General features: G+C 70.0%; 42 protein-coding genes and 6 tRNA genes (1 of these 48 cut by a window edge). 33 read left to right on the forward strand and 15 right to left on the reverse strand.

What is annotated here, in order from left to right; translation table 11 throughout:
- Positions 1-1,742: the 5' portion of a BMP family ABC transporter substrate-binding protein gene (locus VMD91_13055; protein HTW84995.1), read on the reverse strand. 1,189 nt of this gene lie to the left of the window's left edge; the window shows 1,742 of its 2,931 coding nt (coding positions 1-1,742); it begins with the start codon at positions 1,740-1,742; its stop codon lies beyond the left edge, outside the window.
- 179 nt (positions 1,743-1,921) lie between these two features.
- On the opposite strand from VMD91_13055, the gene thiL reads away from it, so the two are divergent.
- Together thiL and VMD91_13065 are read left to right on the forward strand one after the other, a co-directional pair.
- Positions 1,922-2,896: a thiamine-phosphate kinase gene (gene thiL / locus VMD91_13060; protein HTW84996.1), complete on the forward strand. Its 975-nt coding sequence runs from the start codon at positions 1,922-1,924 to the stop codon at positions 2,894-2,896.
- Positions 2,893-3,855: a PfkB family carbohydrate kinase gene (locus tag VMD91_13065; GenBank protein ID HTW84997.1), complete on the forward strand. Its 963-nt coding sequence runs from the start codon at positions 2,893-2,895 to the stop codon at positions 3,853-3,855. Before thiL ends, VMD91_13065 begins: the two co-directional genes overlap by 4 nt.
- A gap of 29 nt (positions 3,856-3,884) precedes the next feature.
- Here VMD91_13065 and rpmB read toward each other — a convergent pair whose 3' ends face one another.
- Positions 3,885-4,082 (reverse strand): 50S ribosomal protein L28, encoded by a 198-nt coding sequence (rpmB, locus tag VMD91_13070; protein HTW84998.1) that lies wholly within the window; start codon positions 4,080-4,082, stop codon positions 3,885-3,887.
- An 87-nt stretch (positions 4,083-4,169) separates the two neighbouring features.
- Here rpmB and VMD91_13075 point away from each other — a divergent pair, with 87 nt between their 5' ends.
- The 7 genes from VMD91_13075 (at position 4,170) to ispF (ending at position 11,390) form a co-directional block, all read left to right on the forward strand.
- Positions 4,170-5,762: a DAK2 domain-containing protein gene (locus tag VMD91_13075; GenBank protein HTW84999.1), complete on the forward strand. Its 1,593-nt coding sequence runs from the start codon at positions 4,170-4,172 to the stop codon at positions 5,760-5,762.
- Positions 5,759-6,754: a phosphate acyltransferase PlsX gene (plsX, locus tag VMD91_13080; GenBank protein HTW85000.1), complete on the forward strand. Its 996-nt coding sequence runs from the start codon at positions 5,759-5,761 to the stop codon at positions 6,752-6,754. The genes VMD91_13075 and plsX overlap by 4 nt, the downstream gene beginning before the upstream one ends.
- Entirely contained in the window at positions 6,751-7,608 is an 858-nt protein-coding gene (locus tag VMD91_13085) for a DegV family protein (GenBank protein ID HTW85001.1), read from the forward strand. The genes plsX and VMD91_13085 overlap by 4 nt, the downstream gene beginning before the upstream one ends.
- 139 nt (positions 7,609-7,747) lie before the next feature.
- A complete protein-coding gene (gene hemW / locus VMD91_13090; GenBank protein HTW85002.1) occupies positions 7,748-8,848 on the forward strand; it encodes a radical SAM family heme chaperone HemW in 1,101 nt (366 codons plus the stop codon).
- A 16-nt stretch (positions 8,849-8,864) separates the two neighbouring features.
- Complete coding sequence (locus VMD91_13095) at positions 8,865-9,932, forward strand: PIN domain-containing protein (protein HTW85003.1); 1,068 nt, start codon at positions 8,865-8,867, stop codon at positions 9,930-9,932.
- A gap of 4 nt (positions 9,933-9,936) precedes the next feature.
- Positions 9,937-10,896 (forward strand): 2-C-methyl-D-erythritol 4-phosphate cytidylyltransferase, encoded by a 960-nt coding sequence (ispD, locus tag VMD91_13100; GenBank protein HTW85004.1) that lies wholly within the window; start codon positions 9,937-9,939, stop codon positions 10,894-10,896.
- A complete protein-coding gene (gene ispF / locus VMD91_13105; GenBank protein HTW85005.1) occupies positions 10,896-11,390 on the forward strand; it encodes a 2-C-methyl-D-erythritol 2,4-cyclodiphosphate synthase in 495 nt (164 codons plus the stop codon). The genes ispD and ispF overlap by 1 nt, the downstream gene beginning before the upstream one ends.
- An 8-nt stretch (positions 11,391-11,398) precedes the next feature.
- On the opposite strand, the gene VMD91_13110 is transcribed toward ispF, so the two are convergent.
- Positions 11,399-11,584 carry a hypothetical protein gene (locus tag VMD91_13110; GenBank protein ID HTW85006.1) on the reverse strand — a complete coding sequence of 62 codons (186 nt, stop codon included), beginning with the start codon at positions 11,582-11,584 and terminating at the stop codon, positions 11,399-11,401.
- A 93-nt stretch (positions 11,585-11,677) separates the two neighbouring features.
- On the reverse strand, positions 11,678-14,395 hold the full coding sequence (locus VMD91_13115; protein HTW85007.1) for an AAA family ATPase: 2,718 nt from the start codon (positions 14,393-14,395) through the stop codon (positions 11,678-11,680).
- Positions 14,396-14,469: 74 nt separating this feature from the next.
- On the opposite strand from VMD91_13115, the gene VMD91_13120 reads away from it, so the two are divergent.
- From VMD91_13120 to sigH, 5 genes are all read left to right on the forward strand, one after another.
- Positions 14,470-14,595 carry a hypothetical protein gene (locus tag VMD91_13120; protein HTW85008.1) on the forward strand — a complete coding sequence of 42 codons (126 nt, stop codon included), beginning with the start codon at positions 14,470-14,472 and terminating at the stop codon, positions 14,593-14,595.
- A 63-nt stretch (positions 14,596-14,658) separates the two neighbouring features.
- On the forward strand, positions 14,659-15,276 hold the full coding sequence (locus VMD91_13125) for a hypothetical protein (GenBank protein HTW85009.1): 618 nt from the start codon (positions 14,659-14,661) through the stop codon (positions 15,274-15,276).
- Positions 15,277-15,281: 5 nt separating this feature from the next.
- On the forward strand, positions 15,282-16,703 hold the full coding sequence (gene cysS, locus VMD91_13130; GenBank protein ID HTW85010.1) for a cysteine--tRNA ligase: 1,422 nt from the start codon (positions 15,282-15,284) through the stop codon (positions 16,701-16,703).
- Positions 16,682-17,503, forward strand: coding sequence for a 23S rRNA (guanosine(2251)-2'-O)-methyltransferase RlmB (rlmB, locus tag VMD91_13135; GenBank protein ID HTW85011.1), 822 nt, complete (start codon positions 16,682-16,684; stop codon positions 17,501-17,503). Before cysS ends, rlmB begins: the two co-directional genes overlap by 22 nt.
- 121 nt (positions 17,504-17,624) lie before the next feature.
- On the forward strand, positions 17,625-18,272 hold the full coding sequence (gene sigH, locus VMD91_13140; GenBank protein ID HTW85012.1) for an RNA polymerase sporulation sigma factor SigH: 648 nt from the start codon (positions 17,625-17,627) through the stop codon (positions 18,270-18,272).
- Between the two features lie 77 nt (positions 18,273-18,349).
- Here the strand turns inward: sigH and VMD91_13145 are convergent, their stop codons facing one another.
- Positions 18,350-18,718 carry a hypothetical protein gene (locus tag VMD91_13145; GenBank protein ID HTW85013.1) on the reverse strand — a complete coding sequence of 123 codons (369 nt, stop codon included), beginning with the start codon at positions 18,716-18,718 and terminating at the stop codon, positions 18,350-18,352.
- Positions 18,715-19,278: a TetR/AcrR family transcriptional regulator gene (locus VMD91_13150; protein ID HTW85014.1), complete on the reverse strand. Its 564-nt coding sequence runs from the start codon at positions 19,276-19,278 to the stop codon at positions 18,715-18,717. The genes VMD91_13145 and VMD91_13150 overlap by 4 nt, the downstream gene beginning before the upstream one ends.
- 105 nt (positions 19,279-19,383) lie before the next feature.
- Here VMD91_13150 and VMD91_13155 point away from each other — a divergent pair, with 105 nt between their 5' ends.
- Positions 19,384-20,028 carry a malonic semialdehyde reductase gene (locus VMD91_13155; GenBank protein ID HTW85015.1) on the forward strand — a complete coding sequence of 215 codons (645 nt, stop codon included), beginning with the start codon at positions 19,384-19,386 and terminating at the stop codon, positions 20,026-20,028.
- A 12-nt stretch (positions 20,029-20,040) separates the two neighbouring features.
- Here VMD91_13155 and VMD91_13160 read toward each other — a convergent pair.
- A tRNA-Thr gene (locus VMD91_13160) sits at positions 20,041-20,124 on the reverse strand.
- 96 nt (positions 20,125-20,220) lie between these two features.
- On the opposite strand from VMD91_13160, the gene VMD91_13165 reads away from it, so the two are divergent.
- The 3 genes from VMD91_13165 (at position 20,221) to VMD91_13175 (ending at position 21,695) form a co-directional block, all read left to right on the forward strand.
- Positions 20,221-20,305, forward strand: a tRNA-Tyr gene (locus tag VMD91_13165).
- A 60-nt stretch (positions 20,306-20,365) separates the two neighbouring features.
- Positions 20,366-20,439 (forward strand) — tRNA-Gly (locus tag VMD91_13170).
- Between the two features lie 68 nt (positions 20,440-20,507).
- The gene (locus VMD91_13175; GenBank protein HTW85016.1) at positions 20,508-21,695 is read left to right on the forward strand and encodes a YXWGXW repeat-containing protein; all 1,188 of its coding nucleotides are present in this window, start codon (positions 20,508-20,510) and stop codon (positions 21,693-21,695) included.
- Between the two features lie 24 nt (positions 21,696-21,719).
- Here the strand turns inward: VMD91_13175 and VMD91_13180 are convergent, their stop codons facing one another.
- Together VMD91_13180 and VMD91_13185 are read right to left on the reverse strand one after the other, a co-directional pair.
- A complete protein-coding gene (locus VMD91_13180) occupies positions 21,720-22,580 on the reverse strand; it encodes an amidohydrolase family protein (protein HTW85017.1) in 861 nt (286 codons plus the stop codon).
- A 38-nt stretch (positions 22,581-22,618) separates the two neighbouring features.
- On the reverse strand, positions 22,619-23,836 hold the full coding sequence (locus tag VMD91_13185; protein ID HTW85018.1) for a diguanylate cyclase: 1,218 nt from the start codon (positions 23,834-23,836) through the stop codon (positions 22,619-22,621).
- Between the two features lie 276 nt (positions 23,837-24,112).
- Here VMD91_13185 and VMD91_13190 point away from each other — a divergent pair, with 276 nt between their 5' ends.
- From VMD91_13190 to VMD91_13230, 9 genes are all read left to right on the forward strand, one after another.
- On the forward strand, positions 24,113-25,618 hold the full coding sequence (locus tag VMD91_13190) for a PAS domain S-box protein (protein HTW85019.1): 1,506 nt from the start codon (positions 24,113-24,115) through the stop codon (positions 25,616-25,618).
- Positions 25,615-26,058: a response regulator gene (locus VMD91_13195; GenBank protein HTW85020.1), complete on the forward strand. Its 444-nt coding sequence runs from the start codon at positions 25,615-25,617 to the stop codon at positions 26,056-26,058. The genes VMD91_13190 and VMD91_13195 overlap by 4 nt, the downstream gene beginning before the upstream one ends.
- Positions 26,059-26,074: 16 nt before the next feature.
- On the forward strand, positions 26,075-28,684 hold the full coding sequence (locus VMD91_13200; GenBank protein HTW85021.1) for an EAL domain-containing protein: 2,610 nt from the start codon (positions 26,075-26,077) through the stop codon (positions 28,682-28,684).
- Between the two features lie 32 nt (positions 28,685-28,716).
- Positions 28,717-29,202: a ribonuclease E activity regulator RraA gene (gene rraA / locus VMD91_13205; protein ID HTW85022.1), complete on the forward strand. Its 486-nt coding sequence runs from the start codon at positions 28,717-28,719 to the stop codon at positions 29,200-29,202.
- A gap of 58 nt (positions 29,203-29,260) precedes the next feature.
- The gene (locus tag VMD91_13210) at positions 29,261-29,749 is read left to right on the forward strand and encodes a group I intron-associated PD-(D/E)XK endonuclease (GenBank protein ID HTW85023.1); all 489 of its coding nucleotides are present in this window, start codon (positions 29,261-29,263) and stop codon (positions 29,747-29,749) included.
- Positions 29,740-29,814 (forward strand) — tRNA-Thr (locus tag VMD91_13215). Before VMD91_13210 ends, VMD91_13215 begins: the two co-directional genes overlap by 10 nt.
- A gap of 62 nt (positions 29,815-29,876) precedes the next feature.
- Positions 29,877-30,827 (forward strand): hypothetical protein, encoded by a 951-nt coding sequence (locus VMD91_13220; protein ID HTW85024.1) that lies wholly within the window; start codon positions 29,877-29,879, stop codon positions 30,825-30,827.
- Positions 30,824-32,038 (forward strand): fumarylacetoacetase, encoded by a 1,215-nt coding sequence (gene fahA / locus VMD91_13225; GenBank protein HTW85025.1) that lies wholly within the window; start codon positions 30,824-30,826, stop codon positions 32,036-32,038. Before VMD91_13220 ends, fahA begins: the two co-directional genes overlap by 4 nt.
- Positions 32,039-32,153: 115 nt before the next feature.
- A complete protein-coding gene (locus tag VMD91_13230; GenBank protein HTW85026.1) occupies positions 32,154-33,821 on the forward strand; it encodes a hypothetical protein in 1,668 nt (555 codons plus the stop codon).
- Positions 33,822-33,834: 13 nt separating this feature from the next.
- On the opposite strand, the gene VMD91_13235 is transcribed toward VMD91_13230, so the two are convergent.
- The 4 genes from VMD91_13235 to VMD91_13250 all read right to left on the reverse strand — a co-directional run bounded on the left by VMD91_13235 (position 33,835) and on the right by VMD91_13250 (position 38,757).
- The gene (locus VMD91_13235) at positions 33,835-34,338 is read right to left on the reverse strand and encodes a DUF6582 domain-containing protein (protein ID HTW85027.1); all 504 of its coding nucleotides are present in this window, start codon (positions 34,336-34,338) and stop codon (positions 33,835-33,837) included.
- A 38-nt stretch (positions 34,339-34,376) separates the two neighbouring features.
- Positions 34,377-36,098 (reverse strand): alpha/beta hydrolase domain-containing protein, encoded by a 1,722-nt coding sequence (locus VMD91_13240; GenBank protein ID HTW85028.1) that lies wholly within the window; start codon positions 36,096-36,098, stop codon positions 34,377-34,379.
- 114 nt (positions 36,099-36,212) lie between these two features.
- Complete coding sequence (locus VMD91_13245; protein ID HTW85029.1) at positions 36,213-37,241, reverse strand: TRAP transporter substrate-binding protein; 1,029 nt, start codon at positions 37,239-37,241, stop codon at positions 36,213-36,215.
- On the reverse strand, positions 37,228-38,757 hold the full coding sequence (locus VMD91_13250) for a hypothetical protein (GenBank protein ID HTW85030.1): 1,530 nt from the start codon (positions 38,755-38,757) through the stop codon (positions 37,228-37,230). Before VMD91_13250 ends, VMD91_13245 begins: the two co-directional genes overlap by 14 nt.
- A 129-nt stretch (positions 38,758-38,886) precedes the next feature.
- Between VMD91_13250 and VMD91_13255 the strand changes: the two genes are divergently transcribed.
- Both VMD91_13255 and VMD91_13260 read left to right on the forward strand, forming a co-directional pair.
- Positions 38,887-38,960, forward strand: a tRNA-Arg gene (locus VMD91_13255).
- Between the two features lie 36 nt (positions 38,961-38,996).
- A complete protein-coding gene (locus VMD91_13260; GenBank protein ID HTW85031.1) occupies positions 38,997-40,658 on the forward strand; it encodes a GGDEF domain-containing protein in 1,662 nt (553 codons plus the stop codon).
- Positions 40,659-40,688: 30 nt separating this feature from the next.
- Here the strand turns inward: VMD91_13260 and VMD91_13265 are convergent, their stop codons facing one another.
- Positions 40,689-40,874, reverse strand: coding sequence for a hypothetical protein (locus VMD91_13265; GenBank protein HTW85032.1), 186 nt, complete (start codon positions 40,872-40,874; stop codon positions 40,689-40,691).
- On the opposite strand from VMD91_13265, the gene VMD91_13270 reads away from it, so the two are divergent.
- Positions 40,873-41,025, forward strand: coding sequence for a hypothetical protein (locus VMD91_13270; protein HTW85033.1), 153 nt, complete (start codon positions 40,873-40,875; stop codon positions 41,023-41,025). The genes VMD91_13265 and VMD91_13270 overlap by 2 nt on opposite strands.
- A gap of 11 nt (positions 41,026-41,036) precedes the next feature.
- Here the strand turns inward: VMD91_13270 and crcB are convergent, their stop codons facing one another.
- Positions 41,037-41,432 (reverse strand): fluoride efflux transporter CrcB, encoded by a 396-nt coding sequence (crcB, locus tag VMD91_13275; GenBank protein HTW85034.1) that lies wholly within the window; start codon positions 41,430-41,432, stop codon positions 41,037-41,039.
- Between the two features lie 338 nt (positions 41,433-41,770).
- Here crcB and VMD91_13280 point away from each other — a divergent pair.
- From VMD91_13280 to nusG, 3 genes are all read left to right on the forward strand, one after another.
- Positions 41,771-41,846, forward strand: a tRNA-Trp gene (locus VMD91_13280).
- A gap of 22 nt (positions 41,847-41,868) precedes the next feature.
- Positions 41,869-42,165 carry a preprotein translocase subunit SecE gene (secE, locus tag VMD91_13285; protein HTW85035.1) on the forward strand — a complete coding sequence of 99 codons (297 nt, stop codon included), beginning with the start codon at positions 41,869-41,871 and terminating at the stop codon, positions 42,163-42,165.
- Positions 42,165-42,770, forward strand: coding sequence for a transcription termination/antitermination protein NusG (gene nusG / locus VMD91_13290; GenBank protein HTW85036.1), 606 nt, complete (start codon positions 42,165-42,167; stop codon positions 42,768-42,770). The genes secE and nusG overlap by 1 nt, the downstream gene beginning before the upstream one ends.
- Positions 42,771-42,852: the final 82 nt, after the last annotated feature.

Below are 42,852 nucleotides of genomic sequence, written 5' to 3' on the forward strand. Positions count from 1 at the left end.
TCGGCGGCGGCCGCATTCTCCTCGACGACGGCGGCGACGCCGTCGACGTCGTCGCGCAGCACGCGGATCGCGTCCTGCATCTGCACGGCTTGGCGGGCGACCGCGTCGGCGACGCGCTGCGCGTCGGCCACGGCGTGCTCGATCGCCGCCAGCGCGGCGTCGGTGCGCGCGGCCGCCTCCTCGCCGCGCACGACCGCGACGTTGGTCGCTTCGACCGCGCCGACGACGCGATCGGTTCCCTGGCGCAGGTCGCGCAGGATGGTCGCGATCTCGCGCGTGCTGGCCGCCGAGCTCTCGGCCAACTTGCGGATCTCGTCGGCGACCACGGCGAAGCCGCGGCCGTGCTCGCCGGCGCGCGCCGCCTCGATGGCGGCGTTGAGCGCGAGCAGGTTCGTCTGGTCGGCGACGGTTTCGATCGCGACCAGGATCTCGCCGATGCGCTCGGAGCTGGCAGCCAGGTCGGCGATGACGCGCGCGCTCTCGGCACCGTGACTGCGGATCGCGGTCATGGTCTGGCCGGCCTCCGCGACCGCGCGCGCACCGTCGGTGACCGAACCGGCGGCGACGCGGGCCGCGCCGGTCAACTGTTGGCCGACCGCGCCGAAGGCGTCGATCTGCTCGCCCAAGTCGCGCGTCGTCTGCGCGATCGAGGCGATGCGCGAGGATTGTTCGGCGGCGCCGCCCGCGATCTGGCTGGAGGAGCGCGAGAGCTCGGCGACCGCGATCTCGTTGGCGCGCGCGACCGTCTGGTGCAGGTCGGCGTTGACGGCCAGCACTTCGGTCGCCTGCGAGGTCTCGGCGACCGAACGCCGCACGTCGGCCGCGCTGGCGGCGACGCGGGTCGCGTCGCTGGCCAGCGCGCTGGCGTCGCCGGCGATCCCTTCGAGCGTGTCGCGCAAGCGCGCGGTCGTGCGCGAGAAGGTCTCGCCCAGCTCGCCCAGCGAGCGCGCCAGAACGTTGTACGTGCGCGAGAGCGAGGCGATCTCGTCGTCGCCCTCGCCGTCCAGCTCGGGGGCTTCGGCCGAGAACGAGACGGTCAGGTCGCCGTCGGCGAGCGCCTCGAGCGCGCTCGCGAAGCGCGCCAGGTCGACGCGAACGGCTTCGCGCAGCGCCGCCACGACCGCGTCCAAGCGCCGCGAGAGACTGCGCACGAACAGCGGCGCGCCGATCAGCAGCAGCGCCAGCACGAGGATCGCCAGGATCAGCAGCGCCGCCTGCGAGAGGCTGCGCAGCTTCGCCGCGCGTGCGTCGTCGGCGGCGATGCGGGCGGCGACGTCGTCGTCGACGCCGCCGAGGAAGGCGGCCAGCGAATCGTAGATCGCGTCGCCGTGCTGCGTCGTACCGGGCGCCGGATGCGCGCCTTGCGCGATCCGCTGGTCGACCCACCGCTCGTACTCGTCGATGTAGGCTTGGGAGAGCTGCGCGATCGCGCGCAGCTGCGGCGGCCGGCCCGGCGCCTCGTCGTCGGCGACGAACCGGTGCAGCTCGGCGCGCGTCGCGTTCAGCTGCTCGCGCTCGGTCGCGTCGCCTTCGAGCGCATAGGCGTCGGCGTCACGCGCCTCGACGGCCAGCGCCGTGTTCAGGTGCGCGACGAGCTGACGCACCTCTTCGATGCGGGCGGTTTGCGCGCGCGTCGCCGACTCGGCCGCGCTCTGGACCAGGCCCACCACGGTGACCGCGGCGACGCTGGCGACGGCCGCGATGAGCAGCGCCGCGACGGCTGTCCGAAAGCGTACTCTCAAGCAGAAATATTCCGGCCGACGAATCGATCGAGGGACACGAATGACGCTCCATCCGTTGCGCGAAGAAATGGGGCAGCTTCACTATCGACCGGCGAACGTAAAAAGATGAGCGCCCGATCACTTGCTGCTCGGGCGGCCGGGAGATGAAGTAGGCGCCCCGACCCGGAAGCGAACGCCGGGTGACCGAGGACGACCTGATCGCGCAGATCCGCGACCGTCTGCGCGACGTCGCCGCGGACCGGCTGCTGGTCGGGATCGGCGACGACGCGGCGGCCTGGCAGCCGCGCAGCCACCAGCGCAGCGTCGTCACCACCGACGCCCTGGTCGAGGGCGTCCACTTCACCCGCGCCGCGATGCGCCCCGACGAGGTCGGTCACCGCGCGTTGGCGGCCAACCTCTCCGACATCGCCGCCATGGGGGCGCGACCGGTCTTGGCGACCGTCGCGCTCGGTCTGCCGCGCGACTGCGATCCGGCCTGGGTGCTCGCCATGTACGACGGCATCGCCGCGCTGGCACGGCGCGCTCGCTGCGCGATCGCGGGCGGCGACGTCACGCGCGCGCCGGCCGTGACGCTGGCGCTGACGGTCGTCGGCGAAGTGCGCGCCTCGAACCTCAAGCGCCGCGACGGCGCACTCCCCGGCGACGTCGTCGCCGTCACCGGCGCCCTGGGCGCCAGCCAGGCCGGCTTGTTCGTCGCGGTGGAGCGTCCCGCACTCGCCGGCGAGCCGGCGGCCGCGCCGGCGCTGGCCGCGTACCGCACCCCCGAGCCGCGCTTGCGTGAAGGACGATGGCTCGGAGCGTCGCGGCACGTGCGCGCGATGATGGACACCTCGGACGGGCTCTCGACCGATCTCGCGCGCTTGTGCGCCGCCTCGGGCGTCGGCGCGGTCGTCGAGACGGTGCCGGTCGCAGACGCCGCGCGCGCGGTCGCCTCGCTCGTCGAGGCAGACGCGCAGGCATGGGCGCTGCACGGCGGCGAGGACTTCGAGCTGCTGCTCAGCGTCGAGCGGCGCGCGTTCGCGCATCTGGCGGCGCGCTTCCGCGCACACTTCGGTCGCCCGTTGCACGCCGTGGGCCATGTCACCGAAGGAGCAGGCGTCCGCCTCGCCAACGGGGACGCCATCCCGGCTGCGGGCTGGGACTCTCTGCAATGAGCGCCGCCGACCAACAAGACGCACAAAAAGCCTATCCGCTGCTGGGCTCCATCCAGAACAGCGTCGGTTACGGCTTTCTCGGCAACGAGACCGTCGTCGCGATCGCCAACCGGTTGCGCGTGCGCACGGTGACGGTACCGACCGCCTACGCCAGCGCGCGTGGCGGCGTCGAAGGCCGCTCTTCGTTCGTCCCCGATCTGCGCGAGTTCCGGCGCGGCGTCGAGTTCTTGATCGCGCGCGATCCGAACGTGCTGGTGATCGGGTATCTGGCGCAACCCGATCAAGTCGACGTCGTCGCCGACGCGCTCGAACGCTTTCAGGGCCTGGTCGTGCTCGATCCGGTGCTGGGCAGCTACGAGAAGGGACTGTTCGTCCCGGTCGAGACCGCGCGCCGCATTCGCGACGCGCTCTTGCCGAAGGCCGAAGTCGTCACGCCCAACCGCTTCGAAGCCGAAGTGCTGCTCGATCTGACGCGCGTGCGCGGCGCCAACGAGCGCGTCTTCCTCGACGGCTTCGCCGAACGCGGTCCGCAGACGGCGATCATCACCTCGTTCGTGCGCGAGGCCGAGCGGCGCACGGCCGTCACCGCGTTCTCGAACGGCTACGTCTACGAGAAGATCACCTCGCCGTTCTACCCGGCCTTCCCCGGCTACGGTGCCGGCGACGCGCTGGCCGGCGCGGTCGCGGCGCTGCTGACCGCCGGCGCCAGCCCGTGGGCGGCCACGATGCTGGCCACCGCCCTGGCCTCGCTCGCGGTCGAGCGGACGACCGGCTACGGGAGCGCGACCGTCGACCCGGTCGCGGCGCTCGATCTATTCCGGCCGCTCCCCTACCTGACCGACGAGGCGTGCAAGCCCTACGCCGAGCGCTTCGGGGTGACCTCAGCGCCGATCCCGGTCAAAGACGGAGAAGGGGCGCGACTCAAGTTCGCGCCCCCGAAAAACCAGATCGTGTACTAGGCCACCGCTGCCGGCGGCCGGTTCCTGGACTAGGCGACCCCGACGCGCTTGACGCGCTTGGAGCGCAGGCAGGACGTGCAGACGCGGGCCGTCTTGTGCGTACCGCGGTCGTCGATCCGGACGGCCTGGAGGTTCGGGAGCCACCGCCGCTTGGTCTTGTTCATCGCGTGGCTGACGTTATTTCCCGCCATCGGTCCCTTGCCGCACACGTCGCATCGCTTGGCCATAACAGCGGGAGTGTACCAGAAACGGAGCCCCCGGACAAGCCGCCCGCAGGGCGCAGGGGGCCGGTCCCGGAACGCGAGTCGCGCTCTATGGCAGTCACCCAACTGGACGGTCGGGCGTTCGAGAAGTTCGTCGCGGCCGGGACCTACTTCCTCAGGAAGTACCGGGGCGTCCTCAACGACCTCAACGTCTTTCCCGTTCCGGACGGGGACACGGGGTCGAACATGTTCCTGACCGCCAAGGCAGCCATGCACGAGGCCCGCAAGGTCCGTACGGAAGGGCTGGCGACCGTCGCGGCCGCCGCCGCCAACGGCTCGCTGCTGGGGGCCCGCGGCAACAGCGGGGTCATCCTCTCCCAGATGCTGCGCGGCTTCGCCCACAGCGTGCGCCACCGCGAGGCGATCGACACCTTCCAGCTTTCGCTGGCGATGCGCGAGGCCGTCAGCGCCGCCCGCGCCGCGCTGACGCGGCCGGTCGAGGGGACCATCATCTCGGTCGCCGGCGCCGCCGCCGACGAGGCCTATCGCCAAGCCGTGCGCGAGCCCGACTTCTACCGCTTGGCCAACGCCGTGCTGCGCGCGGCCAACGACGCGCTCGAGCGGACGCCCGAGCAGCTGCCTGCGCTCAAGGAAGCCGGCGTCGTCGATTCGGGCGGCGCGGGCTTTTGCTACTTTCTCGAGGGCGCGCTGCGCTTTCTGCCCGAGCAGACGGTGCGCGCGACCGCGTTTCCGCGCCGCCCGGTGCGTTCGGCGGTCTTCACCCGGCAGCAAGAAGTCGGCGAGAATCGGTATTGCACCGAGTTCATCCTCGACGGCGCGACCATCGAGGCGCACCCGCTCCGCGACCTGCTCGAGCGCCACGGCGACTCGCTGCTCGTCGTCGGCAGCGCGCCGACGATCAAGGTTCACGTTCACACCGGCCGGCCGGACGACGTCAAGGCGCTGGCCGCCAAATACGGTATCGTGACGCGCTGGAAAGTCGAAGACATGGCGCGGCAGCACCACCTGCTGGTCGTCGACGCGCCGGCGCGCGCGCTCGGCATCGCGGCCGTCGTGCCCGGCGTCGGCTTCGATCGCATCGCGCGCGAACTGGGGGCCGACGTGACCATCCCGGTCCCGCCCGGTGCCAACCCGTCGGTCCAAGACCTGCTGATCGGCGTCAACGCCTCGCTCGCGCCGACCGTCTATCTGCTGCCCAACGATCCCAACGTCGCGCTGGCGGCGCGCGAGGTCGCCGCGCTGACGAGCAAGACCGTCGTCGTCGTGCCGACGCGCGACCCGATCGCCGGTTTGGCGGTGCTCTTGCGGCTCGGCGGCGCCGACCAACCGCCGCCGCTCGAGGCGCTGGAGACGACGCTGGCCGGCGTCAAGGCGGCCTCGGTGTTCGCGGCCGGCAAGGACGCCAGCGTTGACGGCGTCGCGGTGCAGAAAGGTGCGCCGACAGCGGCGATCGGGAAGCGGTTGATCACCGGTGCGAGCTATGCCGACGTGCTGGTCGCGGCGGCAGCGGAGCTGGGTGCCGGTGCGGGAGGACTCGTGACCTTGTACTACGGTGGCAGTCAGAAGGAGCGCGACGCGCAGCGCCATGCGGCGTTGCTCGGCGAGCGTTTCGGTGACGTCGAAGTCGAGTACTATTTCGGCGGCCAGCCCGCCGTCGAGTACTGGCTCTCGGTCGAAGCGTGACGGCCACGACGCTGCCGCTGATCGCGGTCGACGCGATGGGCGGCGACAACGCGCCCGCCGAGATCGTCGCCGGCGCGTTGCTGGCGCGACGCGACGGCTTGGCGCGCATCGCGCTGGTCGGCGATCGCGAACGGATCGTGCCGCTGCTCGGCGGCGAGACCGACGTCGAGGTCGTGCACGCGGCCGGCGAGATCGCGATGGACGCGCCGCCGGCGACCGCCGCGCGCGCCAGCGCGGGCACCTCGTTGGGCGAAGCCGTCGAGCTGGTACGCAGCGGCCACGCCTCGGCCGCCGTCTCGGCCGGCAACAGCGGTGCCTTCCTGGCGGTGGCGCTGATTCGGCTGCGCACGATCCCGGGGATCGCGCGGCCGGCGATCGGCGCCGTGCTGCCGGGCCGGCGCGGACCGGTCGTGCTGTGCGACGCCGGCGCGAACGTCGACTGCAAACCGGAGTGGCTGGCGCAGTTCGGTGTCATGGGCGCCGCTTACGCGCGCGCCGCGCTGGGCGTCGCCGAGCCCCGGGTGGGGATCGTCTCGGTCGGTGAAGAGCCGGGGAAAGGGAACGCGCAGACGATCGAAGCGGCCGCGCTGCTCGAGCGCGCGCCGGTGAACTTCGTCGGCAACGTCGAGGGCAAAGACGTGCTGATCAACATCGCCGACGTCGTCGTCGCCGACGGGTTCGTCGGCAACGTCATCCTCAAGACCGCCGAGGGCAGTGGGACGTATTTCCGCGAGGTGCTGCGCGAGTCGTACGAGTCGGCCTCGCTGCTGGGACGGCTGGGCGGTCTGCTCAGCCGCGGCGTGTTCGACGCGATGCGCAAACGCCTCGACTACTCGACCTACGGCGGGGCGCCGCTGCTGGGGCTGCGCGGCAACTGCGTGGTGGCGCACGGGCGTTCCGACCGGATCGCGATTCGCAACGCGATCCGTCAGGCGGCGGCGGTCTCGGCGGCCGACCTGGTCGGTTCGATCGGCGCGGTGTTGGCGGCATGAGCCCGCCGACCGTCGCGATCGTCACCGACTCGACGTCGGACTTGGACGCGGCCCGCGCGCGTGCGCTGGGGGTCGAGGTCGTCCCGCTGTTCGTCAACTTCGGCGACGTCCGCTACCGCGACCGCGTCGATCTCTCGCTCGACGAGTTCTACACCAAGCTCGCCGCCGAGAAGCAGCTGCCGACGACCGCGCAGCCGACGCCGGCGATGTTCGAAGCGGCGTTCCGGCCGCACGTCGAGGCGCACCGCCCGATCGTGTGCCTGACGATCATGGCCAGCTTGTCGGGGACGATCAACGCCGCGACCGCCGCCGCGCGGACGTTTCCCGATGCGGAGATCCACATCGTCGACAGCGGCACCGTCACCGGCGGCTTGGCGCTGGAGACCGAGCACGCGGCCGCGCTCGCGCGTACCGGCGCGTCGGCCGTCGACATCGTCGCCGCACTCGAGCACGACGTGCGCACGCTGCGCGGCTACGCGACCGTTCCCGACCTTTCGCACGCGGTCCGCACCGGACGCGTCTCGCGCGCGCAAGCCTTCGTCGGCTCGCTGGTCAAGATCGTGCCGGTGCTGCGCATCGACTCCGGCGCGATCGCCGAGCACGCGCGCGTGCGCACCTTCGCCCGCGCGCTCGACACGATGGTCGACGCGGTGCTGGCCGAGGCCAACCGGGCCGACGGCGCGCGGGTCTGCGTCGTCCATTCGCATGCGCCGGCCGAGGCGCAAAAGCTCGTCGACCGCCTGCGCGCCGGGGTGACGACCCAGCTCGAAGAGCTGGATCTGCTCGAAGCCGGTCCGGTGATCGGAACGCACGCCGGCCTGGGCGCCGTCGGGATCTTCATCCTGCCGCCCTGAACGGCGCGCAGCGCAGCCTCTCCGGCCTGGCACAGGTTCTGGACCTAGCCTACGGTTTGCTCACGATCCCACCACGTTTGCCGCACGAAACCGTGCCAGGAGCTGCGCCATCCCCACGCCCGCCGGGGTCTACGTCCACCTGCCGTTCTGCCCGTACGTCTGCCCGTATTGCGATTTCGCGAAGTGGGCCTGGGACGATACGCGCGCGGCGCGGTACTTGGAGGCGTTGCGGGCCGAGCTGCTGGCGGCGCCGCCGGTCGAGGGGGCGACGCTGTTCTTCGGGGGCGGAACGCCGACCGCATACCCGCCCGCCGCCATCGAGAGCCTGATCCTGGCCGTGCGGGCGCGCTTCGGCCTGCCCGCCGACGCCGAGGTCAGCGTCGAGGCCAACCCCGATCCGGCGCTGTTCGAGCGCTTGCCGGCGCTGCGCTCGGCCGGGGTCAACCGGCTCTCGATCGGCGTGCAGTCGTTCGTGCCCGCCGAGCTGCGCGTGCTGGGCCGGCGCCACACCGCGGCCGACGTCGCCGCGGCGGTGCGCGCCGCTCGCTTCGCCGGCTTTCGTAACGTCTCGCTCGACCTGATCTTCGGCGCCCCCGGCCAGACCGAGGAGAGCTGGGCGGCCTCGCTCGACGCGGCGATCGCGCTGGGCGTCGAGCACGTCTCGTGCTACGGCCTGACCGTGGAAGAGGGGACGCCGTACGCGACCTGGTTCGCGCGCGATCCGGCCTCGTTCGCCTCCGAGGAGCTGGAAGCGCGCCTTTACGCGCTGGCCATCGAGCGGCTGGACGCGGCCGGCTTCGAGCACTACGAGATCTCGAATTGGGCTAAGCCCGGCTTCCGCTGCCGGCACAATCTGGGGTACTGGCGCAACGCGCCGTACCTGGGGCTGGGCGTCGGCGCCGCGTCGTACTTGGACGGGGTGCGCGGCACGCACACTCGCGATCTGGAAGCGTATTGCGGCGCGGCGCTGGCGGGCGAGCCGATCCCGAGCGAAAGCGAGCGGCTGGCCCCCGACGCGCGGGCCGGCGAAGCAATCATGTTGGCTCTTCGGACTGCCGAAGGAGTCGAGCTGGGACCGTTCCGCGAACGGTATGGGGTCGATGTGTTGGAGCGCTATCGTGGAGTCGTCGACGACCTGGTCGCCGCGGGCGTCTTGGACGCCGGGCCGGAACGGGTCCGTTTGACCCCGCGCGGTCGCTTCGTGGCGAACGACGTCTGTGGCGCGTTCCTCGCCGGCTGAGCCGGGCCGCGGTCCGATGACCGCCGTCCTGCGCCTGCTCTTCGCCGTCATCTTCGGGGTGACGGGCTTCTTGCTCGGCCAAGAGGCGTATCTGCACACGATCTCGCTGCACGTCGCCAGCCAGTTCTGGCAGATCGTGCTGCTGGTGACGGCGCCGGTCGTCGGCGCGGTGCTCGGCGTGCTGCTGGTGCCGGCGGCGCAACGCTTCTTCGAGACCGAGCTGGTCGTCGTCGAGCGCGCGATCGATCGCCTCGCACCGGGCGAGCTGGTCGGCGGCGCGATCGGCCTGGTCACCGGCCTGGTCGTCGCCTTTCTGGTCAAGAGCGTGCTGTTCGAGTTCGTCGCCTTCGCCGGACCGACCGGCGGCGCGATCGCGATCGCGCTGTACCTGGTGCTGAGCTTGTTCGCCGCGTTCTTGGGCGCGCGCGTGGGCGCCAAGCAGCGCGTCTCGCTGGGCCGGCTGGCACCCTCCGGCAACGCCGCCGCCGGCGGCGAGCCGAAGATCCTCGACACGTCGGTCATCATCGACGGGCGCGTGCTCGACATCGTGCGCAGCGGTTTCCTCGAAGGCGCGCTGCTGCTGCCGCGCTTCGTGCTGCGCGAGCTGCAGCTGATCGCCGACAGCAGCGATCCGCTGCGCCGCGTGCGCGGTCGCCGCGGGCTCGAGCTGCTGGCGCGGCTGCAGGAGACGACGCCGATCGAGATCGTCGAACGCGATCCCGACGACGTGCCCGAAGTCGACGCGAAGCTGGTGCGCTTGGCGCAAGAGCGCGGCGCCAAGCTGGTCACCAACGACTACAACTTGAATCGGGTGGCGCTGGTCGAGGGCGTCTCGGTGCTCAACATCAACGAGCTGGCCAACGCGCTCAAGCCGGTGCTGCTGCCGGGCGACGAGCTGCGCGTCGCGGTCATCCGCGAGGGCCGCGAGACCCACCAAGGCGTCGGCTACCTGGACGACGGCACGATGATCGTCGTCGAGAACGGCCGCCGCCTGATCGGCGAGACGGTCGCCGTCTCCGTCACCAGCGCCCTGCAAACCAACGCCGGCCGCATGATCTTCGCGAGGCCGAAGCAAAAAGCGTGACCCCATGATCTGGGGGGCAGTTATCGTGGCCGCGGGGCGCGGCACCCGCTTCGGCAGGCCCAAGCAGCTGATCGACGTGGCCGGGAAGCCGATGATCGCGTGGTCGGTGGAAACCTTCGCGTCGATGCCGGAGATCGCCGAGCTGGTGATCGTCACCGAGCCGGAGTTCGTCGAGCGGATCGAAGCGGTCGCGCACCCGCTGGTGCGGCACGCGATCGTGCAGGTGGTGCGCGGCGGCGCCGAGCGGCAGGACAGCGTGCGTCACGGGATCGCCGCGCTCACCAACGAGGTCGCCGGCATCCTGGTGCACGACGGCGCACGCCCGCTGGTCCACGCCGCCGACGTCCGGGCCGGGATGCGGCCGGTGCGGCCCGGGACCGCCTCGCTGCTGGCCACGCCGGTCGTCGACACCGTCAAGGTCGTCGACGCGGACGGCAAGGTCAGCCGCACGCTCGATCGCGCGACGCTGTGGGCCGCGCAGACGCCGCAGTTCGCGACCGCGCGCGACCTGCGCCGCGCGCACGCCGACGCGGTGCGCAACAACCTGCCGGCGGCGACCGACGACGCCGCGCTCTGCGAACGCGCCGGCTTGGACGTCGTGGTGGTCGCGGGATCGGCCGACAACTTCAAGGTCACGCTGCCGGGCGATCACGCGCGCGCCGAGGCGCTGCTGCGCGATCGGCTGCCCAACGGCGGCGCCGACGAGGAGATCCTGGTGGTCGAATGCTACGTCGCGCCGCGTGCGGTCGACGACGTGCTCGGCGAGCTGGAAGGCCGCGCGGCGCGGCTCGACGAGATCGACCGCGAGCTGCCCGGCGCGGTCGTCATCCGCGCGTACGCGCCGAGCGCGTCGCTGCGCGGGTTCGGCGCGCGGCTGCACGCGCTGGCCGGCGAGGACGCGCTCTACACGACGCACCTCTCGCATCTCGCCGCGCGCGGCACGACGCCGCCGAACGGGTACTGATGCATCCCGCCCACGCGCGCGTCGGTCACGGCTTCGACGCGCACCGTTTGGTCGAAGGCCGCCCGTTCATTCTGGGCGGCGTGCGCATCCCGTTCGAGAAAGGGCCGCTGGGCCACAGCGACGCCGACGTGCTCGCGCACGCGATCAGCGACGCGCTGCTCGGTGCCTGCGCGCTGGGCGACTTGGGCGCCCACTTCCCGGATACCGATCCGCAGTGGGAGGGCGCCGACTCACTGCGGCTGTTGGCGGCGTGTCACGAGCTGGCCGTGCGTCACGGCTGGACCATCGCCAACGTCGACGCGACCGTCGTGGTGCAGCTGCCGAAGCTGGCGCCGCACGTGCCGGCCATTCGCGACGCACTCGCGGACGCGCTGGGCCTGGAAGTCGAGCGCGTCAGCGTGAAGGCGAAGACCAGCGAGGGGATGGGCTATACGGGAGACGGGACCGGGATCGCCGCTTATGCGGTCGTCCTGGTCGAGACCTTGGCGCGATGACCGCGCGATCAGAGGGCTTTCACGTGCCGCTCCTCATGGTTCCCGGTTGGACGCCGCACCCGCTCGAGACGTCGCCGGCGTAGCGCGAGCTCGTCGGCCGGCGGTCGCGAGGCGACGGCGCCGGTCAGGGCTTCGAGCTCGGCCAGGAAACGAAGCGCGCCTGCGATGCGCTGCGGATCCGACGACGGGTTCATGGCCAAAGGCTACCGGAAGCCGGCCGCTGCCTCTATCCGGGGCGGTACGGAGCTTCGCGGCGGACCGTACGCAGTTTGGTCCCCGTAGCGGGGTTACGACCCGGCGCTCGGGACCAGCAGGCTGCTCAGCTCGCGCCGGTTGCTCACCCCGAGCTTGCGGTAGACCGAGGCCACGTGGGTCTCGACGGTGCGCTCGGAGATCACCAGCTGATCGGCGATCTCACGGGCGGTCCGGCCCGCCGCCAGCAGCGAGGCGATCTCGCGTTCGCGCGCGGTCAGGGTCGCGTCGCCGCGCTGGCGCGTGCCGACCGCACCACTGAGCCGCTTGATCTCGGCGTGCGCGCCGATGCGGCGGAAGGCGGCGAGCGCCTCGGCGGTGCGGCCGGCGGCTTCGAGCGCGTAGGCCTCGTCGATCACCCACCCGACCGACCGAAAGGCCGCGGCGGCCAGCTCGGCCAGCCGCACGGCGTCCTCGCGTCGCCGCGCGCGCAGCGCCATGCGCGACTCGGCCAGCGCGAGCGCGCCGCGCGCGGCGATCGCCTCGGGCGGCTCGGCGGCGGCGGCGATCAGTTGATAGGCGCGCTCGCGGACGAGCCGCTCGCCGTAGCGGGTCGCCATGTCGATGATCCAGTACGGCGGCTCGACCCGGTCGAGGACGGCCACCACGCGGCCGATCACGTGGCTCGCTTCGGCGACGTCACCGTCGAGCGCCAGCGCGTAGGCGAGCGCTGCCGCCGCCGGCGCGGCGGATTCCAGATCGTCGTCGCGCATGGCGACGTCGAGGTCCTCGCGCACGCTCGTGCGCAGCACCCGTTCCGGTTCGCCGCTCAGGACGGCGCAGCGGTAGCCGAGCGCGCGGCCCCAGCGCCGCGAGCGCGCGACGCCGTTTTCGATCCGGCTCGCCCGCGCCCACCACTGGCGCGCTTCGTCCAGGTCGCCGGCCAGCAGCGCGGTCAAGCTCAAGTTCTGCCCGAGGATGACGATGTTGCTGCGGTCGTTGTCGGTCTCGGCCGCGACCGCGCCGTCGCGAAAGATCGCGCGGGCCGTGTCGAGGTGGCCGTAGGCGAGCTCGAACAGCCCGTAGTTGCCCAGCGTGCGTCCGTGCAAGTCGGTGTCGCCGATGGCGCGCGCCTGTTCGAGCGCCTGCAGGAAGTAGCGCCGCGCCTGCGCGGGTTGCCGCAGCGAGGAGTGCGTGTACGCCAGCGTCCCGAGGTAGCGGCCCTGCACGTGCCGGTCGGGATTGGCGCCCAGCTCGGCCGCGCGTTCGAGACGCTCGAGCGCCTCGTCGACGCGCCCGGTCCCGACCAGCAGCCCGGCGACCATGACGTCGGCTTCGAAGCGCAGGTCGACGTCGCCGTCTTCCGCGCTCGCGACCTGCAGCGCGCCGGTGAGCCCGTCGTGGTAGTGGCCGAGCTCGACCAAGATGCGCGCCTGCCGCAAGCGCAAGCGCCACGTCCGCCGCAGCTCGCCGGCGCGCTCGTACTCGTCGGCCGCGGACGCGTACCATTCGGCGGAGCGTTCCGTCTCGCCGAGCGCGTAGAGCGCCGCCGCGGTCCGTTCGGCCAGCGACGCGCGCAGCGCGGGATCGTCGGCGACCTTGAACGCGCGCTCGAAGTGGACGATCGCGTCGGCGTACGAGTGAACGGACGCCGCCGCGGCGCCGGCGCGCTCGTTCCACAGCGCGGCCGACGGATTGCCCGCGCGCCAGAAGTGCTCGGCCGCGGCGGCGATGTCGACTGGTTCGAAACGCACCAGCTTCTCGGCGACCTGCCCGTGCAGGATGCGCGCTTCGGCGCGCAGCAGCTCGGCGTAGACGGCCTCGCGCGTGAGCGCGTGACGGAAGGCGAAGCGGTCGCCCTCCTCGTCGTCCTCTTCGATGACGAGCTGCAGGTCGCGCGCGCGGCGCAGCGCGCCGAAGACGGTGGCGGGCGGCATCTCGAGCAGCGCGATCAAGAAGCGCGCGCCGAAACGGCGCCCGATGACGGCCGCGTACAAGAGCACGTTACGGTCGTCGTCGGAGAGTCCCGCGAAGCGCTCGCGCACGCTGGCGAGGATGTTGGCCGGCACGGTCGGCTCGGCCGAGCTGTTGCGCGCGAGCCGCTCGAGCACGCCGCGCAGCAGCTCTTCGGCGAAGAACGGGCGCCCTTCGGAGAGCTCGACCAGACGCGCGATCGTCTCGGCCGGCACGCGCGCGCGCTCGTCGCCCAGCGCGCTGTCGATGATCCCTTCGATGACGGCGTCGGGCAACGGCTCGAGCACGACGACGTCGCCGGCTTCCCGTTCCAGGGCGGCCAGTGCCGCGATCCGCGCCGCGTCGACGTCGAGGACGTCGTTGCGGTAGACCGCGGCGAACAGCACGGGCACGCTCGCCAGACGCGTGACCAGGAAGCGCAGCAGCTCGATCGTCCCGCTGTCCGCCCAGTGCAGGTCGTCGACGACGACGACGATCGGCCCGTCGGCGCGCGCCGCCGCCGCGACCGCCTCGGCGACCGCTTCGAAGTGCTTCGCTTTGCTGACCGCGCTGAACGCTTCGGCGTCGATGGTGACGCCGAGCGGGCGCAGCGCGTCGGCGAGCGCGAGATACGGTGCGTTCGCGAATTCGCTGGCGCGACCGATACCGATACGCGCGCCGGCGCGTTCGGCGGCGGTCGCGAGCTCGTCGACCAGTCGCGTCTTGCCGATTCCGGCATGTCCGCGAACGACGACGCCGGCGCTGCGGAAAGAACGCGACCGCAGCGCACGGTCGAGGAGGTGCTCGAGTTCCGCGGAACGACCGAGAAACTCCCGGCTGAGGGTGCCGCTCGTGATCACCGTGTCCGAAGCGTTCGCCAGGACGGCCGGGAAAGCATGGTATCGCCCCTCATGTAACGAAGCGAGGGACTGCTATGAAAGCTGATCCGTTCAACTACTTCTACGCGAGCGGCGGGAGCTTCCCGGGCGACGACAAGGGTCTCGAAGACGAGCCCGGCGGCGACGACGAGGACGAAGACGAAGAGGACGACGAGGACTGAACTCCGCGTGCTGATCGCCACCGTCGAAGGAACCGCCCGCGGCGGAGGCTGATCAGGGCCCGGATGGATCCGTCCGCGCTCGACCTCGATCGTCCACTGCCCGTGGACCGCACCACCGCTCACGGCCTGCTCGCTGACACGATGCAGGCCGCTGGCGTGTTGGAGCGCCCCGCGCCGGACGCCGCGCACCGCTGGATCGACACCTTCCTGGACGCGTTCGCGGACCGGGGAGGCTCGCTGCGCGACGCGCTCCACGCGGTGGCCGCGTTGCGCGCCGAGGCCGTCACGTTGCCGGCGCTCGAGCTGGAACGGCTGCGCAACCGGCAGGTGCTGTTCTTCTTGGACGCCGTCTCGCAGTACGTCGACGACCAGGCCGAGCTGCGCGGCCTGCAGCTCGAGCACGACGTCCCGGTCATCGCCGAGGAGTTCGGGATCGCGCCCGCCGACGCGTTCGCCGCGCTGCGCATGGCGCTGACGGGCGAGACGGACGGGCCGCCGCTCGAGCTACTCTTCCCGCTGCTCGGCCACGAACGGATCATGATCCGCATCGGCGCGGTCAGCTCGCACGTGCTGCACGGGCGCGGCCTCGAGCCGATCACGTTCGGTCCGGGGGGCAAGCCGTTCGAGACGATCCAGAGCACGCGCCCGCCGGCAACCGGCGAGCCGAGCAACGGGTCCTAGCCCCCGTGCCGTTGCGGCTCTACAACACGCGCACGCGTTCGGTCGAACCGTTCCGAACGCTGGCGCCCGACCATGCCCGCATCTACGTCTGCGGCCTGACGCCCTCGGCCGAGGCGCACCTGGGGCATGCGCGCTCGTTCCTGTTCTTCGACGTGCTGCGGCGGTATCTCGCGCACCCGCGCAACGGTTACCGGGTAACCTACGTCCAGAACGTCACCGACGTCGACGACCGTTCGATCGCGGCCGCGCAGCGCGAAGGCGTCACCTTCGGTGAGGTCGTGGCGCGCTACTTCGGCTCGTTCAAGGCCTCGATGCGCGCGCTGGGCGTGCGCGAGCCCGACGAGGAGCCGCGCGCGACGGCGTACGTCCCCGAGATCATCGCCATGATCGAGGAGCTGATCGCGCACGGCAACGCCTACGTGGTCGAGGACGGCATCTACTATGCGGTCGCGTCCTTTCCGCGCTATGGTGCGCTGAGCGGAAAGAACACCGACGAGCTGCTGGTCGGCGCGCGCATCGCCGAGAACGAGCACAAGCGGGATCCGCTCGACTTCGCGCTGTGGAAGTTCGCCAAGCCCGGCGAGCCGCAGTGGGACTCGCCGTGGGGCGGCGGCCGGCCGGGCTGGCACATCGAGTGCAGCGCGATGTCGCGCGCGCTGCTGGGCGTACCGTTCGACCTGCACGGCGGCGGCTACGACTTGATCTTCCCGCACCACGAGAACGAGGTCGCGCAGAGCGAGGCGCTGATGCCGGCGCCGCCGATGGCCGACTTCTGGGTGCACGGCGGCCTGCTGAATTTCGACGGCCGCAAGATGTCCAAGTCGCTGGGCAACTTCGAACCGCTCTCGGCGCTCGTGCAGCGCCACGACCCGCTCGCGATTCGCCTGTTGTTCCTGCAGACCGGGTACCGCAAGCCGATGAACTTCACCGAGGACTCGATCGCGGGCGCGACCGTGGCACTCGAGAAGGTGATCGCGGCGCGCGCCGCGCTGCCCGAGCACGCCGACGACGCCGGCGCACGCGAGCGCTTCTTCGCCGCGCTCGACGACGACATGAACACCGCCGGCGCGGTCGGCGTGCTGTTCGCCGAGGTCGTCACCGCCGGGCGCGGCGGGCGCGCGTTCCTGGACGAGGCGCTCGAGGTGCTCGGTCTGGGTGCGCTGCGCGAGCGCACCGTGCGCGCCCTCGTCGCGGCGCCGCTGCCGACCGATCTCGCCACGCGGCTGACCGCACGGCTCGGCGATGCCATCTCGCTCAACGGCGAGTCGCCCGAGGAAGCGGTGGCCGCGGTGATCGCGGCGCGCGCGGCGGCGCGCAAGAACAAGGATTTCGCGCTCGGCGACCGCCTGCGCGACGCGCTGGCGGCCGAAGGGATCGTGCTCAAGGACGGCAAGGACGGGACGACGTGGACCCGCGCCGTCGGCTGAGCGGCGGCCGGCCGCAGCACCAGCAGCAGCGGCGCGCGCCGCGCGTCGATCTCGACGACGTCGTCTACGGCGTGCACGCGGTCGACGAAGCGCTGGCCGCCGGCGAATCGCTGCGCACGATCCACGTCGGCGACGACCGCAAGCGCGATCCCGCGCTGCGCAACCTGCTCGAGCGCGCGCGCACGAGCAACGTGCCGGTGCGCTACGAGAGCCGCGCGTTCTTCGCCAGCTTTCCGTACAAGGCGCATCAGGGCGTGGTCGCGTTCGGCGAGCCGTTCGCGTACTCGTCGCTCGAAGAGATCTTGGCCGCGCCGCGCGCCGGGCCGCTGCTGTTGGTCGTGCTCGACCACGTCACCGACCCGCACAACGTCGGCGCGATCGTGCGCTCGACCGAGTGCGCGGGCGGCAGCGGCGTGGTGCTCCCCGAGCGGCGCAGCGCGGGCGTGAACCCGACCGTCCGCAAGGCGGCGGCCGGCGCCGCGGCCTACGTGCCGGTGGCCCGGGTCGCCAACGTCGCCCAAGCGGTCCGAATGCTGAAGAAGGCCGGCGTCTGGGTCTACGGGGCGGCCGGCGAGGCCGGCGCTCGGCCGTACACCGACGTCGACCTGACGGCCGACGTGGCGCTCGTCATCGGGGCCGAGGGCGAAGGGATCGCTCCCCTGGTCAAACGGGAGTGCGACGGCTTGATCGCGATCCCGCTCTTGGGCCAAATTGGCTCATTGAACGCCTCGGTTGCCGCCGGCGTTTTGCTCTACGAGGCGGTTCGACAGCGGGGCAGAGCAGGCGAAAGACCGGTATAAACATCCTTCTAGCGCCTTGACCCACTAGCAGGACCCTCCTATACTAGAACGGTCGTGCTCGGCCCGGACGGGCCCCGGCCCGCGTTTTCGGGCACGATGTTCCCCCGGCAAGGTAGGTTTCATGGCGCTCACTCAGCCCGCCGCCGAGGCCCTCGACTATCACGAGCGGCCGGACGAAGACCTCGTCTCAGCGGCGAAATCCGGCGACAATCTCGCCATGGAGTTCTTGCTCAACAAGTACAAGAACTTCGTCCGGATCAAGGCCAAGAGCTATTTCCTCATCGGCGCGGACCGAGAGGACATCATTCAGGAAGGGATGATCGGCCTGTACAAGGCCGTCCGCGATTTCAAGGCTGACAAGCTCTCGAGCTTCCGTGCCTTCGCGGAACTCTGCATCACCCGTCAGATCATCACCGCGATCAAGACGGCGACCCGGCAGAAGCACATCCCGCTCAATCAGTACATCTCGCTGAACAAGCCGATCTACGACGAGGACAGCGAGCGCACGCTGCTCGACGTGATGCCCTCGCAGAAGACGTCCGATCCCGAAGAGCTCGTGATCAATCAGGAAGTCTCCGAGGACATCAAGGCGCGGATCCAAGAGAATCTCTCGGACCTCGAGTCGCAGGTGCTGCTCTCATACCTGGAAGGCAAGTCCTACCAGGAGATGGCGCGCGACCTCAATCGCCACGTCAAGTCGATCGACAACGCGCTGCAGCGCGTCAAGCGGAAGATCGAGAAGAACCTGGCCGAGATCGAGCTGCCTTGAAAGGACGTAGTGGCGCGTAGCTGATTCCGTCAGCCGACGCCATCGAGGAGTTCGACGGATTCCGGAGAGGCCTCGCGTTACGGCGAGGCCTTTTCGGCTTTCTGCGGCGCCAGCGTCGCGACGATCGTCTGGTAGATCTCCTCGCGGTCGGTGAGCGGATCGAACACCAGGCACTGCTGTTCGCCGCCGCGTCCGACCGGGTCGAGCAGCATCGTCACGCGGCCGACCGCGCACACGTCCAGACAGGTGGTGCCGGTCGCGCGCACCGGGCCCCAGTGCCCGTCGGCCTTCAGCCGGTCTTTCAGCCATTCACGCAAACGCAAACGCTCGTCGCCGGCGTGCTCGGGAAAGTCTTCCGGGAAACGCACGTTCAGACACTTCTCGCAGACCAGCGCCAGGCCGCCGTGACGCTGCCAGGCCGGTTTGACTTCGATGGGATCGCTCACGCCGTGCTCTTCGCGCCGCGCGCGCGCAATCCGTCGATGACGACCTCAGCGTAACGGCACCAAGCGTCGTCACGCTCGGTCAGGTGTGCGTTGAAGACGAAGCACAGCACGTCGTCGACGCCGACGTCGCCGCGCAGCGCGCCCTCGTCGACCGCCGCACGCATCAGCGCGTCGAGCGCGTCGTGCAGCTCGCGCCGGCGCTCGCCGAGCTCGGGCCGCGTCTTGGCGACCTCGCAGGTCGAGATCTCCGAGAGCGACCGGTTCTCGGACTGCGAGCGCAGCATCTCGCGCAGCAGCGCGGTCAGCCGGTCCCAGGCGCTCCCGCCGTCCGCTTGGCGGGCGCGAGCGGCGAAGCAGCCCAGCTGCTCGGCCAGGATCGCCCCGACCAGGTCGAGCTTGGTCGGGAAGTGCCGGTACAGGGTTCCGATGCCGACCCCGGCGGCGGACGCGACCTCGTCCATCTGCGTGGCGCGGCCGCCGCGGGCGAAGCAAGCGCAGGCGGCCGCCAGCAGGGCATGGCGGTTGCGAGCGGCGTCGGCGCGGAGCGGTCGGGTCTGCATGTGTCCTTTAAGCGGAACCTTCGGTCCGGATGGGTGGTTTCAAGCGGAGGAACGGCTCCGCTTCGGGGCCGGCCGAAAGCTGACCAACCGACTTTGGAGAGCACCGTGACCACAACCCTGCCCGAGCTCGACGAGCTCATCGCCCGCAAGGGCGCCCGCACCGTCGACGAGCACGCGCTGCGCAGCCTGTTCCTCGACGCCCGCACCGCCAACGGCTTCCTCGACGTGCCCGTCCCGCGGGCGCTGCTCGAGCGCGCCGTCGAGTTGGCCAAGCACGGTCCGACCGGTGCCAACGCCCAGCCGATGCGGCTGGTGTTCGTCGAGAGCCCCGAGGCCAAGCAGCGGCTGCTCCCGGCGCTTGCGCCCGGCAACGTCGAGAAGACGAAGAGCGCGCCGGTGACCGCGATCGTCGCGGCCGACCACCGCTTCTACGAGCACCTGCCGCGGCTCTTCCCGCACGCGCCGCAGATGAAGGCCATGTACGAAGGCGACGACAAGGCCGCGCTGGTGGAGCAGCAGGCGACGCTGAACGCGACGCTGCAGGGCGCGTACTTCATGCTGGCCGCGCGCTCGCTGGGGCTCGACGTCGGACCGATGGGCGGCTTCGATCGCGCGCAGGTCGACGCGACGTTCTTCCCCGACGGCCGCAGCAAGTCGCTGTGGCTGGTCAACCTCGGGTACGCCGACGACGGCAAGACCTTCGCGCGCAGTCCGCGCCTGGAGTTCGACGAGATCGCGACGATCGTCTGAGGGCGAGCGCTGAGCCGACGGTGGGATTCGAACCCACGGTGGACTTGCGTCACTGGTTTACAAAACCAGTCCCATCGACCGCTAGGGAACGTCGGCGCGCTGCGTAGCTTCCGCGCCCCGGCGGTACGGAACCTGGCCGCGGAGGGTAGGAGTGAGACCCGCCGGGAGCGTATCTGAGCGGGTCCCCACCGTGGGTCGGTGGTCGAGTGGTTAATGGCACCGGACTGTAAATTCGGCTCGCGAAAGCGATACGCTGGTTCAAATCCAGCCCGGCCCACATGACCGGCGGCGCGCGTCCCCGCGGACGTGCGCCGCCGCTTCGTCATCGCGCTCGAGCGCGGGCGTTGCATAATGGTAATGCCCTTGCCTTCCAAGCAAGAGTCGCGGGTTCGATTCCCGCCGCCCGCTCCACGTCACAAGAGTCCCGTCACCGGCGGGACTCTTGATGTTTTTCGGAGGTTTTCGGGAACCAAGGAAGCGTGGCAATCGTACGATTTCTTCGTGTCCTCTCCGTAGCCGGCATCGCGCTGGCCTGCGGACTCGCTTGCGGCCTCCCGGCCGCGGCGCAGGTGTACGCCAACCTGAACGTCTCGTTTCAGGTCGGAACGCCGCCCCCGGCACTGGTGTGGGACGTCCCGCCGCCGTGCCCCCAACAGAACTGGGTCTGGTCTCCCGGCTACTGGGCATGGGGCCCGGCCGGCTATTACTGGGTGCCCGGCACCTGGGTGCCGGCGCCGCAGCCGAACTACTATTGGACGCCGGGCTACTGGAGCTGGCAGAACAACGCCTACGTCTGGAATCCGGGCTATTGGGGTCCGACTGTCGGCTTCTACGGCGGCGTCAACTACGGCGGCGGCTACTACGGTAACGGGTGGGTCGGCGGCCGCTGGTCCAACGGCGTGCTGCTCTACAACACGGCGGCCGTGCACGTCGGGAGCGGCATTCGCCACGTCTACGTCAACCGCGCGGGCATCGTCGGGCAGCCGCGCGGGCCGATCGTCAGCTACAACGGCGGCGCCGGCGGCGTTCACGCGCGGCCCTCGGCGGCGCAGTTGGCCGCGTACCGCGAGCGGCGGTCCGGGTTGACCCCGCAGCAACAGCAGCACGTGCAGGTCGCACAGCAAGATCGGCGTTTGCTGGCGCGCGTCAACGGCGGCCGACCGCCGGTGGTGAGTGCCGCGCGGCCGTTCACGCCGGCGGCCAGGCCCGCCGGATTCGCGCCGGTCACCGCACAGGACCGCGCCGCGGTCCGCAACACCGCCGTTCGACCGGCCCCCGCGCGAGCGGCGGCGGCACCCGCGCGGCCCGCCCACATGGGCGCACCGGCGCACGCGGCGGCACCGGCGCACGCGGCGGCACCGGCGCATGCCGCCCGACCGCAGCGTCCGGCGGCACACCCGGCACCGGCACACGCCGCGGCTCCGGCGCACCCGGCGATGCACGCGCAGCCGCAGCGACCGGTAGCGCATCCGGCCCCGGCGGCGCACCATCCGGCGATGCAGCAGCATCCGGCGATGCAAGCACGACCCGCGATGCAGCAGCATCCGGCGATGCAAGCGCGACCGGCGATGCAGCAGCATCCGGCGGCGGCACCGCATGCGCCGGCCGCGCATCCGGCGCCGGCTCATCCGCAACAGCAGCAGCCGCAGCACCCGCCGCACGGCTAGCGCTGGACGCGCGCTTGCTGTGGCTCAGCCGAGCTGCAACAAGCGCGCCGCGTTCTCCTTGAGCACCAGCGGGCGGACCTCGTCGCGGAACGGCAGCGCGGCGAAGTCGCGCAGCCAGCGGTCCGGCGTGAGCAGCGGATAGTCCGAGCCGAACAGCACCTTCTCGCGCAAGCGCGTCTGCGCGTACTGCACCAGCGTGGGCGAGAAGTACTTCGGCGACCAGCCGGAGAGGTCGATGTAGACGTTCGGCTTGTGCATGCAGACCGAGATCGCTTCGTCCTGCCACGGAAACGACGGGTGGGCCATGATGATCGGCAGGTCGGGAAAGTCGACCGCGACGTCGTCGAGCGGCAGCGGGTTGCCGTACTTGAGGCGCACGCCCGCCCCGCCGCGCACGCCGGTGCCGATTCCGCTGTGCCCGGTGTGCACGAGCACCGGCAGGCGCGCGGCTTCGAGCCGCTCGTAGAACGGATACACGGCGGGATCGTTGGCGAAGAAGCCTTGCAGCGGCGGGTGCAGCTTGAAGCCGCGCGCGCCCGCGTCGATCAGCCGGTCGACCTCGGTCAGGGCGGCGGGACCGCGCATGGGGTCGACGCTGGCGAACGGGACCAGGATGTCCGAATTGCGTGCCGCTGCCGCCAGCACGGCGTCGTTCGGTACCATTGCGCGGCCCGAGAGCCGCTCGTCCATCGCGAACACGACCGCGGCGATCTTACGGGTGCGGTAATACTCGGCCAGCGCGTCGAGATCGGTCGGCGTCTCCTCCGCGTGGCCGAAATAGCGGGACGCCGCGCGCGCGACCTCGTTCGGCTCTTCGTGCACGTGCGCGTGGACGTGCACGTCGATCGCGACCAGCGCGTCGAGGTCGATGCCGGGGTGCTGCATGGCGCGCTCTTCGGATTCGGGGGCGCGGCGCCTCCGCGCTATTGCTGCGCGGTGCGGAAGGAGTTACCGCCGGCGCGCTTGGCCTCGTAGGCGGCCTCGTCGGCGAGCGCGACGACGTCGGCGTGCGGGTCGAGGCGCGCGACGCCGATGCTGCAGCCGACCATCTTCGCGTAGCGCGAGCCCGCCAGTGCCTCGATCATGCGCACCGCGACCCGTTCGGCGACCGACGTCGTACATTGCAGGATCGCTAGGAACTCATCGCCGCCCCAGCGGCCGAGTACGTCCGCTTCGGCCACGCAGCTCTGCAGCGCGCGGGCGACGTCGTGCAGCACACGGTCGCCCACGTCGTGGCCGAAGTCGTCGTTGACCTGCTTGAAGTGGTCGAGGTCGATGAACAGCAGCGACTGGCCGGAGACGTAGGTCGACCATTCGGCCGCGTCCCCGAGCCGCCGTTCCATATAGCGGCGGTTGAACAGTCCGGTCAGCGTGTCGTGACTCGCCTCGTGCTCGAGGCGCCGCCGCACGGTTGCGCTCTCGGTGATGTCGCGGAAGGTCGCGACCACGGTCGTCACCTTCTTGGTGACCTCGTCGACGACCGGGATCGAGGTGTACTCCAGATGGATCGGCGTCCCGTTGGCGCGCCGCATGCGGAACTCGGACTGCACCGGCTCGCCGCGCAAGAGCAGCTGGCGCGCCTCGTTGAGCTTGTCGAGCTCGGCCGGATCGTAGACGAGATCCACGATGGTGTACTGCAGCTCGGACCGGTCGTAGCCGGTCAGCTTCACGAACGCATCGTTGACGAACTCGTACGAGAAGGACCGCTCGTGGACGGCCGCGATCACGATCGGCTCGGACGCGCGTTCGAGGGCGGCGATCAGGCGCTGGTTCTGCACCTGCAGCGCGCGCGCCGCGCTGATGTCGCGCGAGATGAACATCCAGCGGCAACGCGGCGCATCGAGCGGCGGCAACGGTCGAAAGTTGACCTCGATCCAGACGCTGCTGCCGTCGGGACGCGGCAGGCGCCGCGTGTGGCTGAACGGCTCGCCGCGCTCGAGCTGCGCCATCGCCGCAAGGTACCCTTCGCGCCTGGCGTTGTGACGGAAGAAGTCCCACGGGTGCAGTCCGACGACCTCGTCGTGCGCGCACTGGTAGAGACGCTCGAAGGCGTCGTTGACGAACAGGAAACGGCGCGCTTCGAGGTCGTCGGCGGGCGGACTGTCGAGCAGCGCGATGGCGTCGGGCGCATAGCGAAGCATCGCGACGAGATCGTCGAGCTGAAGCGAACTGGCGACGCTGGGCATCTGCGATGCGTGCGATTCCGTGGCGGCCTCGAGGCTGGCGCGGATGCGCCCACCCGCACAGCGAGACGCCAAGCTCGCGCGCGTTGTTCACGCTGCCGGACCGCCGGTCCTCGGTTGTGGTGCTCGGCAATACAAACTGTTCGGCCCCCCGATTTGTTCAGGTTCGGTCCGGTAGCAGGAATCGGCTACAGGCGGCCAAGAGAGTGCTAGCCTACCGGACGAGGGGCGGGCATGGGTGACGCAACCAACGGTATCGATCGCCCGGCGCCGGCGCGGCCGATCGGGCCCGACGTACTACAGCTCGTCGTCGACGCGGCGCCGACGGCATCGGTCGTGGTCGACGTCCACGGCACGCTGCTGGCGGCCAACGCGCACGCAGCCACGCTGTTCGGCTACGGGCTCGCCGAGCTGCGCGCGATCCCGGTCGATGCGCTCCTGCCGGCGCGCTTTCGCGAGCGCCATCCCTCGCTGCGCGCCTCGTTCTACCATTCGCCGTCGGCGCGTCCGATGGGCGCCGGCCGTGACCTGTACGGGCTGCGCCGCGACGGGACCGAAGTTCCGATCGAGATCGGCCTCACCCCGATCGAGGTCGCCGAGGGCACCTTCGTCCTGGCGGCGATCGTCGATCTGACCGAGCGTCAGCGCGCGCAGGAGCATCAGCGGCTGATCATCGAGGCCGCCAACGCGATGGTGATGGTCGACAGCGCCGGTGCCATCGCGCTGGTCAACAGCGAAGCCGAGGCGCTGTTCGGGTACGCGCGCGACGAGCTGCTGGGCCGCTCGATCGAAACGTTGGTCCCGGAACGCTTCCGCGGCGGTCACCCCGGCGTGCGAGCGGCGTTCGCCGGAGACGCGACGCGGCGGCCGATGGGCGCGGAACGCGATCTGTTCGGCTTGCGCAAAGACGGCAGCGAGGTCCCGATCGAGATCGGGCTCAACCCGTTGACAACGCCCGAGGGGCAGTTCGTCATTGCCTCGATCATCGACATCACCGAGCGCCGGCGAGCCGAGCGGCTGCGCATCCTCAACGCCGGCATGCAGCAGCACAACGAGCAGCTGGCGGCACTCAATCAGGAGTTGGAGAGCTTCAGTTACTCGGTCTCGCACGATCTGCGGGCCCCGATCCGCGCGATCTCCGGCTTCGCCGGCGCCCTGGAGGAGGATTGCGGCGCGCTGCTCGACGACGAGGGTCGCCGCCTCCTGGCGGTGATTCGCGGTGAAGCCGCGCGCATGGGGCGGCTCATCGACGACCTGCTCGAGTTCTCGCGCCTCGGACGCGAGCCGCTCCGGGTCGACGTCGTCGACATGACCGCGCTCGCGCGCGACGTCGCCGAGCGCCTCAAAGACGACTATCGCGCCACGGTCTCCATCGAGGAGCTCCCCCCGGCCTGGGGCGACGTCCGTTTGCTGCGCCAAGTGTGGGAGAACCTGATCGCCAACGCGTTCAAGTACTCGGCGACGCGCGCCGCGCCGTGCGTCCGCATCGCCGGCGTGCTGTCGGACGGCGAGAGCATCTATTGCGTGGAGGACAACGGCGTCGGCTTCGACATGACGTATGCCGACAAGCTGTTCGGCGTCTTTCAGCGGCTGCACCACGACGACGAGTTCTCGGGAACCGGCGTGGGCTTGGCCACCGTCAGCCGAATCGTCGTTCGCCACGAAGGACGGGTCTGGGGCGTGGGCGAGGTCGACAAGGGCGCGCAGTTCTCGTTCGCGCTTCCGGTACAGCCCGCGTGACGGACGCTCCGAGCGTCGACGTGCTGCTCGCGGAGGACAATCCGTACGATGCCGAGCTGCTGATCCGCGCGATTCGCCAGAGCGAGCTCGTGCGCGGCGTACACTGGGTGCGCGACGGCATTCAGGCTCTCGATTTCCTGCGCTGTCGCGGCGAGCACGCGGGACGCGACCCGCGTCAGCGCCCGCGGCTGGTGCTGCTGGACTTGAAGATGCCGAAGGTCGACGGCCTGGACGTCTTGCGGGCCCTCAAGGCGGACGCCGATTTCGTGGTGCCGATCGTGATGATCACCTCCTCGGGTGAGGAGCGCGACGTCGTCGAGAGCTACGCGCTGGGCGTCAACAGCTTCGTCGTCAAGCCGGTCGACGGATTCGAGCTGACGCGGGCGATCCGAACGTTGTGCACCTATTGGCTCGCGCTCAACCGGGTCCCCGAGGGTTGACGGGCGGGGACGCATGGTGACCAGCCCGGTTCGCATCCTCGTGGCGGACGACAACGCGCTCGACGCGGAGCTCGCGCTGCGGGAGCTGCGCCGCTCCGGCATGGAGGTCGAGGGCCTCGTCGCACCCGACGAAGCGGCCTTCCGCCGCGGGCTGACCGGCTTCGCGCCCGACGTCATCCTGTGCGACTTCTCGTTTCCCGGCTTCAGCGGCTTGGCGGCGCTGCACATCGCCCGCGAGGTCGTCCCGCGCACGCCGCTCATCTTCGTGTCGGGAACGATCAGCGAAGAGAAGGCCGTCCGGGCGGTGCGTGAAGGCGCGGTCGACTACGTCCTCAAGCACAATCTCTTCCGCCTGCCCGACGCGGTCACGCGCGCGATCGACGAAGCGCGCGAGCGCGCGCGGCGTGAGGTCGCCGAGGCGCAGCTCGCGGCGGAGCGCGAGCGGATGTCGGCACTGCTCGAAAACGTCGACAGCGCGCTCCGATCGTATTCGCTGCTTGAGGAGCGGTATCACTACCTCAACGCGGCGACCGCGCGCGTCTACGGCCGACCGTTGGAGGACTTCTGGCACGGCGAGGAGATCTGGCGCGAGATCGTCCATGCGGACGACTGGGAACGATTCGCCGTGGCGCGCGAGGAACTGATGCGCCTCGGCGCGGCCGCCGTCGAGTACCGTGCCGTGCATCCGGACGGCGCCGTCCGGTGGGTCGACCAACGTTCGAAGGTCGCGCGCGACGAGAGCGGGCGCGCGATTCGCGTCGACACCATCGCCGCCGACGTGACCGAGCGCGTGCAGGCGGCCCAGCACCTGCTGCGCGTCAGCCGCGTGCGCGACCTCCAAGCGGCCGTGAACTCCGCGATCGTGCGCACCGCCGAGCCGGCGTCGCTCTGCCGCGAGGCGTGCCGGATCGCGTCCGACGTCGGGGGGTTCCCGCTGGCCGCCGTCATCACGGTCGGCGATGCCGAGGCGGGGCCGACGCTGGAGGCTTCCTCCGGCGGCTACGAGTACGACCGCGTCCTGTTCCGCGTGCGTGAAGCGCTCGCCGATCCGAAGGGGGCGCGCAGCGTCATCGCGGCTTCGCTGCGCGCCGGTGCGGCGGCGGTGGCGAACGACCTGACCGATCCGAACACGATCAACGCCGAAGCGCCGGCGCTGCTCGCGTCCGGCGTGCGCGCGTTCGGAAGCTTTCCGTTTCGGATCGATGCGAGCCGCTCGGGGCTGCTGATCCTGGGGGCCGCCGAGCGCGACTTCTTCAACACCGAGGAGGTCGAGCTGGTCACGGGCCTGGCGAACAATCTCGGGTTCGCCTTGGAGCTGGCCGCGAAGCGTGGCCACCTCGACTATCTCGCGAACTACGACCCGGTCACCGACCTTCCCAACCGCGCCCTCGCGTTGCGCCTCTTGGAACGGGAGATCGTCGCGGCGCGTCGCGCCGGCGACCGGCTCGGCGTGCTCGTCTTCGATCTGTACCAGTTCGCCAACGTGAACACGACGCTCGGCGATACCGCCGGCGACACGCTCCTGCGCGACGTCGCGCAGCGCTTACGCGAACGGGTCGGCCCCACGCGCGCCGCGCGTTTGGCCGGCGACCGGTTCGTCGTCATCTATCCGGGGCCGCAGGCCGTCGAGGACGTCGCGAACGCGCTGAGCCCGCAGGGCGTCGAGCTGTTCGCGGAACCGTTTCTGGTCGGCGGGCGGGACCTCCGCGTCACCGCGCGCGCCGGGTGCTCGGTGTATCCGGAAGACGGGGCCGAAGCGGAAGAGCTGGTGCAACACGCGGAGGCGGCGTTGCAGAGCGCGCGTGCCGCGGAAGTGGCGCACCGCTTCTACGCGCCGGAGCTCGACGCACGCCTGCGGTACCGTTTCGACCTCGAGGCGCGTCTGCGCCGCGCCGTCGACGCCAACGAGTTCGAGCTGCACTACCAGCCGAAGGTACGGCTCGCGGACCGCGGCGTCACCGGCGTCGAAGCGCTGCTGCGCTGGCGCGACCCGCAGCGCGAGGGCCTCGTGTCGCCGGCCGAGTTCATCCCCATCCTCGAGGAAACGGGGTTGATCGTCGAGGTCGGACGCTGGGCGATCGCGGAGGCCGCGCGGCAGCACGCGGCGTGGAGCCGCGCGGGACTGCGCGCACCGCGGGTCGCGGTCAACGTCTCGGTCGAGCAGATTCGTGCCGGAACCGTGCTCGACGACGTGCGGTGCGCGATCGCGAAGAGCGGCTCGGCCGGCATCGACCTCGAGGTGACCGAGAGCGGCGTGATGGGCAACATCGGCGAGGCGATCGCGGTCCTCGGCGCGATTCGCGAGCTGGGCGTCGGCATCGCGATCGACGACTTCGGGACCGGCTACTCGTCGCTGGCCTACGTGTTCCGTCTGCCGATCACCAGTTTCAAGATCGACCGCAGCTTCGTGAGCGGGATGACGGCCGACGCGAACATGGTCAGCATCGTCTCGACGATGATCTCGCTCGGGCGCGACCTGGGTCTGGGTGTCGTCGCGGAAGGCGTCGAGACGGAGGAAGAGGCGAAGCTGCTGCGCTTGCTGCGCTGTGAGGAGATGCAAGGATTTCTGGCCGCGCGGCCGATGCCGGCCGAAGCCCTCGAGCGGTGGCTGACGAGCTGGCCGTAGGAGCCGGCAGTTTCGATCGGGTAGGCGGGCACATGACGTTTGCGACCGCCGATCTCGTCGACGCGCACCAGGAACGGCTCCAGAGCTGCGCGCTGCAACTCCGCTCCTACGGCGCCCGCCCCGCGTTCGCGGGCGCGATCCGCACCGTGCGCACCTTCGAGGACAACGCGCTGCTCAAAGAGGTGCTCTCGACGCCGGGTAACGGCGGCGTGCTCGTCGTCGACGGCGGTGGTTCGCTGGGGCGCGCGCTCGTCGGTGACGTCATCGCGGGGCTCGCGCTGGAAAACGGCTGGAACGGCATCGTCATCAACGGCGCGATTCGCGACGTCGTCGCGTTGGCGAAGCTCGATTTCGGGCTCAAAGCACTCGGTTCGAACCCGATGAAGAGCGCCAAGGCGCGCGTGGGCGAGGTCGACGTGCCGGTCGCGTTCGGCGGCGTAACCTTCACGCCCGGCGCGTGGCTCTACAGCGACGAAGACGGCATCCTCGTCAGCGCGACGCCGCTCGAAGCCGAATAGCGCAGCGACGCGATCGATGTGCCAACCAGCAGGCACATGAAGTCGCTACGCTCCGTGTATGGGAGAGGTCGTTTCACTGCTCGACGCGCCGCAGCTCTTTGCCGATGAGCCGGCGCGCGCGCGCCCGGATGCTTCGGCAAAACGGAAGCGTGATACCAAGAGCGTCGGCGATATCTCCGAGGCGCGCGTGCTGACGGCGCTCATGGAAGCCGGCTACGTCGTGTCGCGGCCGTTCGGTGAAAACCAACGGTACGATCTCGTGATCGACGACGGGCAACGTCTGTATCGCGTGCAGGTAAAGACGGGGCGCTTGCGCGGCGCAGTGATCGCGTACAGTTGCTCGAGTTCGCACGCGCATCGAAACGGCGTGCAGCGGCCATATTTCGGTGAAATCGACTACCTAGCGGTCTACTGCCCGCAGACGAGAAAGGTGTACCTCCTGCCCGAGCAGGAGTTCGTCGCCACGGCGGCTCACCTTCGCGTGTCGCCCGCCCGAAACAACATGGTGAAGGGGATCCGATGGGCGTCCCGGTTCGAGCTGCCGTAGCTCAGTGGTAGAGCACGTCCTTGGTAAGGACGAGGCCGTGGGTTCAATCCCCACCGGCAGCTCCAGTCTCGCAAGACCTTCCCGGCGCGGAGGGTCTTGTCGCTTTCTTGAGTAGCTGTCCGACGCTATGCCAGCTACGGTTTCCACGGACAGCGCCAAGCGCGCGCTCCTCGAGCACCTGATCGATGACGCCGGACTCTTTCCGCCCGCTCGCCTGCCCATGCGCGAAGCCCTGCGGGCGCACGCTCGCCACAACGAGAGCGCCTACGCGTGGGTCGGCGGCCGCTTCGTGGCCCCGGCCTCACGGCTGGACGAGCTGGCGAGGACGCGCATCGGGGACGCGCCGCTCGACCTGGCGATCGTGCTCGACGCCGCGACGCAAGGCGCCAAGGGCAACACGATCCGCGCCGACCTGCATCGCACCGAGCGCGTCCGCGCGCTGCCGGGCGTGACGGTCTCGGCGCTCGAGGTCCGCATTCCCGGACCGGCCCTCGACGCGGGCGCGCTGGGCGCCGCGGTGGGCGAGGTCGCGATCGGGTGGCCGAGCGATCCGGTCCCGTTCTGGTACGAACCGACCTTCAACGCCGGCTGGGTCACGCCGCCGGAGACCGCGCTGGCGGCGCTCGCCGCTGCGCGCGAGAGCGCGCCCGCCAACGTCACCGTCGGTGCCAAGCTGCGCTGCGGCGGTCCGACGCCGGCCGCGCTGCCGGAGGTCGACGACGTCGCCGCGTTCCTGATCGCCGCGCAGGCGCACGGGGTGCCGTGGAAGGCGACGGCGGGGCTGCACCATCCGGTCCGCGGCCGTCACGGCGAGACGGAGACGGCGCACGGCTTCCTCAACGTCTTCCTGGCCGGCGTGCTGCTGCACGCGGGCGCGATCGAGCCGAGCGCCGTGGTCGACGTGCTGGCGGAAGAAGATGCGCGCGCGTTCCAAGTCGATCCGCTGCACGTCGGCTGGCGCGACGCGCGCGTCGAGGCGGAGGCGGTCGCGGCCGCGCGCGCGCAGTGCGTCGCGTTCGGCAGCTGCAGCTTCGACGAACCGGTGAACGGCCTGCGCGAGCTCGGCCTGCTGGCGTGATCGATCCCGCCGATTACGGCCTGGACAACCTTCCCTTCGGCGTCGTCGAATACGACGACCGCGTCTTCCCGGCGGTCGCGTTCGAAGATCGCGTCGTCGACCTCGACGCGCTGGTCGGCGCGAACGTGCTCGACGAAGAGAGCCTGCGCGGTGCGAGCACGCTCAACGCGTTCCTCGGCCGCGGCCACAGCGTCTGGTCCGCGGTCCGCGCGCGCTTACAGCAGCTGCTGGGACCCGCCGCGGCAGGCCACGAGCGCGCCGCCGTCGCCCGCGCGTCGCATCCGCGCGACGCGGTGCGCGAGTGCCTGCCGGTCGCGATCGGCGACTACGTCGACTTCTACTCCTCGATCGAGCACGCCACCAACGTCGGCGAGATCTTGCGGCCCGGGACACCGCTGTTGCCGAACTACCGGCACATCCCGATCGGCTACCACGGGCGTTCGGGCACCGTGGTGCTGAGCGGGACGTCGATTCGGCGTCCGCACGGCCAGCGCAAGCCGACCGGTGCCGACGCGCCGGTCTTCGGGCCGACGCAACAGCTCGACGTCGAGCTGGAGATGGCCTGGATCGCCGGACCCGGGAACGACTTGGGCGTGCCGATCGGCGCCAACGCCGTGCGCCCGCACGTCTTCGGCTACGTGTTGCTCAACGACTGGAGCGCACGGGACATCCAAGGCTGGGAGTATCAGCCGCTCGGACCGTTCCTGGGGAAGTCGTTCGGGACGTCGATCTCGCCGTGGATCGTCACCCTCGACGCGCTCGAACCGTTCCGGGTCGCGGAGCGCGCGCGCGATCCCGAGCCGTTGCCGTATCTGCGCGCGAACCTGCCGTGGGCGTACGACGTCGAGCTGGAGATGCTGCTGGTCACGCCGCGTATGCGCGAGCACGCGCACCCGCCGCTGACGATCTCGCGCACCAACCTGCGCGGCATGTATTGGACGGTCGCGCAGCAGCTCGCGCACGTCACGTCCAACGGCGCGACGATCAGGCCCGGCGATCTGTTCGGCACCGGAACGATCTCCGGGCCGACGCCGGGCTCCGAAGGGTCGCTGCTCGAACTGACGCACCGGGGCGCACGGCCGCTCGCGCTTCCGGGGCGCGAGACGCGCGGATTCCTCGAGGCCGGCGACACCGTCATCATTCGCGGGCGCGCGACGAACGGGGCGGCGCGGGTGGGTTTCGGCGAGGTCGTCGGCACGATCGTCGGCTGAGGAACGACGGAAAACGCGGTCCTGACGGCGTACAGCGGGGAACAGCCACCTCGGTCGATCGTATGTTTGATCGCCAGCACTGCACTTTGTCTTCGAGGCTCCGTCGGAGGTCTCCATGCGCTCCCGCTCCGTCGCACGGTTCATCGCCATCGCTGGTCTGGTCGCACTCGGCAGCGGCTGCGCCGGCTCTCGCGGTTCCACCTCGATGGTGCCGCATGTCGGCTCGAACGTTCCCACCGGCGCTGAGCGAAGCGTCACCTTCAAGCTGGTAGTTCCGACCAAGCCCGGGGCGGGGACGACGAGCCAGAGGCGCGTCCCGAAGTACGTCTCGCCGTCGACGCAGTCGATCGCGATCATCGTCAACGGCGGCACGCCGGTCGCCGAGACGATCCAGACCAGCGGTCCGAACTGCACGACGCCGACGGTGATCTCGCCGACCACCTGCACGATCTCGTTCACCGCGCCGGTCGGGACCGACACCATCGAGATCGACACGTACGATCAGCCGAACACCGGCTCCGGCCCCTACGTGGGCAACGACCTCTCGAACACCTCGTTCCTCGCCACGATCACCGCCGGGGAAAACAACGTCATCACCGCGACCTTGGGGGGCGTGGCCGCCTCGGCGACCGTCACCCCGCTGGCGAACTCGGGGTATCTGGTCGGTTCGCAGAGCGGCATGATCGCGTACGGCGACAAGTCGTTCAGTGTGGCCGTCGTCTCGTACGACGCCGACCAGAACCCGATCGTCGGGCTGGGCGCACCGTCGCTCTCCCTGCAGGGATCGTCGGGACTTTCGATCACCGGCCCCGCCACCGGTGCCTCGCAGAACATCTTCACCTTCAAGAACACCGCGTTCGGAACCAGCGAACAGCTGATCGCGACGGTCACTCCCCTCGCCGGCACCACCGGACAGCCGGTCACCGAGGCGATTCCGGTCGAGACCAAGCACGTCGTCGTCTACACCCTCAACCCCACCAACAACGCGGCCTACGTCTTCTACGACGAGAACGGTACGGCGCAATACTCGCTCGCGGTCCCGGGCGGCAACAACGCGGAAGACGGTCTGGCGGTGGACGCCAACGGCACCGTGGCGATTCCGATCAGCAACGGGACGGTCGACGTGTATACGAACGGTGCGACCTCGCCGAGTTATACGATTAGCGGCGTGGTCAGCAATCCGGGCGGCGCGTGCTTCGATCACGAGGGCGACCTCTATCTCACCGACAGCAACGGCAACTCGGGGAACGGTCAGGTCGAGATGGTCACGGCCGGCGGGACGACGACCGCGGCGACCTACAAGACCGACATCGTGGGCCCCTTCGCATGCGCCGTCGATCCGGTCGACGACTCGCTGTGGGTGCTGAACCTGGGCAACTCGTCGGTCGTGCAGTATCCGCACGGCTCGACCACGCCCGAGCAAGAGTTCGCTTTGAGCGGCGGCGAGAGCTACTCGGACGAGTCGATCGCGCTCGACCGCTTCGGCACGATGTACATCGGCGAGAACGACGCCAGCGACGTGCCGCAGGTGCAGGTCTATCTGCTCGGCACGCACTCGTCGGACTTCGTGTTGAACACCTATGACCCGAGCGGGTTCTGGGCCCCGACCGGCCTGGCGGTCGACGTCGCCGGAAACCTGTGGGTCGGCGACTTCACCAACGGGGGCGGCGGCGGCGCGGTCCAGGAGTACCCGGGCTACGTGACCGCGTCGTCGTCGGCGACGATGCTGCCGTACACGCCGCTCAACTCGCTGCTCGGCCTCGCGGTGAATCCGAGCCAGTAACCGCCGACGCCCGCTACGCCTTGCGGCGGGTGGTTTTCTTGCGGGTCGTCTTCTTGCGCGCCGCCGTCGCTTTCTTGCGCGTCGCGGTCTTCTTGCGGGTGGACGTCGCCTTCTTGCGGGTGGACGTCGCTTTCTTGCGGGTGGCCGTGGTCTTCTTGCGGGTCGAGGTCGCCTTCTTGCGGGTCGTTCCGGCGGCTTTGCGCGCGCGGGCCCGGCCGGCGACGGCGGCTCGCTTGGCGCGGGCGCTATGAGGCCGCACGCCGACGTCCGCGGCCGACGTCTCGCTCAGGTCGACGTCGTAGTGCTTGGCAGCCTTCTTGATGTTGGCGAAGGCCAGGTCACGATCGGCCGCCGAGACGCCTTCGACCTGGTCGAGCCGGGCGATCGCGTTGCGGACGTGCCGCGCGTCGGTCAGCGGCTCTTTGCGCTGCTTCGGAAACGCGTAGACGCTGTCGGGCAAATCGCTCTGCGTCGTGAGCCGCCCGTGCTTTTCGTGGGGACGCCATGTCGCTCGCATGGCCCCAGTGTACCCGAGCACGGGCGGCTCGCAAAGCCCTAGAAGTTGGTCCCCCCGTTATACGGCGGCCCGTTCACCGCGTACCCGAACAGGGTCCCGGCGGTCGTGTCCATGTACGTCTCGTCGGAGGCGAGGACGTACCCGGCCGCGATCAGCGCCTTGACCTGCGTGTCGTACTGGGCGACGTAGTTGGCCTGGTTGCCGTACAGCGTGGTCAGCTGCGAGCTGCTGAAGACGTTGAAGACGCCGGTGTTCCCACAGGTGTCGGAGATGCTGTTGGTCAGCGCCGGCGGCAGCGAGACTTCCTGGGCGCCGTCGGAAGCGATCTCGGTCGGCTGCCCGAGCGGGAACATCTCGTCGGGCGTGCGCACGCCGCCCTGCGGCCACATGTTCGCGTCCAGCGCCGGGACTTGAAGCGTGGCCCCGATCGAGTCGTTGAACGTGTTCAGCGTCGCGCCGTTGACGACCGTCGTCTGCACGCTCGGCGCGCTGGTCAGCGTGAAGTACGTGCTCGCCGGCAGCGACGGCGCGCTGCTCGCTGCGGCGACGCCGAGCTGTTTCTCCAACTCGAGGAAGATCGCGCGGAAGTACGGCTGATAGCCGATCGGGTTGGTCGCGACCGAGACGCCGGCGTCGCACGCGCCGCCTTGCGTGACGGCCGGGTTGGGCGCGAACACGCCGGCGCCGCTGGCGGCGGCCGGAACGGCGCTGGCGCCGTGCGGCCCGGGCCAGTCGTAGCGGCGATAGTTCGCGATCGACGTCGGCGAGTCGCTCAAGCTGGCGAACACGCGATAGAAGTCGGTGTAGTTCGCGACGTCGATGTAGAACGGATCGCTGCCGGGCCGGCTGAGCAACTGTGCCGCGCTCAGCGGCGACGCGCCCGCGTTCGCGTTGGGATCGAGGTACGCTCCCATCGGCGCGCCCGCCGCGGCGCCCAAGTTGTTGATCGCGAGCCAATTCCCGGTCCCGTCGATCGGGATCATGCCCTGGAAGACGGCCTTGAGGTTGGTCGGATCGACGTTGAAACCCTCGGCGAGCAGCGTGTTGACGGTCCATGCACTCTGGCTGATGCCGGTGAAGATGCGCGTCGCGAACGTCGGCGGCGTATAGGTCGCGCCGGTGACGGTCGGCGCCGCGGTGGTGCCGGCCAACATGCGGCCGAAGTCGCGCTCGACGACCAGCCCTTCACCCTGCGCGTTGGCGGGGATCGAGGTGTTGTCGCCGTTGGTCGTCGCGCTGCTCTGCCACTGCACGCGGCCGTACGCCGTCGCGTTGTTCTGCAAGAAGCCGTTGCCCATCCCGGTCGCCCACATCTGGCCGTCCGGTGAAGTGCCGCCGGTCGAAGCCGGGCTCTGGTTGAGGCTGCCGAGCGAGATCGCGGAGCTGCGGTTCTCGGCGTCGACGAGGATCACGGTGTCCGGCGCCGAGCCGGCGGCGGGCGCGATGATCTCGTACTGTGTCGTGTAGTCGACCATCCCGTTCGCGTCCTTCGGCTGCGAACCGATGTTCACGACCGCTTCTTTCGGATCGATGATGCCGCTGATGACGCCGTACGTCTTGACGTACGGGACGCCGTTGAACGTGCCGACCGGCAGTTGCCCCAGAACCGTCATCGAGACGACGCGCGATTTGAGAGCCAGTGCCGGGTTCGGGGTGGGAAGGTTACGCGGCGGCGTCGTGCCCGAGCCGCCGCACGCGGCCGGAACGACACCAAGGGTCGCGGCCAAAATGACCGCGAGCCGAAAAGCCGAGGGATGCAACAGGGGACCCTCCGCGGAAACTCGCCTCCACCCGGTGAGACGGAAAGTGGAAGAATATTCCCATCGTATCCCCTCGACCGGCGTACCAAACGGGGGCGCCCCCCGCTGGGTGAGTCAGCCCAAGTAGCCCACGCTGCGCTCGAGCGCGGTCCACGCGGCATCGCCGAACGCGACTTTTTCCTTGGCGTAGAAGCCGGCACTCGCGAGCCGGGCACGGAACGGCCCGACCTCGACGCGGTTGAGGACCATTCCGCGCCGCACGAGCTTGTCGGCCAGGCTGGCCTCGGAAAGCTGCATGTCGCGCCGGTTGGTGAGCGCCTTGGCGTCGATCTCTTCGTGCAAGATCGTCTGCAAGTCGGGCGGCAACGACTGCCAGGCCTGCGCGTTGGCGACAACCCAGAAGTTCGACCACATGTGGTTGGTCACCGAGATGTATTTCTGGACCTCGAAGAGCCGGTAGGTCTCCAAGATCGTGAACGGATTCTCTTGCGCGTCGACGACGTGCGTCTGCAGCGCGGTGTACATCTCGCTGGCCGCGATCGGCGTCGGCGCCGCGCCGAGCGCCGAGAACATGTCGGTCCAGATGTGCGTGGGCGGCGTGCGGATCTTCAAGCCGGCCATGTCGCCGACGACGCGTATCGGTTTGGTCGAGGTCGTCACCTGGCGGAAGCCGTTGACCCACGGCCGCGCGAACGTGTGGAACGGCCCTTTTTCGTCCATCTCCGCGCGCACGAGCGCGCCGAGCTGGCCGTCGAAGGCGGCCAGCGCCTGCGGTTGGTCGTGGAAGGCGAAGCCGATCCCTTCGATCCCGGCCAGCGGCGCGACGGCGGCGTAGATCCCCCCGTAGCCGGAGTAGAGCTGGATCGCGCCGGTGCGCACCTGCGAGAGCATCGCCGGATCGCCGCCCAGGACGTTGTTCGGATAGATCTCGATCGCCAGGCGCCCGTTCGAGCGTTTGGCGACCGCGTTCTTCACCAGCACCGCGTTGACGTGCAGCGGATGGTTCAGCTGGACCGCGTGTGCCCACTTGAGGGTGAACTGCGCAGCCCTGGCTGGCGCCCGGACGAACGCGATCGACGCGAACGTTCCGGCGGCACCGGCCAGGAAGGTCTTACGAGTCGGTGCGGTCTTAGATCGGGTCATGGTAGCCGGCGCGGATCATCTCCTCGCTCTGGCTACGCGCTTCGCGGAACAGCGCCTGCTGCGCCGGGGCCTGGTTCTGCGGCTCGGCCAGCAGCTTCGCCAGCTCCTCGTCGAAGAACCGCGAGACGTCCTGCGCCGTGTGCATGCCGTGGCGGACGCGCTGCGCGATCATCAGCCGATAGATGCGATCGGTGGCGAGGTCCTCCATGTAGCCGTCGAGCAGTGAGGCGCCCAGGCCGCTGAGGTACCCGTGGCGGTAGCGAATGACCGTGCGCACCGCCGCGCGCGTCCCGGCTTCGCTCTTCGTGCCGACGCCGGCGATCGAGGGCAAGAGGTCCGGCGTCGCGTTCGCGCCCGGCTTGCGCTTCATCCCTTGATTGGGTTTGGGGAATTGGGCGACCGCGATCGCATTCTGGTCCGGATGGCCGGTCCAGGCGCCGTCGAACAGACACGCCGCTTCGTTCTGCTTGTCTTTCTCGAGGACGGCCATCGCGCGCGCGTTCAGCTCGGGATCGCCGCGGTCGGGGAAGAGCGCGGTCATGCCGCCGACCGCCAAGATGCCGTGCCGGTGCGAGACTTCGGGGATACGCTCGCGCAGGTTCTGGAAGAAGCCGACGTCGGTCGGGATCGTGTTGCGATCGGGCAACACCCAATTCGGATCTTCGAGATTGTAGTCGATCAGCGATGCCATGTAGTCCCAACGGCCCAGGTTCAGTCCCAAGATGTGATCGCGCAAGTTGTACGCGAACTCTTCGATCTCGTACGCGAACGGGAACGCCTCGACCAGCGCCATCGCCTTGATGGCGTAGGGATCGTCGAGGCCCTTGGCCTTCGCCAGCGCTTGGAAGACGTCGCGCCACCACAGCGCTTCCTCGGCCGACTCGGATTTCGGGATGTAGATCGCGAGCGGGTGCTTCAAGCGCGTGAAGTCGAGCTTGTAGACGAGCAGCGCGAGATCGAACAGGCCGGCCGACGTCGGCTCGTCGTAGACGCCGGCTTGTCCCAAGTGCAGGCCGCGCACGCGCGTCCACAGCACGGTCGAGGACGGCTTGATCGCGACCGTGTTGCCGCCGCGCTTCTGGTCGACGTACGTGAGCTGGCCGTAGTACGCCTCGATCGCGTTGTCGATCGCCAGCAAGATGCGCGCGAAGTCGTTCGCCATCGAGTCTTCGAAGTCGATCATCACCGCCGGCGAACCGGAGTTGAGCAGCTTGACGACCAGCTCGTGATCGTCGGCGGGCCCGGTCATCTGATTGCGCTGATCGGCGACCCACGCCGGCAGCTCGACCTTCCAATCGCCCTGCGCCGCCGAGGGCGGCAGATACGCCGGCTTCTCGCCGCGCTGCGAGGCCGCGAGCCGCTCGTGCCGCTTGGCCAGCAGCGCCTGTTGGCGGTGCGTGAACGCGTCGTGCAGCGGTTTGTAGAAAGCGGCGAACCCCGCCGGCAGGTCGTTCTCGATCGAGAAGCCTCGCGGGGCGGTGTTCATCGGAGGGATGTGACCCGTCTGCGTCTGCATGCCGGCCCTTTCGCCGTTTCCCGGTGGACCCATCCGCCCGCGTAGGCCAGCCGTCCAATCCGAGCCAATTGGAAGTGATGTGCGCAATGAGGAGTTTTCCGCCCTCGACCTGTAGTTCCGACACCGGATGCGCCCGTAGCTCAACTGGATAGAGCGAGGCACTCCTAAGGCCGAGGTTGGCGGTTCAAGTCCGCCCGGGCGCATGTTTCCCTCCAGGAGCCCAGGTCATCGCACGACGCGTGTACGGTATCGTCCGCGCGGCCTCGCTCATGGCAGCGGTGGTCGTGGCCGTGCTATGCGGTCCGGCGGCGGTGCGCGCGCTGCTGCCGGCCGATCTCGCGTTCCTGACCGGGGCCGGCGTCGTCGCCTTGGCGCTCGGCATGATCCGTCCGCCGGCCGCGCACTTCGAACGCAGCCTGCGTCCGACGCCCGAGAGCGATCGGGTCGGCCTGCTGATCCCGGTGCTGATCGCGGTGCTGGCGGTCGAGGGCTGGTTCTGGGCGGCCGTGCTCAACGTCGTCGCCAGCCTGGTCCGCATCGACGGGCTGCGGCGCCGCTCGCTGAGCGACCGGATCCTGACCTCGGCGCTGCGTTTTCCCGGCTGGTGGGCGGCCGGGCTCGTCGCGGCGCCGCTGCGCGGCGTCGTGTCGACCACCCCGACGCTAAGCGCGCTGGGCATCTTCGTCGGGATCGCGACCGCCGCGGCGCTGCTGATCGACCTGCTCTGGATCGACCCGCTGACCGCCGCGCGCCAAGGCCGCTCGCTGCTGCGCGTCTGGCAGCGGCACCTGGCCGACCGCGGCACGGTGCTGACCGCGCTCGCGGAAGCGGGATGGGGGTACGTGGTCGCGCGCGTGTTCCTCGGCGACGGCGCGCTGCTGGGGATCGGGACGATGATCCCGCTGCTCGTGTTCGCGGTCGTGCTGGTGCGCTTCGCGCGCGCGAACGCGCGGCTGCACCGGTTGACGATCTCGCGCGCGGCGGTCGACGCGATGCTGCGCGCCAGCGACCCGCAGCCGCAGATGCGCTCGCTGCTCGAGAGCGTCGATCCGCGCATCGTGCGCGAGTCGGTCGAGATCGCGGCGTTCGGGCGCGGCGGCGGCGATCAGTGGACCCGGTTGGTGCGGTTCGGACCGCCGGTCACGCCCGAAGTCGAACGGCGCGGCGGCCGCGTGCTGCTCGAGCTGCAGGTGACCGGCGAGGACGTCGTCGTCGAGCACTACGACGAGGGCAGCGTCCAGGTCTACGCCGCGCGCGACGGCGAGAACCGCCTGCGCGGCGCGCTGCTGGTGTACCGTTCACCGCAGCACGCGCCGCTGGTCTCGCCGCGCGAGTTCGAGCGCGCCGCGGCGGAGCTAGGCCCGTTGCTCGGCGAGTACGGCGCGATCACCGCCACCCGCACCGCCGCGACGATCGACACGCTGACCGGCCTGGCCAACCGGCGCGGCGTCTCGCGCGCCTTCGACGAGGCGATGGCGTACGTGCGCGGCGGCGGCCGCTACGCGGTGCTGCTGCTCGACGTCGATCACTTCAAGTCGATCAACGACCTGCTCGGCCATCAAGCCGGCGACCGCGTCTTGGCGCAGATCGGAAAGGTCATCGCCGACAACATCCGCGGCGTCGACGTCGCCGGCCGCTTCGGCGGCGAGGAGTTCCTGGTGCTGCTGCGCGACGCCTCGCGCGAGCGCGCGATGCACGTCGCCGAGCGGCTGCGCGAAGCGATCGAGAGCGGCGGCTTCGCGTACGCCGACGGCAAGCCGGTCACGGTCTCGGTCGGCGTGGCCTACGCGCGGCCGGTCGACGGGACGGCGGACGTCGTCGAGCGCGCGGATCGGGCGCTCTATCGGGCGAAGAACGCGGGGCGCAATCGCGTCGTCGAATCCCCACTGCTCGCCGTCTGACCGAGGATCCGTCATCACCACCGCCCCGATCTACGTCATCGTCCAGCTGACCCCGACCGCGCGCTGGCTCGCGCTCGCGCGCGACGAGCGCGAACGCTGGGTCGAGGACCGCTTCGCCCAGCTCGCCGAGTCGTTCGCGGACGACGAGAGCGGGCCGCTCTGGTCGCAGGTCACCGAGATGCACACGACGCGCGGGATCGAGCGCAGCGTCGTCATGCTGTGGCGCATCGCCGACGACGACGCGCTCGGCGGCCTGGGCGAGATCCTCCAGCGCGCCGATCTGACCGATTACTTCGTGGTCGCGACCATCGGCGGATTCCGCGACGACGACCGCGCCTCGATCATGGGCCCGCTGGTCGACCTTTAGTGGCGGTCCGCTCAGGGGTGCGGGACGACCAGGCGGGCGGCGACGACGCCGGCGTAGACGGCGGCTAGGCCCAGGATCAGCGAGCCGGCCACGTAGGCGAAAGCACCGGCCAGTGCTCCGGCCCGGGTCAGCTGGAGCGCGTCCAAGCCGAAGCTCGAGAAGGTGGTGAAGCCGCCGCAGATGCCGGTCGCCAGGAACAGGCGGGCGTTCGGCGACATCCCGAGGAGGCCATCGGTTGCCAGCTCGGCGATCGCGCCGATGGCGAAGCAGCCGACCACGTTGACGATCAGCGTGCCCCACGGGAAGCCCGGCCCCCAGCGGCCGATCGCCAGCAGCGCGACCGCGTAGCGCAGCACCGAGCCGATCGCACCCCCCGCGGCGACCAGCAGCCCGTTCTGGAGGGTCACCGAGCGAACGGGCAGGGGGAGCGCACGGCCCGTCCTTCGGTTTACAGGGGCCGGACCCTGTGCTATGCTATCCGCTGGAACGGACCCCGCGTCCGTTTTCTTCATGTTCCCCGGCGCTCCGGGCCCCCTACAGACACGACGATGGCGAAAAAAGAAAACCGCGTGATGGTCACCATGGCCTGCACCGAGTGCAAGCGCCGTAACTACAACACGTTCAAAAATCGGCAAAAGACGAGCGAGCGCCTCGAGCTCAGCAAGTATTGCCGCTGGTGCCGCTGCCACAAGCCGCACCGGGAAACCAAGTAATCCTCGGGTATCGGCATTTCGCCGAACCCCTAAGGGCGGTGGCGCAATTGGTAGCGCAGCGGTCTCCAAAACCGCGGGTTGCAGGTTCGAGTCCTGTCCGCCCTGCCAATTTTCTGCGGTACAAGGCATCATGAAGACCAACCCCTCCCGCTCCGGCGCGCCAGCGCGCTCGGGGCCGTCCCGTCCCCAAGCGAGCCGTCCGACTCCGTCCCGCACGCCGGCGCGTGCCGCCAACGCGGTGCGCACGCAAGAGTTCGTGCAGGGCGTCATCTCGGAGATGCGGCGCGTTACCTGGCCCTCGCGCGAAGAGTGGGTCGGCGCCACGCTGCTCACGCTGGCGCTCGTCATCGGGGTCGGGGTCTTCACCTATCTCTGCGACCTGCTGTTCGGTTGGGTGTTCACCTTCCTGACCGGAGGGGCACGCTGATGGACACCGATCAGACGACCGTCGTCGTTCCGGACGACGCGACCGTCGCCGCCCCGGCCAAGAAGCAAGACGACCGCAAGAAGTGGTACGTCATCCACACCTACTCGGGCTACGAGAACAAGGTCAAGGCCAACCTCGAGCGCCGCATCCACTCGATGAACATGCAGGACAAGATCTTCCGCGTGCTCGTCCCGATGGAAGACGAAGTCGAGTTCAAGGACGGCAAGCGCAAGATCACCCCGAAGAAAGTCTTCCCGGGCTACGTCCTGGTCGAGATGGACATGGACGACGCGTCTTGGTACGTCGTGCGCAACACCTCGGGCGTGACGGGCTTCGTCGGCTCGCCGGGTTCGGGTGAGAAGCCCGTCCCGCTGCAAGACAAAGAAGTCAAGACGATCCTCAAGCAGATGGGCATCGAGACGCCCAAGCTCAAGATCGACTTCGCCAAGGGCGACCGCATCAAGGTCACCTCGGGACCGTTCTTCGACTTCACCGGGATCGTCGACGACATCCAACCGGAGAAAGAGAAAGTTCGGGCGCTCATCTCGATCTTCGGGCGCGAGACGCCGGTCGAGTTGGAGTTCTATCAGATCGAGAAGGTCTGAGCGACTCGCTCTGAGAGCATGGTGGTGGGCGAGCGGCGCCGCACCACCCACGCCGGGGACGCGGCCCTCGCACATCGTGTGC

The organism is Candidatus Sulfotelmatobacter sp. (genome assembly GCA_035504415.1).
GTDB lineage: Bacteria > Vulcanimicrobiota > Vulcanimicrobiia > Vulcanimicrobiales > Vulcanimicrobiaceae > Vulcanimicrobium.

Coding starts and splice junctions, on each gene's coding strand:
- VMD91_13180 (HTW85017.1), bottom strand. CDS start 22,580: ATGCAGCACCCCGGCATCGACCTCGACGCGCTGGTCGCGATCGACGTG.
- VMD91_13075 (HTW84999.1), top strand. CDS start 4,170: ATGGCAGTCACCCAACTGGACGGTCGGGCGTTCGAGAAGTTCGTCGCG.
- rraA (HTW85022.1), top strand. CDS start 28,717: ATGACGTTTGCGACCGCCGATCTCGTCGACGCGCACCAGGAACGGCTC.
- ispD (HTW85004.1), top strand. CDS start 9,937: ATGATCTGGGGGGCAGTTATCGTGGCCGCGGGGCGCGGCACCCGCTTC.
- VMD91_13265 (HTW85032.1), bottom strand. CDS start 40,874: ATGACGACGCTGCGCTCGATCCCGCGCGTCGTGTGCATCTCGGTGACC.
- VMD91_13185 (HTW85018.1), bottom strand. CDS start 23,836: ATGCTTCGCTATGCGCCCGACGCCATCGCGCTGCTCGACAGTCCGCCC.
- VMD91_13190 (HTW85019.1), top strand. CDS start 24,113: ATGGGTGACGCAACCAACGGTATCGATCGCCCGGCGCCGGCGCGGCCG.
- VMD91_13210 (HTW85023.1), top strand. CDS start 29,261: ATGGGAGAGGTCGTTTCACTGCTCGACGCGCCGCAGCTCTTTGCCGAT.
- VMD91_13110 (HTW85006.1), bottom strand. CDS start 11,584: ATGAACCCGTCGTCGGATCCGCAGCGCATCGCAGGCGCGCTTCGTTTC.
- VMD91_13235 (HTW85027.1), bottom strand. CDS start 34,338: ATGCGAGCGACATGGCGTCCCCACGAAAAGCACGGGCGGCTCACGACG.
- secE (HTW85035.1), top strand. CDS start 41,869: ATGAAGACCAACCCCTCCCGCTCCGGCGCGCCAGCGCGCTCGGGGCCG.
- VMD91_13250 (HTW85030.1), bottom strand. CDS start 38,757: ATGCAGACGCAGACGGGTCACATCCCTCCGATGAACACCGCCCCGCGA.
- VMD91_13125 (HTW85009.1), top strand. CDS start 14,659: ATGGATCCGTCCGCGCTCGACCTCGATCGTCCACTGCCCGTGGACCGC.
- nusG (HTW85036.1), top strand. CDS start 42,165: ATGGACACCGATCAGACGACCGTCGTCGTTCCGGACGACGCGACCGTC.
- VMD91_13270 (HTW85033.1), top strand. CDS start 40,873: ATGCTGTGGCGCATCGCCGACGACGACGCGCTCGGCGGCCTGGGCGAG.
- VMD91_13095 (HTW85003.1), top strand. CDS start 8,865: ATGACCGCCGTCCTGCGCCTGCTCTTCGCCGTCATCTTCGGGGTGACG.
- VMD91_13065 (HTW84997.1), top strand. CDS start 2,893: ATGAGCGCCGCCGACCAACAAGACGCACAAAAAGCCTATCCGCTGCTG.
- VMD91_13120 (HTW85008.1), top strand. CDS start 14,470: ATGAAAGCTGATCCGTTCAACTACTTCTACGCGAGCGGCGGGAGCTTC.
- VMD91_13245 (HTW85029.1), bottom strand. CDS start 37,241: ATGACCCGATCTAAGACCGCACCGACTCGTAAGACCTTCCTGGCCGGT.
- rpmB (HTW84998.1), bottom strand. CDS start 4,082: ATGGCCAAGCGATGCGACGTGTGCGGCAAGGGACCGATGGCGGGAAAT.
- ispF (HTW85005.1), top strand. CDS start 10,896: ATGCATCCCGCCCACGCGCGCGTCGGTCACGGCTTCGACGCGCACCGT.
- sigH (HTW85012.1), top strand. CDS start 17,625: ATGGCGCTCACTCAGCCCGCCGCCGAGGCCCTCGACTATCACGAGCGG.
- VMD91_13230 (HTW85026.1), top strand. CDS start 32,154: ATGCGCTCCCGCTCCGTCGCACGGTTCATCGCCATCGCTGGTCTGGTC.
- VMD91_13220 (HTW85024.1), top strand. CDS start 29,877: ATGCCAGCTACGGTTTCCACGGACAGCGCCAAGCGCGCGCTCCTCGAG.
- VMD91_13150 (HTW85014.1), bottom strand. CDS start 19,278: ATGCAGACCCGACCGCTCCGCGCCGACGCCGCTCGCAACCGCCATGCC.
- VMD91_13085 (HTW85001.1), top strand. CDS start 6,751: ATGAGCCCGCCGACCGTCGCGATCGTCACCGACTCGACGTCGGACTTG.